Annotated in this window: 60 protein-coding genes, 1 other RNA gene and 1 pseudogene (1 of these 62 running past the window's edge); 18 read left to right on the top strand and 44 right to left on the bottom strand. The window is 47.0% G+C overall.

Features of this window, described 5'->3' with window-relative positions; translation table 11 throughout:
* Both WG8_RS09080 and WG8_RS09075 read right to left on the bottom strand, forming a co-directional pair.
* A protein-coding gene (locus WG8_RS09080) for a GTP pyrophosphokinase (RefSeq protein ID WP_007429839.1) crosses the window boundary here: on the bottom strand, positions 1 to 771 show its 5' portion. Its footprint begins 42 nt before the window's first position; 771 of the gene's 813 nt are visible here — the first part of the coding sequence; it begins with the start codon at positions 769 to 771; the stop codon falls past the left edge of the window.
* 35 nt (positions 772 to 806) lie between these two features.
* Positions 807 to 1,901, bottom strand: a complete 1,095-nt coding sequence (locus WG8_RS09075; protein WP_043890940.1) for a quinone-dependent dihydroorotate dehydrogenase — start codon at positions 1,899 to 1,901, stop codon at positions 807 to 809.
* Positions 1,902 to 2,120: 219 nt separating this feature from the next.
* Between WG8_RS09075 and WG8_RS27370 the strand changes: the two genes are divergently transcribed.
* Positions 2,121 to 2,267: a hypothetical protein gene (locus WG8_RS27370; protein WP_007429837.1), complete on the top strand. Its 147-nt coding sequence runs from the start codon at positions 2,121 to 2,123 to the stop codon at positions 2,265 to 2,267.
* Between the two features lie 28 nt (positions 2,268 to 2,295).
* Here the strand turns inward: WG8_RS27370 and WG8_RS09070 are convergent.
* The 3 genes and pseudogenes from WG8_RS09070 to WG8_RS09060 form a co-directional block, all read right to left on the bottom strand.
* Positions 2,296 to 3,726, bottom strand: a pseudogene (locus WG8_RS09070) (L,D-transpeptidase).
* A gap of 159 nt (positions 3,727 to 3,885) precedes the next feature.
* A complete protein-coding gene (locus WG8_RS09065) occupies positions 3,886 to 4,128 on the bottom strand; it encodes a ferredoxin (RefSeq protein WP_007429833.1) in 243 nt (80 codons plus the stop codon).
* A gap of 162 nt (positions 4,129 to 4,290) precedes the next feature.
* Positions 4,291 to 5,571, bottom strand: coding sequence for a DNA polymerase IV (locus WG8_RS09060; protein WP_007429832.1), 1,281 nt, complete (start codon positions 5,569 to 5,571; stop codon positions 4,291 to 4,293).
* Positions 5,572 to 5,870: 299 nt separating this feature from the next.
* On the opposite strand from WG8_RS09060, the gene cimA reads away from it, so the two are divergent.
* Positions 5,871 to 7,487 carry a citramalate synthase gene (gene cimA, locus WG8_RS09055; RefSeq protein WP_007429831.1) on the top strand — a complete coding sequence of 539 codons (1,617 nt, stop codon included), beginning with the start codon at positions 5,871 to 5,873 and terminating at the stop codon, positions 7,485 to 7,487.
* A 44-nt stretch (positions 7,488 to 7,531) separates the two neighbouring features.
* Here cimA and WG8_RS09050 read toward each other — a convergent pair whose 3' ends face one another.
* From WG8_RS09050 to WG8_RS09035, 4 genes are all read right to left on the bottom strand, one after another.
* Positions 7,532 to 8,131: a TlpA family protein disulfide reductase gene (locus WG8_RS09050; RefSeq protein ID WP_232289073.1), complete on the bottom strand. Its 600-nt coding sequence runs from the start codon at positions 8,129 to 8,131 to the stop codon at positions 7,532 to 7,534.
* Positions 8,132 to 8,306: 175 nt separating this feature from the next.
* On the bottom strand, positions 8,307 to 9,044 hold the full coding sequence (locus WG8_RS09045; protein ID WP_007429829.1) for an exonuclease domain-containing protein: 738 nt from the start codon (positions 9,042 to 9,044) through the stop codon (positions 8,307 to 8,309).
* On the bottom strand, positions 9,041 to 10,123 hold the full coding sequence (locus tag WG8_RS09040) for a DUF294 nucleotidyltransferase-like domain-containing protein (protein ID WP_007429828.1): 1,083 nt from the start codon (positions 10,121 to 10,123) through the stop codon (positions 9,041 to 9,043). The genes WG8_RS09045 and WG8_RS09040 overlap by 4 nt, the downstream gene beginning before the upstream one ends.
* A gap of 47 nt (positions 10,124 to 10,170) precedes the next feature.
* Entirely contained in the window at positions 10,171 to 11,574 is a 1,404-nt protein-coding gene (locus WG8_RS09035; protein ID WP_007429827.1) for an ammonium transporter, read from the bottom strand.
* Positions 11,575 to 11,868: 294 nt separating this feature from the next.
* Here WG8_RS09035 and WG8_RS09030 point away from each other — a divergent pair, with 294 nt between their 5' ends.
* Both WG8_RS09030 and WG8_RS09025 read left to right on the top strand, forming a co-directional pair.
* A complete protein-coding gene (locus WG8_RS09030; protein WP_007429826.1) occupies positions 11,869 to 12,300 on the top strand; it encodes a MerR family transcriptional regulator in 432 nt (143 codons plus the stop codon).
* Between the two features lie 43 nt (positions 12,301 to 12,343).
* Positions 12,344 to 13,015, top strand: coding sequence for a zinc metallopeptidase (locus WG8_RS09025; RefSeq protein ID WP_007429825.1), 672 nt, complete (start codon positions 12,344 to 12,346; stop codon positions 13,013 to 13,015).
* A gap of 96 nt (positions 13,016 to 13,111) precedes the next feature.
* On the opposite strand, the gene WG8_RS09020 is transcribed toward WG8_RS09025, so the two are convergent.
* The gene (locus tag WG8_RS09020) at positions 13,112 to 14,041 is read right to left on the bottom strand and encodes a LysR family transcriptional regulator (RefSeq protein WP_007429824.1); all 930 of its coding nucleotides are present in this window, start codon (positions 14,039 to 14,041) and stop codon (positions 13,112 to 13,114) included.
* A 97-nt stretch (positions 14,042 to 14,138) separates the two neighbouring features.
* On the bottom strand, positions 14,139 to 14,762 hold the full coding sequence (locus WG8_RS09015; protein ID WP_007429823.1) for a rhomboid family intramembrane serine protease: 624 nt from the start codon (positions 14,760 to 14,762) through the stop codon (positions 14,139 to 14,141).
* A gap of 119 nt (positions 14,763 to 14,881) precedes the next feature.
* On the opposite strand from WG8_RS09015, the gene tpx reads away from it, so the two are divergent.
* Entirely contained in the window at positions 14,882 to 15,400 is a 519-nt protein-coding gene (gene tpx / locus WG8_RS09010) for a thiol peroxidase (protein ID WP_007429822.1), read from the top strand.
* A 90-nt stretch (positions 15,401 to 15,490) separates the two neighbouring features.
* Here the strand turns inward: tpx and WG8_RS09005 are convergent, their stop codons facing one another.
* From WG8_RS09005 to WG8_RS08995, 4 genes are all read right to left on the bottom strand, one after another.
* Positions 15,491 to 15,883 (bottom strand): DUF1499 domain-containing protein, encoded by a 393-nt coding sequence (locus tag WG8_RS09005; RefSeq protein WP_043890939.1) that lies wholly within the window; start codon positions 15,881 to 15,883, stop codon positions 15,491 to 15,493.
* Positions 15,884 to 16,099: 216 nt separating this feature from the next.
* Positions 16,100 to 16,294, bottom strand: a non-coding RNA gene (gene ssrS / locus WG8_RS26380) — 6S RNA.
* A 52-nt stretch (positions 16,295 to 16,346) separates the two neighbouring features.
* Positions 16,347 to 17,114: a YesL family protein gene (locus WG8_RS09000; protein WP_007429820.1), complete on the bottom strand. Its 768-nt coding sequence runs from the start codon at positions 17,112 to 17,114 to the stop codon at positions 16,347 to 16,349.
* 234 nt (positions 17,115 to 17,348) lie between these two features.
* A complete protein-coding gene (locus tag WG8_RS08995) occupies positions 17,349 to 18,929 on the bottom strand; it encodes a DEAD/DEAH box helicase (RefSeq protein ID WP_007429819.1) in 1,581 nt (526 codons plus the stop codon).
* Between the two features lie 325 nt (positions 18,930 to 19,254).
* On the opposite strand from WG8_RS08995, the gene WG8_RS08990 reads away from it, so the two are divergent.
* The 4 genes from WG8_RS08990 to WG8_RS08975 all read left to right on the top strand — a co-directional run bounded on the left by WG8_RS08990 (position 19,255) and on the right by WG8_RS08975 (position 23,245).
* Positions 19,255 to 20,076, top strand: coding sequence for a YitT family protein (locus tag WG8_RS08990; protein WP_043890891.1), 822 nt, complete (start codon positions 19,255 to 19,257; stop codon positions 20,074 to 20,076).
* A 172-nt stretch (positions 20,077 to 20,248) separates the two neighbouring features.
* On the top strand, positions 20,249 to 20,437 hold the full coding sequence (locus WG8_RS08985; protein WP_007429817.1) for a hypothetical protein: 189 nt from the start codon (positions 20,249 to 20,251) through the stop codon (positions 20,435 to 20,437).
* 220 nt (positions 20,438 to 20,657) lie between these two features.
* Entirely contained in the window at positions 20,658 to 21,836 is a 1,179-nt protein-coding gene (locus WG8_RS08980; RefSeq protein ID WP_007429816.1) for a putative glycoside hydrolase, read from the top strand.
* Positions 21,837 to 21,874: 38 nt separating this feature from the next.
* On the top strand, positions 21,875 to 23,245 hold the full coding sequence (locus WG8_RS08975; protein WP_007429815.1) for an MATE family efflux transporter: 1,371 nt from the start codon (positions 21,875 to 21,877) through the stop codon (positions 23,243 to 23,245).
* Here the strand turns inward: WG8_RS08975 and WG8_RS08970 are convergent.
* The 5 genes from WG8_RS08970 to WG8_RS08950 all read right to left on the bottom strand — a co-directional run bounded on the left by WG8_RS08970 (position 23,242) and on the right by WG8_RS08950 (position 27,675).
* Complete coding sequence (locus tag WG8_RS08970) at positions 23,242 to 23,451, bottom strand: DUF3906 family protein (protein ID WP_007429814.1); 210 nt, start codon at positions 23,449 to 23,451, stop codon at positions 23,242 to 23,244. The genes WG8_RS08975 and WG8_RS08970 overlap by 4 nt on opposite strands.
* A gap of 146 nt (positions 23,452 to 23,597) precedes the next feature.
* The gene (gene pfkA, locus WG8_RS08965) at positions 23,598 to 24,569 is read right to left on the bottom strand and encodes a 6-phosphofructokinase (protein ID WP_007429813.1); all 972 of its coding nucleotides are present in this window, start codon (positions 24,567 to 24,569) and stop codon (positions 23,598 to 23,600) included.
* Positions 24,570 to 24,592: 23 nt separating this feature from the next.
* A complete protein-coding gene (locus WG8_RS08960) occupies positions 24,593 to 25,672 on the bottom strand; it encodes a tetraprenyl-beta-curcumene synthase family protein (RefSeq protein ID WP_007429812.1) in 1,080 nt (359 codons plus the stop codon).
* A 215-nt stretch (positions 25,673 to 25,887) separates the two neighbouring features.
* On the bottom strand, positions 25,888 to 27,303 hold the full coding sequence (locus tag WG8_RS08955; protein WP_007429811.1) for an MATE family efflux transporter: 1,416 nt from the start codon (positions 27,301 to 27,303) through the stop codon (positions 25,888 to 25,890).
* A gap of 174 nt (positions 27,304 to 27,477) precedes the next feature.
* On the bottom strand, positions 27,478 to 27,675 hold the full coding sequence (locus WG8_RS08950; RefSeq protein ID WP_007429810.1) for a cold shock domain-containing protein: 198 nt from the start codon (positions 27,673 to 27,675) through the stop codon (positions 27,478 to 27,480).
* 171 nt (positions 27,676 to 27,846) lie between these two features.
* Between WG8_RS08950 and WG8_RS08945 the strand changes: the two genes are divergently transcribed.
* From WG8_RS08945 to WG8_RS08925, 5 genes are all read left to right on the top strand, one after another.
* Positions 27,847 to 28,080 (top strand): hypothetical protein, encoded by a 234-nt coding sequence (locus tag WG8_RS08945; RefSeq protein ID WP_029390276.1) that lies wholly within the window; start codon positions 27,847 to 27,849, stop codon positions 28,078 to 28,080.
* Positions 28,081 to 28,087: 7 nt separating this feature from the next.
* Positions 28,088 to 28,276, top strand: a complete 189-nt coding sequence (locus WG8_RS28210) for a hypothetical protein (protein ID WP_007429808.1) — start codon at positions 28,088 to 28,090, stop codon at positions 28,274 to 28,276.
* Positions 28,277 to 28,473: 197 nt separating this feature from the next.
* On the top strand, positions 28,474 to 30,270 hold the full coding sequence (gene pepF / locus WG8_RS08935; protein WP_043890890.1) for an oligoendopeptidase F: 1,797 nt from the start codon (positions 28,474 to 28,476) through the stop codon (positions 30,268 to 30,270).
* A 114-nt stretch (positions 30,271 to 30,384) separates the two neighbouring features.
* Positions 30,385 to 30,762 carry a LapA family protein gene (locus WG8_RS08930; protein ID WP_043890938.1) on the top strand — a complete coding sequence of 126 codons (378 nt, stop codon included), beginning with the start codon at positions 30,385 to 30,387 and terminating at the stop codon, positions 30,760 to 30,762.
* A 13-nt stretch (positions 30,763 to 30,775) separates the two neighbouring features.
* On the top strand, positions 30,776 to 31,813 hold the full coding sequence (locus tag WG8_RS08925) for a M42 family metallopeptidase (RefSeq protein WP_007429805.1): 1,038 nt from the start codon (positions 30,776 to 30,778) through the stop codon (positions 31,811 to 31,813).
* 152 nt (positions 31,814 to 31,965) lie between these two features.
* Here WG8_RS08925 and WG8_RS08920 read toward each other — a convergent pair whose 3' ends face one another.
* The 8 genes from WG8_RS08920 to hemE form a co-directional block, all read right to left on the bottom strand.
* Complete coding sequence (locus tag WG8_RS08920; RefSeq protein WP_007429804.1) at positions 31,966 to 33,915, bottom strand: ABC-F family ATP-binding cassette domain-containing protein; 1,950 nt, start codon at positions 33,913 to 33,915, stop codon at positions 31,966 to 31,968.
* Between the two features lie 136 nt (positions 33,916 to 34,051).
* A complete protein-coding gene (locus tag WG8_RS08915; protein ID WP_007429803.1) occupies positions 34,052 to 34,852 on the bottom strand; it encodes a DUF92 domain-containing protein in 801 nt (266 codons plus the stop codon).
* A 132-nt stretch (positions 34,853 to 34,984) separates the two neighbouring features.
* Entirely contained in the window at positions 34,985 to 35,608 is a 624-nt protein-coding gene (locus WG8_RS08910; RefSeq protein WP_007429802.1) for a fumarylacetoacetate hydrolase family protein, read from the bottom strand.
* Between the two features lie 38 nt (positions 35,609 to 35,646).
* Positions 35,647 to 36,417, bottom strand: a complete 771-nt coding sequence (locus WG8_RS08905; protein WP_007429801.1) for a glycerophosphodiester phosphodiesterase — start codon at positions 36,415 to 36,417, stop codon at positions 35,647 to 35,649.
* A 33-nt stretch (positions 36,418 to 36,450) separates the two neighbouring features.
* Positions 36,451 to 37,830 carry a CapA family protein gene (locus WG8_RS08900; protein WP_007429800.1) on the bottom strand — a complete coding sequence of 460 codons (1,380 nt, stop codon included), beginning with the start codon at positions 37,828 to 37,830 and terminating at the stop codon, positions 36,451 to 36,453.
* Positions 37,831 to 37,966: 136 nt separating this feature from the next.
* Positions 37,967 to 39,412: a protoporphyrinogen oxidase gene (gene hemY, locus WG8_RS08895; RefSeq protein WP_007429799.1), complete on the bottom strand. Its 1,446-nt coding sequence runs from the start codon at positions 39,410 to 39,412 to the stop codon at positions 37,967 to 37,969.
* 7 nt (positions 39,413 to 39,419) lie between these two features.
* Entirely contained in the window at positions 39,420 to 40,361 is a 942-nt protein-coding gene (gene hemH / locus WG8_RS08890) for a ferrochelatase (protein WP_007429798.1), read from the bottom strand.
* Between the two features lie 29 nt (positions 40,362 to 40,390).
* Positions 40,391 to 41,437, bottom strand: coding sequence for a uroporphyrinogen decarboxylase (gene hemE / locus WG8_RS08885; RefSeq protein WP_007429797.1), 1,047 nt, complete (start codon positions 41,435 to 41,437; stop codon positions 40,391 to 40,393).
* Positions 41,438 to 41,670: 233 nt separating this feature from the next.
* Here hemE and WG8_RS08880 point away from each other — a divergent pair, with 233 nt between their 5' ends.
* Positions 41,671 to 42,891, top strand: a complete 1,221-nt coding sequence (locus tag WG8_RS08880; RefSeq protein WP_007429796.1) for an MFS transporter — start codon at positions 41,671 to 41,673, stop codon at positions 42,889 to 42,891.
* A 113-nt stretch (positions 42,892 to 43,004) separates the two neighbouring features.
* Here the strand turns inward: WG8_RS08880 and WG8_RS08875 are convergent, their stop codons facing one another.
* Positions 43,005 to 43,649, bottom strand: coding sequence for an O-methyltransferase (locus WG8_RS08875; RefSeq protein WP_007429795.1), 645 nt, complete (start codon positions 43,647 to 43,649; stop codon positions 43,005 to 43,007).
* 171 nt (positions 43,650 to 43,820) lie between these two features.
* On the opposite strand from WG8_RS08875, the gene WG8_RS08870 reads away from it, so the two are divergent.
* A complete protein-coding gene (locus WG8_RS08870; RefSeq protein ID WP_007429794.1) occupies positions 43,821 to 44,975 on the top strand; it encodes a THUMP domain-containing class I SAM-dependent RNA methyltransferase in 1,155 nt (384 codons plus the stop codon).
* A 242-nt stretch (positions 44,976 to 45,217) separates the two neighbouring features.
* Entirely contained in the window at positions 45,218 to 47,200 is a 1,983-nt protein-coding gene (locus WG8_RS08865) for an LTA synthase family protein (protein ID WP_083837558.1), read from the top strand.
* A 102-nt stretch (positions 47,201 to 47,302) separates the two neighbouring features.
* Here WG8_RS08865 and WG8_RS08860 read toward each other — a convergent pair whose 3' ends face one another.
* The 14 genes from WG8_RS08860 to WG8_RS29505 all read right to left on the bottom strand — a co-directional run bounded on the left by WG8_RS08860 (position 47,303) and on the right by WG8_RS29505 (position 55,984).
* Positions 47,303 to 47,572, bottom strand: coding sequence for a hypothetical protein (locus WG8_RS08860; RefSeq protein ID WP_007429792.1), 270 nt, complete (start codon positions 47,570 to 47,572; stop codon positions 47,303 to 47,305).
* Positions 47,573 to 47,668: 96 nt separating this feature from the next.
* Positions 47,669 to 47,890, bottom strand: coding sequence for a DUF1450 domain-containing protein (locus WG8_RS08855; protein WP_007429791.1), 222 nt, complete (start codon positions 47,888 to 47,890; stop codon positions 47,669 to 47,671).
* 23 nt (positions 47,891 to 47,913) lie between these two features.
* The gene (locus WG8_RS08850; RefSeq protein ID WP_007429790.1) at positions 47,914 to 48,216 is read right to left on the bottom strand and encodes a hypothetical protein; all 303 of its coding nucleotides are present in this window, start codon (positions 48,214 to 48,216) and stop codon (positions 47,914 to 47,916) included.
* A gap of 151 nt (positions 48,217 to 48,367) precedes the next feature.
* Positions 48,368 to 48,634, bottom strand: a complete 267-nt coding sequence (locus WG8_RS08845; protein ID WP_007429789.1) for a hypothetical protein — start codon at positions 48,632 to 48,634, stop codon at positions 48,368 to 48,370.
* Positions 48,635 to 48,724: 90 nt separating this feature from the next.
* Positions 48,725 to 48,928 carry a hypothetical protein gene (locus tag WG8_RS08840; protein WP_052310856.1) on the bottom strand — a complete coding sequence of 68 codons (204 nt, stop codon included), beginning with the start codon at positions 48,926 to 48,928 and terminating at the stop codon, positions 48,725 to 48,727.
* Positions 48,929 to 49,077: 149 nt separating this feature from the next.
* Positions 49,078 to 50,334 carry a M14 family metallopeptidase gene (locus tag WG8_RS08835; RefSeq protein WP_007429788.1) on the bottom strand — a complete coding sequence of 419 codons (1,257 nt, stop codon included), beginning with the start codon at positions 50,332 to 50,334 and terminating at the stop codon, positions 49,078 to 49,080.
* A gap of 119 nt (positions 50,335 to 50,453) precedes the next feature.
* Positions 50,454 to 51,263 (bottom strand): glutamate racemase, encoded by an 810-nt coding sequence (gene racE / locus WG8_RS08830; protein ID WP_043890936.1) that lies wholly within the window; start codon positions 51,261 to 51,263, stop codon positions 50,454 to 50,456.
* A gap of 209 nt (positions 51,264 to 51,472) precedes the next feature.
* A complete protein-coding gene (locus WG8_RS08825; protein WP_007429786.1) occupies positions 51,473 to 51,799 on the bottom strand; it encodes a YtxH domain-containing protein in 327 nt (108 codons plus the stop codon).
* Between the two features lie 97 nt (positions 51,800 to 51,896).
* On the bottom strand, positions 51,897 to 52,544 hold the full coding sequence (locus tag WG8_RS08820) for a helix-turn-helix transcriptional regulator (RefSeq protein ID WP_007429785.1): 648 nt from the start codon (positions 52,542 to 52,544) through the stop codon (positions 51,897 to 51,899).
* Between the two features lie 8 nt (positions 52,545 to 52,552).
* A complete protein-coding gene (locus WG8_RS08815) occupies positions 52,553 to 52,993 on the bottom strand; it encodes a DUF86 domain-containing protein (protein ID WP_007429784.1) in 441 nt (146 codons plus the stop codon).
* Positions 52,994 to 53,017: 24 nt separating this feature from the next.
* On the bottom strand, positions 53,018 to 53,305 hold the full coding sequence (locus tag WG8_RS08810; RefSeq protein WP_007429783.1) for a Dabb family protein: 288 nt from the start codon (positions 53,303 to 53,305) through the stop codon (positions 53,018 to 53,020).
* Between the two features lie 81 nt (positions 53,306 to 53,386).
* On the bottom strand, positions 53,387 to 53,824 hold the full coding sequence (locus WG8_RS08805) for a phage holin family protein (protein WP_007429782.1): 438 nt from the start codon (positions 53,822 to 53,824) through the stop codon (positions 53,387 to 53,389).
* 182 nt (positions 53,825 to 54,006) lie between these two features.
* Positions 54,007 to 55,125: a polysaccharide deacetylase gene (locus WG8_RS08800; RefSeq protein ID WP_007429781.1), complete on the bottom strand. Its 1,119-nt coding sequence runs from the start codon at positions 55,123 to 55,125 to the stop codon at positions 54,007 to 54,009.
* 574 nt (positions 55,126 to 55,699) lie between these two features.
* Entirely contained in the window at positions 55,700 to 55,984 is a 285-nt protein-coding gene (locus WG8_RS29505) for a polymorphic toxin-type HINT domain-containing protein (protein ID WP_442950074.1), read from the bottom strand.
* A 367-nt stretch (positions 55,985 to 56,351) separates the two neighbouring features.
* Here WG8_RS29505 and WG8_RS08795 point away from each other — a divergent pair, with 367 nt between their 5' ends.
* The gene (locus WG8_RS08795) at positions 56,352 to 56,936 is read left to right on the top strand and encodes a helix-turn-helix domain-containing protein (protein ID WP_007429779.1); all 585 of its coding nucleotides are present in this window, start codon (positions 56,352 to 56,354) and stop codon (positions 56,934 to 56,936) included.
* A 226-nt stretch (positions 56,937 to 57,162) separates the two neighbouring features.
* Here WG8_RS08795 and WG8_RS28205 read toward each other — a convergent pair.
* Positions 57,163 to 57,671, bottom strand: a 509-nt coding sequence (locus tag WG8_RS28205; protein ID WP_007429778.1) for an FGGY-family carbohydrate kinase, incomplete at its 5' end; no start/stop codon positions are given.

The raw sequence follows: 57,671 nt of genomic DNA, 5'->3' as shown, positions 1-57,671 counted from the left end.
CATCTGCTTGACTTCATCGTGAAGCTGCTTGATTCCTTCCATATCGTGTTGCTCCCACAGCTCATTAAACCTGCGCTGTGCATCAATCGTTTCGCTAATCTTATGGTAAAAATACAAGCGATGCATACCTGTCAGCACTTTGGAAACGATATTTGCTTCATCCTCAAATTTTTTCTGTGCTTCTAATATTTCAAGGCGAATGGAAGACATCTCATTATCCAATACAAAGGCTGCTTCAGCGGCCTTTTTCAACCGTGCCCGCATTTCATCCGGCAAGCTTTCACGATACTTATAGCTGAGTGAGTGCTCGATGGTGGCCCAGAAATTCATAGCCAATGTACGGATCTGAATTTCCGCCAGCACAATTTTCAATCCCAGCGCCGTTTGCACCGGATATTCCACAATCATATGAAAGCTGCGATAGCCACTATCTTTATAGTTGGTGATATAGTCCTTTTCATATAGAACAGTCAAATCCTTGCGCCCTCGAATGTACTCGGCTACCCGCCGAATATCCTCAACGAATTGACACATAATACGGATGCCCGCAATATCCTCGATTCCCGTCTCCAGCTGATCAGGAGAAACCTGCAATCTTTTCGCTTTATCGAGGATGCTTGATATTTTTTTAACCCGTCCGGTTACGAATTCGATAGGAGCGTATTCCTCGCGCTTCTTCAGCTCCGCACGCATTGTTTTGAACTTGACCTTAAGCTCCTCCACCGCCTGATCGTATGGCAGCAAAAATGTTCCCCAGTCTCTTCCGTCCATCCCCGTACCTCCTGTCTCTTCCGACACCACATTTTTTATCTGTGATCTGCACCAACAGCCTCGGTTATGCGTCTAAAGCCGTCCTTTCGAAGCAGTTCACGCAGACCGGCGTGTAAAGCCCGGTTGACTTCCGGTCCCTCGTAGATCAATGCTGTATAAATTTCAATCAGGCTCGCGCCTGCTTTAATTTTGTCATAGGCATCACGGCTGGTGAAAATACCGCCCGATCCGATAATAGGCAGCTTCCCCTCCGTCTGGCGGTATACCCGCCCGATAACCTCTGTAGAACGGTCACGCAGCGGCTTGCCGCTCAGTCCTCCCGTTTCGCTCGCATTTCGGTGTGTCAGACCAGCCCTGGATATTGTTGTATTGGTCGCAATAATACCGTCCACTCCACTGGCAGCAATCGCATCCGTCATATATTCCAGTTCCTCATCTGATACGTCTGGCGCTATTTTAACCAGCACAGACTTGGTTTCGCCATACTTGGCCGCCTGCACGCCCATCTCTGCCCGAACCGCTTCCAGCAATGATTTCAGTTCACTGCCATGCTGGAGCTTACGCAAATCCGGTGTATTCGGGGAGCTAATATTCACTACAAAGAAGGCCGCATACGGATATAGCGCGGATATACACTTTTCATAATCCTTATGCGCATCCTCATTGGGCGTGGTTTTGTTTTTGCCAATATTAACAGCGACCGGAACGGGCCGATGTTTGAGTGCAGCCAATCGTTCGGCCATACTCTCCGCTCCCAGATTGTTAAAGCCCATCCGATTGACCAATGCCTCATCGGGAGGCAACCGGAACAAACGGGGCCGATCATTTCCGGGCTGTCCGACAGGTGTCACCGTACCTACTTCCATAAATCCAAACCCAATCGAGGAAAAGCCGGCAACCGCTTCCGCATTTTTATCCAATCCCGCAGCCAGTCCAATCGGGTTGGGAAAATGAAGGCCGAACAGATCAACGGCAAGGTCCTCCGTTTCCTTGACTCCGTACATGCCTCGCAGCGTTGCTGCTCCGCCGGGAAGCGCCCCCGCGTACTTTAAGCCACCAATGACTACATGATGGGCCGTTTCCGGACTCATTTTGAAAAAAACAGGTTTTGCAATCCTTCGATACAACACGTTATCATCCACTCCGTTCTATGCCCTTGCACATTCCTAAAAAAACATCTTTACAAAATAGTTTAGCTTTTTCCATACCAAAAAGAAAGTAATTTGCGAGGTATGGCAGCAGAACCATTCAGTTGTCATAGAGATGTCATTGAAAATGTATAATCAAACCATTTACAATGGACATAGTAAGACAGGGTTTTAGCCCGTCAGAAAAGAGGGATTGCTGATATGAAGACCAAGCGCAAGCCGCCCAGTCTGCAAAAGAAAAAGGACGAGGTGAACAAGAAGGCGATTGTATGGACCGCCGTCAGCTTTGTTCTCCTCATCGTTGTGATCGTCCTGGTCATTGTTTTAGCACAAGCGGGAACCCGTTAAACAACAAGTAGCTCTTGCATCGAAAAGGTTAATTCAGCCAGTGGTAGGTTTTGCGGGGATTCGTCTGATCGTGCTTCGACTCGCTCGTAAATCGGGAATCAGGCACAAGCACTTGATCAGGCAATCCCCCAGTACCAATGACTACCTCCGTACCTGAAGGCACAAGAGCAAACAATTCCTCCACATCCCTCTTGCCCATGCGGACGCAGCCCAACGACTCATTTTTCCCGATGCTGTCTGGCTCGTTGGTGCCATGGATGGCATAATTCGTTGCAGACAGCTGCATTCCACGGCTACCGAACTCACCATTGGATTTACCGTTTGGATTCACTACTTTATCGGTAATTACAAATTTCCCTTCCGGCGTTTTTTCTCCACCCAATCCCACTGAATAATTCCGGAACAAATTTCCCTTCCGGCGTTTTTTCTCCACCCAATCCCACTGAATAATTCCGGATGAGCACATTGCCACTCAACAGTCCGAGCCTGTGCCTGGATTTGTCTACCACAATTCGCAGCGGCTGCCCCAGAAAAGGCCGTCCATGCAGCGACGATGCCAGTAAAGGACTGCTTTCAGCCGACGAGCCAGCCTGTTGATAAAAGCCTTCTTCATCTCCTCTGTCGTACCGTACATCATGTTATCAGGAAAATTTCGGGTCAGCTCATCAAGGCTCCGGGGAAGACGTTGATGCTGCGAACGAAAAGCACGCATGGAGCTATTCAGCACAGCCAGTTCCTCCTGGCCAGCAGCCCATTCCAGACCTGCTTTGCGAAGATTCTCCCTGTCCGACGGCTTGCAAGCACACGCAGCAGCGTCATAAGACTGAACAGCTAATCCACCATTCCCTCTGTTTTGCACACTGAGTAATGGCTGCATTCCATCTCTCCAAAGTAACCATGAGCCGCTTTGCTCCATGCCCAGCACGGTGGTTTTGGAGGGCAGGCGATCCGTCTTTGTCAGCATATCAGCAAGCGCCGTTTCAGCTCCGCTCCCTTTTCGACCTTGAGCCGTAAACACGCCACCAGCATTAGTCCCACCGAGCTGAGCTGTCTCCTTTGGATCAACATCCGGTATTTCTGCAGCTTTCACGTTATCGACTGCTGTGCGCTCGGTTCCGGGTGACACGGATGCGTTCTCATTTGAATGCTTCGGCGCATTGGCTGAGGGCACCCATATGAGCAAGAGTACCATGAGGGCAGTTAGCAGATGGCGTGCTCGGGCTGTTCGTCGCTCCTTCTCCTTGGACATCTGAACCAGTTTATCCTGATATTCCATCCATACGTCTGCCGGAATCTGTTTATGCTCGAAGGCTTCAAACACTTCCCCCGCGCGATTGAAGCAATAATTTGCTTTGCCCTCCTGACCGCTGCTCTCATACTCCTTACCGAGTAAATACCAGGCCATTTTATTATCAGGATGCTTTTTTACATACGATTTAAGATGAGGCGAATGGTCCATCGGATCCTCCTGATCGTGTAATCTTGCATACTTCCTATTATGTATATCGGTCGAAGTGGGCCAGATGGACAGCATAAAAAAAACAGCATCGACAGCATACCTTCACCGTTATACGGCGAAGGAAGCTGTCGATGCTGTGTCCATCCAAGAAGCCTACACTTAACCTTCTTTGTTGAACGGCTCGTCCGCAACTTTGATAGAATCTGTAGGGCAACCATCACAAGCATCCTGCATATCATCATACAGGTCTTCTGAGATCGCCTTGATGCCTTGGTTTGCATCTCCCTCAAAGATGACTTCAGCCAAACCTTCATCATCATAATCATAAATGTCTGGTGCTGTAGCGCCACAAGCTCCACAAGCAATGCATGTATCTTTTTCTACCCAAGTGTATTTAGCCATAACTATTCTCTTCCTCCTATACAATCAAACAAACCAGCTTTTGCATTCTATTCACATATTAATACAAACGAAAAATTATTACAAATTATTTTCATTTATCCTTGATGTAAAAAACACTTATAGTATAACCTTCTGCTGTTCTGCATAAATTCACCAAAAAATTCACTCAGGGGACGGAAGATTGTCTTTTTGCAGTGAAGTTCCACGCAGTTTGGAATTGCGAAGAAGCACTGAAGGATCATCTCCCAGCATCCCGGCAGTCAAAATTGCATTTTCACCAAATTTGTCGCGCAGCGCATCCATCGTCTTCAATAGACTTTCTTTCTTCGGCTGATCTTGGTATTCGAAAAGATCCAGCTGAACGGCCGCTTCCTCCTTCGGAATGAGCTGCTGCAGCGTAATTCCCAGCAAACGCACATGCTTGTCCTCTCCCCAATGACGACGATACAGCGCACAAGCTTCCTTATATATGTCTTCAGCACTTTCCGTAGGAGTACTTCTAATCTGAGAACGCGTAAAAGTTTTCATATCTGGCGTCCGAATCGTCAGCTGAATACCTCCTGCCAGCATACCGTGTCGTCGAAGCCTCCGGGCTACCTGGTCGCTAATGTTAAGAAGTACCCGCTGAGCCTCTTCCAGCTTCACCACATCCATAGGCAAAGTAGTCGTATGACCGATGGACTTGTTAGGTTCCCGTTCCGTGCTGACTGGAGAATGATTAATCCCGTTAGCCGCCAATTTGAGCCACGATCCTGTCACGCCAAATGCACCAATTAACATTTGTTCATCCGCCTTGGCCAGTTGCCCGATCGTGCGAATGTTCATTTGCAGGAGTTTGTCTGCCGTTTTGCGACCCACACCAAACAATTGACTGCAAGGTAGCTTCCACAAAATGCCGGGCACATCACGCAGACGCAAAACCGATATTCCACGCGGCTTTTTTAAATCAGAGGCCATTTTCGCTAACAGCTTGTTGGGCGCCACTCCGATTGAGCAGGGCAAGCCAAGCTCATCATTGACTCTGCGCTGGATTTCCTCTGCAATTTCCAGAGGTGTTCCAAACTGCCTGGAACCTGTAATGTCCAGATAACATTCATCAATCGAAGTGGCCTCCAGCATAGGCGTATACGAATAAGCAATGCTCATAAACGCTTTGGAATAACGACGGTACAAGTGAAAATCAGGCTGTATTACGATGAGCTGTGGACAAATCCGGCGCGCCTGCTGAACAACCATCCCTGTTGAAATACCCAAGCGTCGGGCTTCGTAGGAACAGGTTACAATTACACCTCTGCGCAGCTCACTACTGCCAGCTACGGCGGTAGGCAACCCCTTATATTTCTCCGGTTCCTCCGCTGCATGAACGGAACAATAAAATGCATTCATATCCACATGCAAAATAACTCGCCCATCGACCGGATAATAAGCACTGACATCTTTCACGCTCAACCCTTCTTTTACCTGTAAATTCACCCGTTCTTACGGGAATATGTCTCTTGGTTTAAATTTAGATCCGGATTCTCCTTCTATTTTACATGAGATTTTACATGAGAATAAAGACTTTCCGGCCATAAAATGATAATTATATATTACATTTGCAGTCATTAGTTGATATAATCGAGTATCATACGAACAAGGCAGGCTGACGCTTTCCTGTTTTTAAGCGTTAAACAACTAAACAAATCGGCTTAAAAAGCAAAGTTTCATTAAAATCTGAGCAATCCGCAAAGGAGGAGTCCCTCATGTCCACCGCTATTTCTATCTTTGATACAACGCTGCGAGACGGTACTCAAGGAGAAGGAATTAGCTTGTCTGCTGACGACAAATTGAAAATCGCCAAAAAACTTGATGATCTCGGTGTTCATTATATTGAAGGCGGGATTCCCGGGAGCAACAGCAAGGATATCGAATTTTTCAAACGGGTTCAAGAGCTGGGACTTCAGGCCAAAATTGTCGCCTTCGGCAGCACGCGCCGCAAGAATAGCATCGCAGCACAGGATGTCAATCTGCAGCGGATTCTGGAATCCGGCGCCCAGGCTGCTACGCTGGTAGGTAAATCATGGGACTTCCATGTAGACACCGCTTTGCAGACGACATTGGAGGAAAATTTGTCCATGATTTATGATTCCATTGCCTTTTTAAAGCAAGGAGGCATGGAGGTTATTTTTGATGCCGAGCATTTTTTTGACGGCTATAAAAACAACCCGGAATACGCACTCGCCGTTTTGAAAAAAGCAGAAGAAGCAGGCGCGGACTGGCTCGTGATGTGCGATACAAACGGTGGCACCATGCCGCATGAAGTACAGGAAATTGTCACTACGTTGCATAGTCAATTGACAAGATCTCAATTGGGTATTCATACACACAATGACTGTGAATTGGCAGTAGCCAACACGCTTAGCGCAGTTCAGGCAGGCGCAAGACAGGTTCAAGGCACTCTTAACGGATATGGCGAGAGATGTGGTAATGCCAACCTATGCTCCGTTATTCCAAATTTGCAACTCAAGCTCGGCTACGATTGTCTGGGTGATGACAAGCTGAAGCAGCTCTACAATACAGCCCGCTTTGTAAGCGAGGTGGCCAACGTCAATATGCCTGTGAACCAGCCTTATGTCGGCAATGCAGCCTTTGCCCATAAGGGCGGCATCCATGTGTCAGCTATTTTGCGCGATTCGCGAACTTACGAGCACATCGTTCCTGAGCTGGTGGGCAACAAACAGCGGGTACTGGTCTCCGAATTGGCTGGACAAAGCAATGTTGTGTCCAAGGCGCAGGAGCTAGGCATCACCCTTGATCCGTCCAGTGATGAAGCGCGTGGCGTCATTAGCCGCATCAAGGAGCTGGAGCATCAGGGCTACCAGTTTGAAGGGGCCGATGCTTCACTGGAATTGCTCATTCGGGAAGCAGGCGGTCAAGTGAAGGAAATGTTTTCGTTCGAGTCCTTCAAGGTGCTGGTAGAAAAAACAGCAGGCAGACCGGTCGTATCCGAGGCGTTCTTGAAGCTAAATGTCGCAGGGACGAGTGTTTATACCGCTGCTGAAGGAAATGGTCCTGTCAATGCACTCGATAATGCACTTCGCAAGGCCCTTTCCCAATATTTCCCTGCCTTGCGGGACATGCATCTGGCTGATTACAAGGTGCGTGTGCTCGACGAAAAAGATGCCACCACCGCCAAAGTACGAGTACTCATAGAATCCAAAAATTACGAAGACGTCTGGAGTAACGTAGGTGTATCCGAAAATGTAATTGAAGCCAGTTGGGAAGCTCTCCTGGACAGCTTCCGTTATGCGTTGCTGGAAGCACCGATTCCCAAAAACGAGCAGGCAGACCTTACTCACCAGGGATTAATTAACCACTAATCCTAATCAGACGAAGGAATGCTTCTAAAAGGTGTCTTTAGGACCTATCGGGACCTCAAAGACACCTTCTTTTTTTGAAGCATCTGTATTTTACGATCCAATTCCTGCTCACTCAGCATGCCGATGATAATTTCGTGCACCTGTCCATGATGATCAACCAATACATGAGTCGGAAACGCTGCTCCCCCAAACCGTTCAAATAATGCCCCTTGCTCATCAAGCAAAATCGGAAATTGCAGGCCCAAAGCGCGGGAAAATTTCTGCACATCCTCCAGTCGATCATAGCGAGTTACATTGATCCCATATACATCTACATCTTGTTTGTACTTGCGATACAACTCATTTAGCATAGGCGCTTCCACACGGCACGGATCACACCATGAAGCCCAAAAGCTAATAACCAGCGGTTTGTTGCGTGTAGCCCCCACATCGTAGGAGTTACCGTTTAAACCCTTTAAAATCATAGTTGGAAGCCGTTGACCAGGTTTTAGCTTTTTGATTTCCCCATCCTTATATCCCTCCTGGGAAAGTACATTTTTAATGGGCAGACTTGTTGCATAAGCCACGTTTGCAATAACTCCCCATGCAGTCGCTCCCACAACCAGCATAGCTATCCCTAATCTCATACAATCAAGCCTTTTCACAATCCAATCACCTGACTTTCATTAAACTTACCTTGAACTTCTCCATAGGATACCCAGTCTGCTCCCAACTCTAACCTTCCCCATCTGCATATGTGCACAAAAAAAACAGCAAACCCACGAACAGTCGCGGACTTGCTGTTTTTGTGCAACCTGAGCGCTAGCGACGTACACGAGATCAGGCATGACTTAAATGTGCATAAACATCTGCCAAGTTAGTCACATTACGCTCTAGCATTTCCTGTACATACGCCACCCACAGCTTAGCTGTCATTTTTGCATCCTCTAACGCATGATGCCGCCCCTCAATCGGAATGCTTTGATAGGTCAGCAATTCATCCAGGCTATACGTTTGGTGCTGTTGCGGCTCAAGCCACTTGGCAAGCATCATCGTATCGAGAACTCGGTGAGTCAGCTGAACTTTAGATGTTTTCCATAAAGCAGCATTCAAAAAAGCCTTGTCATGAGCGCTGGCATGCGCTACAAGTACACGCCCACCTACAAAGGACATAAAATCATGCAGCCCATTCATAAGCGGTGGAGCCTCATCCGTCATTTCCCGGGTAATCCCGGTTAGCTCGGTAATATGCTCAGGAATCACTGTACGTGGATTGACAAGCGTATAAAACTGCTCTTTTTCCATAATTGTATCCCCGACAACCCGAATCGCTCCAAACGATAAAATCTCATCACCATGCTGCGCAGAAAATCCCGTCGTCTCCAGATCAAAAACAACCGTCTCCAAACGCTCCAGCGGGGTCCGCAAAACTTCAGAGCGCCGCTGCTCCCGGGTTAAGGAGCGAATAAACGCCATCTGCTGAGCCGTAGGAGCCCCCATTACTGAAGCGATGGCAGACGGTACTCCTCCTCTACGGAGAGCGCTCCAAAAGCCGCCTCCCTGCGCTGGTTCCTTCATGGCCTTCTCCCTTCCATAAATCGCAACTGTCTTTGCAGCGCACGATGGAGCCGTCGCACCGTCGAAAGAGCCTCACGCAGCTCGTGCCAGCCCTTGCCTTGCTTCAGCGGCTTGACGGCCAGGTAGCCGTTGCTGATCAGCAATCCATCCTTTTCCTGCACCGGAGTTGCCGTTCGAAGCTGAAGTGCAATCCGAAAGGCCCGCTCACAAGCGTCCAGCAAAGGCAGCGGTGCGGCCTCCAATTGCGCCAGGCGTCTCAGTCTTTTCAGCGTAGAGGTTTCCTCTACTCCGTGCTGCAACGCCAGAAAGCGTACTGCATTTACCAGTGGAATATACAGCCCGTATTTCACATCAAAATCGCCCGCGTGCTCCCCAAAGCGTTCGGTGACGATCTGACCCAAAATATTAAGTGTCGCTTTATGCCTGACCGTGTTCCTGAGTACCGCTATAGGCAAATCGGGATGTTTTCGGAACAGCCCATAAAAGCTACGTTTCCATTCGCATGACAACTGTTCATCTCCAGCGATATGCCTCATATCAGACGAGATGATCAGATAACGGATCGGCTCCCAGGCAAAATCATCCGACCATTTCGTTAGCTGCTCCTGCCATTCAGACAATGTACGACGCCACAACGGCTCCGAACACATCACTTTCCCCTCACATTTGGGGTAGCCCAAATTCTCCAGAATCGCGGATACTCTGCGACCCAATTCGCTAAAATACAATTCTTTGTCCGCGGATACCATATCACTGATAATCATACCGTTATCCTGGTCACTCCATAGCGTCGATTCCGAGCGCCCCATGCTTCCGAAGGCTATAAATGCGTAAGGGACGGGAGGGGGGCCGAAGCCATCCTCAACCATCCCTTTTTCGCACACTTGTACAGCTCTGGCCGCGATACGGTCATGCATTTCATTCGCCGTTTGTAACCAGTCTGATAACGGAGCGGAGGCTTGGGAAGCCAGCAGCCATTTTTGAGAATCGACCCTGGCCTGCCTCAGCGATTCAGGCGTGTCTGCTTGGTCAATCGCTTCGGCGGAACTCACCCAAGGGGCCATATTTTGCAGTTCCATACTACCATCTCCTCCGCTCTCCATACTGGCTCTTTATATTCTACAACTTAGTTTACAATACCAGAACGCTTTTCAGCCTCTGCAACCAACTTCATTTGTTCTGGATAGCCGTACGTACCGTGTTCACTGATATCCAGCCCCATGGTTTCTTCCTCTTCTGTAACGCGAATGCCCATCATTGCTTTCATTGCACCCAGAATAATGAAGGAAATGACGAACACAAAGGCAAAGGTACCAACCAGTCCAAGCAGCTGTACTCCTAATTGTGTAAATCCGCCGCCATAAAACAGCCCCGCTTGACCTACACCTGTTACTTTTACAAGCTCAGGAGTAGCGAACAATCCTGTCGATACCGCACCCCACATCCCTGCAATACCATGCACAGAAAAAGCATACACCGGATCATCTACTCTTGCACGCTCAAACCATTGTGCTGTGAAGAAGGTGACAATCCCTGCTACGGCACCGATGACCAGAGCTGCCCAAGGAGCTACAAAAGCACAAGAACCGGTAATGGCAACCAACGCCGCCAGTACACCATTCAGCATCGAAGGAATATCTGCTTTTCCGTATACCATCCAGGATACGAGCAAAGCAAAAACCCCGCCTGCCGCAGCTGCAATATTGGTAGTCAACGCCACATATCCGAAAAATCCGTCATTCATAGCCGATACTGCACTACCCGGGTTAAATCCAAACCAGCCAAACCAAAGAATAATAACGCCCAGAATCGAATACACCTGATTGTGGCCAGGAATAATGTTCGGCTTGCCATCCTTATTAAATTTGCCCAGACGCGGTTTGAGTAGCAGCGTAGCGACAAGTGCCGCCGTAGCGCCCGTCAGATGAACTACTGTCGAACCGGCATAATCCTGCATACCCAGTTTACCAAGCCAGCCACCGCCCCATACCCAGTGAGCTACAACCGGATAAATCACGATGGAGAACAAAATACCGAAAATAATGTATACACTTAATTTTGCACGCTCTGCCATTCCTCCACATGCGATGGAAAGAGAAACCGCAGCAAAAGCGAAATGGAATAAAAACATAATGGTGATTGGAACATCCAGAGCGGAGAGAGAATCAAATGATGCTGCAGCATCAATACCACTCATAAAGAAACCCGTCAATCCCATAAATCCGTTGCCGCCATCGTTGCCAAAGCCGAGTCCAAATCCAAGTGCCCAGAAGGACAAGGCCGCAACTCCCGTAGTAAGAATCGTTTTACCAGCGACATGCCCCGCATTCTTCATTCGTGTAGAACCAGCCTCCAGCAACGCAAATCCCGCTTGCATGAAGAACACGAGTATAAATGCCAAGAAGGTAAATGCCGTATTTAAGCCTGCTTGAAGCTGCACATTTGTCGGACCGTCAGCAGCGAATGCACCTACCGGAAAAGCCAGTACCGTCACCATGGCCAATAATGCAACTAACCACTTTTTTCTCATGAAGCCCACTCCCTTGAATGTTATGTTTCTTTACATTTCGTGAAATTCTTATTGTCATTATAAGCAGAACACATGAAAGTTGACAAGATTTTTTTTACCATGTTAAAAAAACAAGCAATAGAACTTCTCATGTCACATTTACTAACTATAAAAGTAGCTTGTTTCAGTCCTGAAAAAGTATAACGTTTGACTGTATGGTTGAGAATCATGTAAAATATTCTTATTAAGCACTTGATTTGCAGATCGAAATTTTGAAGGTTGAATGAAGAGCGTGAGGTGAGGATAGATGGGGATATGAAGCTGTATCGAATTGGTGAACTAGCCAAGGCGGCTGGTGTCAGCGAACGAACCATTGATTATTACACAAAGCTCGGTTTGATCACACCTGAAGAACGATCATTGAAAAATTATCGGCTTTATAATGATGAAACCTTAAAAAGGCTTGAACGTATTAACCAAATGAAACAAGAGAAGTATAGCCTCGAGGAAATCAAACAGACGCTTATTAAATGGAGCTCGGTTGCAGGGGAAGATCACGTCACAGACAAGCTGACGAGTCTGGAGATGCACATGCAGCGTCTGGAGCGTGAAGTCAATGAGCTACAGCCTCTTCTGGGGCAGCTCAAGCCCGTTCAAGCTCGCAAGTTACTTACGGGTCTACTCCCGCAAAGCGCTGCTTGTATCGAAGCTCTGAAGTATTTGCTGGAGCATAGCTCTTTGATGTAGGTTCCCGGGCTGTATGATGAAACAATAATGGAGGGATTGCTTTATGATGGGTATGTATATATTGATTATTCTTGCGTTCGGATTATCCTTATGGGCGCAATTTCGTGTGAAAGGTACTTTTAACAAGTGGTCTGACGTCCCCAACGAAAATGGGCTGACAGGTTATGATGCCGCCCGGCACATGCTGGATCGTAATGGTTTGCATGATATTCCGATTGAACCGGTACCGGGTGCGTTATCTGACCACTATGACCCGATACATCGAGTGGTACGCCTGTCCGAGCCAGTATATTATGAAAAATCCATTTCCGCGGTTGCTGTGGCTTGTCACGAGGTCGGTCATGCGATTCAGCATAAAGAGCATTATCCGATGCTGACACTGCGTCACCGTATCTTTCCGATCGTCAACTTTGCATCCGGTATTGCACCGTTTCTGCTGATTGCCGGTTTCTTGTTCAGCTTTACGAACCTGATCGGTCTGGGTATTATCTTTTTCTCGGCTACGGTTGCTTTTCAATTAATTACATTGCCGGTCGAATTTAACGCTTCCAACCGCGCACGTGAAATTATGGTTTCTGAAGGCTTTATCCGTAGTGATGAAGAACGAGGTATCGCTAAAGTATTGAATGCAGCTGCATTAACCTATGTGGCCGCCGCTCTCGTTTCCTTGCTGGAACTGATCCGCTTGATTGGTATTTTTAACAGTCGCGACTAATCGCTTGTATTGCAAAAAAGGTTGTTCCTCCGCCATGTGATGGTAGAGGAACAACCTTTTTTTCTATCTATGCTAATACTCTGCACTCACTTGCGTTCAATCTGCTTTAGCACTCCCATTCGGAGCAACTGCACTGCCTTGAAGACCAAAGTAGTCCAACAAAAAAGTGCGAAACGATTTGGCAACGAGCGGAAGCTTGTCATCCCTGCGGTGAATCAAGCCAATCGTTCGCGTCACCTCTGGATCAACAATCGACACTCTTGCTGGCTGAAGTGGATTGGTCTGAAATAATGCCATTTCAGGCAAAAGACTGACCCCCATACCGGCTGCAACTAATCCGCGAATTGTATCCGTCTCCTCACCTTCAAAAGCGATATCCGGCGTAAAACCAGCCTCCAGACAAGCCTGCCATACAATCGGACGCAGTGAATATCCATCTCTGAACAGGATAAACTTCTCACCTTTAAGCTGACTTAGCGTGATATGTTTGGCTGTAGCCAAAGGATGATTAGGCGGCAGGACTGCAAACAACTCCTCAGTCAGTACCACGTCCCCCTCAACATGATCATGCCGATCCGGAAATGGAGATACAAAAGCCAAATCCACCTCACCTGCGGACACATCACGGATCAAACTCGGATACATCCCCTGTTTAAATCTGAATTTAACATTGGGATACCGCTTACGGAACTCAGCCACCACCGTAGGAATAAGATGAATCCCCAAACTGTGTGGAAAACCGATGCGGATTTCGCCCCTTTCAGGGTCCAAAAACTCATGTACCTCCAAAACAGCCCGTTCCAAGTCCTTTATAATCGTTTCAACCCGTTTGCAAAATAGCTGTCCCACCGGCGTAAGCTGCAAGTTGCGGCCTTTTTGCATAAAAAGGTTAACCCCCAACTCCTCTTCAAGCTGATGAATTTGCCGACTAACCGCAGATTGCGCCACATGTAGCTCCTCGGCTGCCTGAGTGACATGTTCTTTTTGCGCTACTTTCATGAAGTATTGCAACTGTCGTAATTCCACTCCGATATTCGCTCCAATCTGTTTTTCAACATCCGAAGGAAGATGTTATCGAACATCATCCTCATTATTCCCCTGCCTACTTACGATAAAGCTGTCTTTAGTGACGTTTACGTTGACCAGTTAATCTAACCATCAATCCATATAGGAAAAACCCACTGAGCAAGCCGCCAAAATGAGCGGTCCAGTTAATGTTCGCCACAGCGAAAGAAAACAGGATACCAAATCCGAGCAGCGTGTACAGTGTTTTGCGTGAAGCATCATCCATAAATGAGCGTTGAAACAGGGCAACGTACAGAAATGCACCATAGATGCCATATATCGCTCCTGAGGCTCCTACAGAGACAGTCGTTTCCGCTACCATGTTGTAATGCGCGATGGACATCACATTCCCTACAATACCTGTGACCAAATACAGCAAAACATAGCGCAAGGAGCCCAGCAAGCGCTCCAGCGGTGGAGCAAAAACAAGGATCGCGAAGGAATTAAACAAAAGATGATCGAACCCTGCATGTAAAAATATAGCTGACACATAGCGCCATAGCTGATCAGTGAAAGGTGCCTCATTAATCAGGGCGCCATACCGAATCAGTGTTAAACTATTCTGCGATCCCCCCTGTACGGTAAGCACAATAAACATCACAATATTGATGAGCAAAATCAGACAGGTCACCGGGTAAAAACGCAAATAACTTTTCCAGTTCTCATAACGTAAAAAAATCAAGGCAATCCTTCCTTCACGGGGTGTCTCCACCTTATTCAAATTGGACAATGTCTTTTATAAAAGATTATAATAGATTTCGGCAACGATAACCAATCTAAAAACCAAGGAGGCTATTACATATGGCACAAGAACGTACAGGAGCTGCTACTTTTAAAGGCAATCCATTGACTCTCTTAGGTCCTGAATTGAAAATTGGAGATCAGGCACCTGATTTCAAATTGCAGAAAAACCTGCTGGAAGCAGCTACGCTTCAAGACTTTGCAGGAAAAGTCAAACTGATCAGTGTAGTTCCTTCTTTGGATACAGGCGTGTGTGACGCACAGACTCGACGTTTTAACCAAGAAGCCGATTCCCTTGGAGATCAAGTCGTAGTATTGACTGTCAGCGTGGACCTTCCGTTTGCACAAGCTCGTTGGTGCGGAGCTGCGGGCATTGACCGCGTTTTGACATTGTCCGACTACAAGGATCATTCCTTCGGTGAAGCTTATGGCGTGTTCATCAAGGAATTCCATTTGGATCATCGGGCTATTTTTGTTATTGACCAAAATGACAAAATCGCTTATGTGGAATACTTGAGCGAAATGTCCGAGCACCCTGACTATGATCAAGCGATTGCAGCGGTGAAAAAACTCGTCTAAATCACGAAAGAATATTAAAAAAGCGAGTGAAGGGTTGCCTTCCTCGCTTTTTTTGACATGGGTCTGTCTCACCACTGCTCACACGTACAATTACTGCACGACCTTATAAGCGGACAGCTTCTTGTCAATCATCGTGAACAGCTGCAAAATGATACGATAATTCGCACCTAAGTCCCCCAGCGATCCGCGTGACGCGGAATAAATATCCACCGCACTCCGAACTGGCGAAACAGATAATATAGAAACAGTAATATCGACAGTTCTGCCGAACGCCGTTCGCTTCTCCAACGTAATCTCACCTACGGATGCTACCTCATGGAGTACCTTATAGCCAGGAATCTTTTTTAAGATCGATGTCACTTCTTCCCAAGCCTTGTCTCTCGATAAGTTATAATAGCGTGTCTTCATTTGGGGGTCCTTGACCCGGTCGCTTGTACTTTCTTGGCTGCGCACAATCCCTACCAGAGTCCTCTTCAACGACAAGACATTTCCTCCTTCACGATAATCGTTGCCATCATGCGGCACACCGAACCTCTTTTGCTGCAAGCGCTTTATAAAATACGATAAACAACCAAAAGTGAGCCCGATCATACCTGTGGCATGCGACCTTAGTGCCTCATGTCTTAGTTTAACATTGTTGCATACAAAAAACACCCTGTTTCTGCATAAAGCAGTACCAGAGTGTGTTCATTACGTTGCGGAATACCCGCTGATGCCGTTCGACCATAGCGTCTTCTGAACCTGCTTTAGCAGGTGGGTGATCGCAGAACAAACTTTTGAAGTCCCCTTGTCAGGAATTGACAGGGCTTTTCAGCTATTCATCCGTATTGATCTCCCTAGACATTGTCATTGGTTCAAAACAACAAATGACCGTAACGCGCATCGCAGGATGTGACCTTATTATAGCGCTTCTAACTCAGAAAGTAAATGCTAGGAGAAATCTGTTTTATTTTTGGAGGTTATCACTTTTCTTGTCCTCAACGCTTTCTTGCTCCTCATCCTTCTGCTTCATCTTTTCCATCTGATCCTGCATTTTGAGAAATGTTCCGTAAAAATTAAAGAAAGCAAACCAGGCAACAACACTGCCGATAAAGAATAAGAAGAGCACGGGATATTTGACCCCGATAAATATAACAACAGCGCTGCCGAGCATAGTGGAAAATACACGAAATGGTCGAATCAGCGTCAGTAAAACCGCATTTTTCATAATTTGTCCGATAGACATATGGTAATGAGCTACCATCGAAAAGAAGTTAAACATAGACACGAGCAGAATAATGATAAGAATAAGCATGATAACGCCTACGATTTGCAGGTTGCTGAGTTGTGTCATATAAACGGTATAATCCACATACATGATAACAAACAGCAACGTGTAAAAGATGCCCCCGATCAGGCTCTGCTTATAGTTTTCCTTGTAGCCTTTAAAGAAAGTACGAAACACACCGGTATCTGTGTCACCCATCACCCATTTGCGAACAACGGTAAACATAGCCGATGTGGCCGGGAATAAGGTAAGCGGTGCCAAAATAGCCATTGCCCAGTTCATTTGTAAAGATTCATTAGCCAAATTCTGATTCATGACAAGTAGTTTGAGTATGAGGCAGAACATAAAAGGCGACGAACATAACACCCATAATAAATTGGTAGCTGCCAGTCGGGTAATCCATTCCGTCAAGCGGTAAATACCACCCATAGCTCCTTTAAACTCCAATGCTAGTCTCTCCCTCCGTGAGCCTTGACAGTCCAAGACTCATGTTGCTATGCCTGTAAATTCCGGCTGTTGACTATATCATAACGTATTTCATCCCTAATGCGCCAGTGAATTCAACAGGTAGTTCGTCACAGCAGGTCCCTTTGCCAAGCAGGGGGTTATTGAGCATCTCTGCCACTAAAACAAAAAAAAGCCGAAGCTGGTATTCACTTCGGCTTTTCAATATATTAATGCTTATTCGGAAGAGGAATCTTCACGTCTTGCAGGACGACGAGTTTCTCCATTGCTGCTCGTGCGTGGTTTGCGATCTCCACTGTAGCGGCTTCCGGAATCACGGTTGTAGCCACCGCCTTCTTTGCCACGGTTGTAACCGCCATATCCACCTTTACCGCCACTACCGCCAGAACGGTTGGAATTATAGCCTCCATTGCTGCGACCGCTATAGTTGGACGGCTTGCGACCACCAGAACGAATGTCCGGTTTACGACGTTTTGCACGGATTGGATCTTCAGGAGTCAGCTCAATTGATGCTTCTCTCTTCTCACCAGTCATCAGCTTCAGAGCTGCGGAAAGAAGTTGTACAGAATCATATTGCTCCAGCATTTGAATCGCCAAACCTTTGTACTCGTTCAACTCACCTTTTTCTACAGCTTCCAAAAGGCGTTCTGCGATGATGCGTTGTTTGCCTTCCAGAGCCTCGGCCAGTGTTGGAAGCGGCTTGCGAGGAATACGGTGACGAGTTACACGTTCGATGAAATGTAAATGATCAATTTCACGAGGCGTTACGAAAGACCATGCTTCCCCTTCTTTACCTGCACGGCCAGTACGGCCAATACGGTGAACATAGCTTTCCGGATCTTGTGGAAGGTCAAAGTTCACAACGTGAGTTACGCCGGAAACGTCCAAACCACGAGCAGCCACGTCAGTCGCCACGAGCACGTCAATGCTTCCATCGCGGAATTTGCGCATAACAGCATCGCGCTGGTTTTGAGATAAGTCACCATGCAAACCATCTGCAGAATATCCACGTTTTTGCAGAGCTTCAGCCAGCTCGTCTACCCGACGCTTGGTACGACCGAATACGATGGCGAGTTCTGGGGATTCCATATCGATCAGACGGCTCAATGCTTCGAATTTTTGCCGTTCAGGAACTTCAATATAGGCCTGTTCAATCAGTGGAGCGCTAACTTGTTTAGGAATAACTGAAACATGCTCAGGATCTTTGAGGAATTGCTCAGCCAGTCTTTTAATATTAGGAGGCATTGTAGCCGAGAAGAGCATCGTTTGGCGCTCGTCCGGAACTTGCTTCAAAATGGATTGGATATCTTCCATGAAGCCCATATCCAACATTTCATCCGCTTCATCCAAAACAACCGTGTTTACGTCTTCCAGCTTGATGGTTTTGCGGTTAATATGATCGAGCAGGCGTCCTGGTGTACCAATAATAATTTGAGGTTTCTTTTTCAAAGCGCGAATCTGGCGCACGATATCTTGGCCGCCATAGATTGGCAACGTGCGGAGACCTTTAAAGCGGGACAGTTTTTCAATTTCTTCAGCTACCTGAATCGCAAGCTCGCGTGTTGGAGCCATAATCAGGGCTCTGATTTTTTCGTCGTTTCTGGCAATTTTGCTGATCAGTGGAATACCAAAGGCTGCGGTTTTACCAGTACCTGTTTGGGCTTGGCCAATCATGTCTTTGCCTTGCAGTGCAATCGGAATGGATTTGGCCTGAATTGGTGTAGCTTCTTCAAAACCCAGCTCCGTAATCGCCTGAATTACTTTAGGTTCAAGATCAAATTCTGCAAATGTCGTCAAATTTATTCATACTCCTTCATAATGGTGGATGTGGTGGACAATCCACAATGTTGTCTGTATTCTTAAGTAGCGATATTATTGTATAAGTTTTCCCCAATACAGTAACAGTTTATTTTGGCTTAAAACTGCAACTTTCTGTAATGACTCAGGGAACCCTATCCGATACATCTTAAACGAATTTACCCTTTTTAAAACAGTTTAAATTTTAAGTGTTTCTCTGGACATAGGTCCCTACTCAAGAATATCCACATCGCATTATAGCACAGAACAATTCATGAATACCAGCAAGTTGCTTCCCGCATAATTTAAATGAGGTGAAAAAAAGTTGTTAAAAATAGTGTTAAACTGCTTCACAGTCATTCTTGGAGCCGCTGCCATAGCATGCGGTTTTAATCTGTTTCTCGTGCCCCATCACCTGCTGAGCGGGGGAGTAGCCGGGCTTTCCATGTTAATCGGCTATTTCACAAAATTCAATATCAGCACCATGTATTTTGTCATCAATATCCCGATGCTTATTGCAGGCTGGTTTATTTTGGGCAAGCGATTTATTAGCCTGAGCATCTTATCCGTTGTTGTTACAACGTGGATTTTGGCCTGGGTTCCGGTACAATCTGTCGTATCGGATACACTGCTGGCCTCCGTCTTTGGCGGGGTACTGATCGGCGTTGGAGCAGGGGTTTCCTTCAGGGTGGGAGGGTCTACTGGCGGTTTTGACATTATCGGCTCCATTGTTACCCGTTATCGTGACTTCCCCGTAGGAACTGTACTTGTCGGTTTGAATGGGCTGATCATTCTCGCGGCAGGATTTTTGAACGGAGATTGGAATATTGCGCTGGCATCAATGCTGTCCATTTTCGTGACAGGGAAAGTCCTGGATCAAATTTATGTAAGCCATACGAAAATCACCGTCTACATCATTACAGGACACACCGAAAAACTGTTGAGCCGGATGTTGACCACGCCACGCGGTGTCAGCAAAATCAAAATTGAAGGTGCATTCTCACATACGGAAAAGGATATGCTAATGACTGTTACAACACGCTATGAGCTGGTCGAATTAAAGCGTATCATTAAGGAAGTGGACCCGTCTGCTTTCGTTAATATTGTGGAAACCGTTGGAGTCATGGGATTCTTCCGCCGAAGATAAGCATGTACCTGAGTGTCAAAATTCAGTTCTTGTGGTACACTATACGTGCGCTGTTCCCATCATATTTAAAAGACCGCTTTACCTGCTATTTCACAGGCACTTTGCTTTTCCGATTCGTAATGAATGATTCTTTTGGAATGATTCCGAACAGGAAAGGGTGATTATTGTGGAAATGGAAACGGTAAAACTGTCCGACATCGTCTTAAGATGGTATCCTGAAATGCTCCCTTCTCTCAAAAAGAATGAGCTGAACTCGATGATTGTCCTTCGGGACGGGATGTCCATTCTCAAGCCAACGGATGCGCTAGAAATTATTCAGTACAGTATTTGTGAGCACCAGAACGATAATTATCTTCAATAAATCGCTTCACTCAGTGCCGCTTCTTCCGGTTGTGCCTACAGCCGCGAAGAAGCGGCATTATTTATGCAATGATGTGGATTCATCGATCGATCGTTGGGTTAATCATGTAAGACTGTGCCTGATGGCTTTCACCAGTTTTGGTTACAAAGATGTTGTTTTTTGGATACCTGAATTTACGTATAATCAGGTAAGCAACAGACATAAGGGAGAGAACTGGGGAATGAATATGATTTGGGCAATGATGTTAATCGCCTTGGGGATGAGTGGAAATGGAGAACAGACAGCCAATATACCAAGTTTAAAAGATACGGTAGCAACAACGCTCGGCAGCGCCATGATTCAGGCCCAGCACAGTAGCATGAAGGTAGATGCATCCAATCCTCCGGTCAAATTAGACCCGCAGCCGACCACGCCAGCTATCAAAGGCATTTATGTAACGGCTTATAGCGCAGGCGGGTCGCGCATGAATCAGCTGCTGGATTTGATCGATAAAACAGAGCTCAATGCTATGGTCATTGACATTAAAGATGATGCAGGCTACATAACTTATCCAACGACCAGCCCCGAACTGCTGAAATTGGGCAAGCCCCAAAAATTTATTCGCGATATTTCCGGTTTGATGGACCGTTTGAAAAAGCATAAGGTTTATCCAATCGCCCGGATCGTCGTATTTAAAGATACCGTGCTGGCTAACAAAAATCCCGAAATGTCGTTCCGCAATCCTGACGGGTCGGTCTGGAAAAACGGCAAGGGAGACGGGTTCGTCAATCCTTATAACAAAGAGGTATGGGATTATAATATCGCCATTGCCAAGGAAGCAGCCCAGCTCGGTTTTAAGGAGATTCAGTTTGACTATGTACGTTTTCCCGAAGGCTTTGAGAAAAGAGCAGATAAGCTAAAATATACCAAGTCGGAGCAATCACGCTCGAATGCTGTAGCCGAGTTCGTACAATATGCTCGCAAACAGCTTGCTCCCATAGGTGTGCGGGTGTCTGTAGATATTTTCGGATATGCCGCTTCTGTTCCTGCTGCCGAGGGAATCGGACAGGATTTTACTAAAATCTCTGAGAACGTGGACGTCATTTCGCCAATGGTCTATCCAAGTCATTACACAACAGGCTGGTTTGGTGTACAAGACCCTGATAAAAATCCTTATCAGACGATAAAAGGCTCCATGGTCGATACACATAAAAAGCTGGATCCAACAGGCAAGCTGAAGCCGATTATTCGTCCGTGGATTCAGGATTTTACCGCCAGCTGGTTAGGCAGTGGCCATTATGCCAGGTATGGGAAAATCCAGGTCGAGGATCAAATTCGAGCGCTCAAGGATATGAAGGTGGATGAATATTTGCTTTGGAATGCAACAAACCGCTATACGAGCGGAGTAACGTACAAGTAACGTCATAGTAACAATTATTTAGTAAATGAGGAAATAAAATGCAATCAACAATTACAATGAGTCAGAAATGGAAACAGCTACTTTACATTTTGCTACCCATCCTGATTACCCAACTCGCATTATCCGCGATGACTTTTTTTGATACCAATATGTCCGGGCACTTTTCTCCTGCCGACCTGGCTGGTGTAGCTATCGGAGTAAGTCTTTGGATTCCCGTACAAACAGGCCTCAATGGCATACTGATGGCGATCACGCCGATTGTGTCCCAACTGGTCGGGGCACAGCGCAAAGATAAAGTTTCCTACTATGTCATTCAAGCGCTTTGGCTCTCTCTTGCCTTGTCCATGATCGTTCTGATTGCAGGCATTTTTCTCGTTAATCCTATTTTGAACGGCATGAAATTGGAACCAAGGGTTCATAACGTTGCACTTTACTATCTTTGTGCGATGGCATTTGGGGTTATTCCATTATTCGCCTACACTGTGCTCCGAAGCTTTATGGATGCCTTGGGACAAACACGATTTACAATGGCAATCACGCTGATGTCACTCCCCATCAATATTCTGTTAAACTATTTGCTTATTTACGGAAACTGGGGTTTTCCACGTCTGGGTGGTGTGGGATCTGGGGTTGCAACCGCCACCACCTATTGGATCATTATGCTGGTCGCTGGCATTACTGCGCATCGAGGCAAGAATTTTGCCGAATATCGAATTTTCCGCAAAATATACGGAATTGCTGCCAGCGCCTGGAAAGAGCTTATTCATATTGGAGTACCGATTGGATTTGCGATATTTTTTGAAACTGCCATTTTCTCTGCCGTTACTCTCTTGATGAGCAATTATAATACATCCACCATCGCGGCTCATCAGGCCGCCATGAACTTTGCAAGCACGCTGTATATGCTTCCACTTAGCATTTGTATGGCACTTACGATTCTGGTTGGTTATGAAACAGGGGCTAATCGTCCACGGGATGCTAGAACCTATAGTATACTGGGCATCAGCACCGCAGTGGTTCTGTCACTGATTACAGCTATTGTGCTGCTCATCTGGGGTGAACAGGTGGCCAGGCTGTATTCCACCGATCCGCAAGTTATTCAGTTGACTCAGCATTTTCTAATCTATGCGATTTTCTTTCAAATCTCAGATGCGATCGCTACACCTACTCAAGGAGCACTACGCGGGTATAAAGATGTCAATGCGGCCTTTCTGCTCACATTCCTGTCCTATTGGGTCATTGGGCTTCCCGTGGGGTATATGCTCGCACGTTGGACATCCTGGGGTCCCTATGGCTACTGGATCGGTTTGATTACAGGTTTGGCAGTAGGCGCTGTATTGCTGCTCTGGCGTCTGATGCTGGTACAACGTCGTTTTACCGCAAAAAAACAACACGCAGAGGCTGTCTAGCCTTTGCGTGTCTCGATAACATATGCTGTGCCTGGAGTTATTCTTTTCTTCTCCACAATAGCCACCTCATTCAGCTTGGGGGGATACAGAAAGTGTCTCTCCACATGCTGATCAATCTCCTTAAATGCCTGTTCTTCATTTTCAGCCGCGAGAATGACTGTCAAAGCACCTTCTGAGCTATCCACTTCGATTTTGAACAAATACATGCGTTACAGCCTCCTCACAGGTTTCAAAGTTCAGGATTTTGCAAAATCCTCAGTTAAAAAAATAGCGGATGACTCACTCGGGTCATCCGCATGATTTTACGTTTCTTCAGAGATTAGTACCGATCTGCTATAAGTAAAGGCTCCTATTATTGGGACAAACGCAATGCCAGCTCGTAGAGTTCCATATTGAATTCTTTTTTCGTGCTTACTACCTTGCCAATATCTGTAGCTACCAGTTTACCATCAATCATTCCGCAAGCCTTGTCAGATACGCCTTCGATCAATTGGCGAACAGCAAAGTCACCCAAACGGCTGGCCAGATTACGGTCAAACGCAGTTGGCGTGCCCCCACGCTGGATATGCCCAAGCACCGTAACACGCGGCTCATACGCCGGACAGTTTTCCTGAATTACTTTTGCTACATCTTCGCCTTTGCCTACACCCTCAGCAACGATAACAATACTGTGGCGTTTGCCATGCTTGAAGTTTTGTGTCATCCGATCAGCTACTTCTTGCAGGTTAAACTCTACCTCAGGCACCAAAATAGTTTCCGCGCCGGAAGCCAGCCCTGCATGCAAAGCAATATCTCCGCAATGACGTCCCATAACTTCCACAATGGAAGAACGTTCGTGGGATGACATCGTATCACGCAGCTTATTGATCGCGTCCACTACGATACTAACCGCCGTATCAAAACCAATGGTGTAGTCCGTAAAGGAAATGTCGTTGTCAATCGTACCCGGAAGACACATGGTTTTAATTCCTTGCTTGGTCAGTTTATTAGCCCCTTGGTAGGAACCATCGCCACCGATCACGACTACGCCATCAATTCCACGGTCACGCAAAATTTGCGCGCCTTTCTTTTGTCCTTCCTCAGTCGTAAACTCAAGGCAGCGGGCAGATTGGAGTACCGTACCCCCACGTTGGATAATATCTCCGACGCTTCTCAGATCCATCGGGAAAATATCATCGTTCAAAAGGCCTTGGTAGCCGCGTTGAATCCCGAACACTTCCAGTCCAAAATACAAACCGCTGCGCACAACGGCGCGAACTGCTGCGTTCATCCCTTGTGAATCTCCACCACTTGTTAATACTGCAATTTTCTTAACTGCTGTCATGATTTATGACCTCCTCAAAATAATCATATAAGCCTTCTTATCCATCGACTGTTCAATAAGAAAAACAAACGCATGAGCGGACTGTTTTTCATCAAACGTCTCGAAACAGCGCGCACATCCTGCTGCTCGCTAACTTTGGGGTCGGATAAATATAAAGCCAGCAATCCCTCGATAATCATCCGGTGAAAGGAGCTGGCAGGGACATCTGCAATATCAGCCCGCGCCCGATTCACAACGTAGGCGATCCGGTCCAGCATCATGTCGGTATCTTTATAATAGTTGCAAAAGTTCAGATCTCCGCCCTTCCGGTCTTCGTCTTGATCGATTAGATAATCCAGCAAAATATGAAGACTGCACACATGTGGAAAATACGATGCATGTATTGAGGCAGCCCCCGCATCTGTGAGATGCCGATCGCTGGCAGCAAGAAACAGCATAAAGACCCCCAGGGTTGAGCCCGTAGCCGCGGCAAACTCGTTCCAGCGCAACTCCGGTGTACGATCCTTATGTAACGACCACCAGTCCAAAAGCGCTTGTTCCCGCAGCTCGGGTTTAATATGCTTGTATACTTGCAAATCCGTGTATAATCCCGCTAAATCCTGAACGTAAGGCATTGCCGCCTCATAGCCCGGAAGCCTGCTTACACAAGACTGACAGGTTGTCACCAGCCCGGTCAAATAACCGTCATCCTCCTGCTCCCGACGCAATTCATAATAGTTCACTGGCTTAGCCGCCGGATTAACCGCATCCAGCATAGACTGATGCAGCAGCCTGAAATCATCCGGGTCCATAGACGTACTGCGATCACACAAGTTGTCCAGGTAATCGCTAATGGTCTGGTACGCCACAATCAGCGGAATTAGCGTCTGCCGCGCAGACATATTGGCTGCGGCATAAACCGCGCCACCTATGCAGTGAAACGTCTTTTCCGCTATACTCGCAAGTGCCTGACCTCTCAACTCGGGATCCGGGATCTGCTCCGCCTTGCTCTTCCAGTTGCCCAATTCTTGTTTTGTTTCAGGGAGAATATGCTTGTACATTCGGCTCATTAGACCTATGGGGCCTCTCGGTACTTGATAACGTCCTTGCTCAACATAACTCAAATGACGGTGCCTCCACATTGTTGTCTACGTAATTATACCTATCCAAACCATATTCATTATAATATGATCGTCCTTTTAGCACAAATGAACAACCTCACTTTTTTCTTTATTATCCGAGGATTTTGCAAAATCATGATCCAAGAAAAATGGGCTATTTTCACAAAAAGAGGCACACCTGTAATATTTAATAGTCATGAATAGCACAAACGTCCTACTTATCCCTCATCCTTTGCTGGCTTCATACCTTGTGAGACCTCTACCATGCTCGCTTGCTTCCACTTCCCGGAAGCATAATAGAACACGACGGCCACCGCAGAGATAACAAAACCAACAGGAAAGCTCCACCATACAGCATCTAAACCATACTCATCGACAAACGCATAGGCCAAAGGTATACGGATGCCCCATAATGAAATAATGGTAATTAAAAGCGGTATCATTACGGAGCCCGTAGATCGAACAACGCCTGTAATGACATTGGTGATGCCAAATATAACAAAGGACCACAAGGTAATCAGATTAATCCGCATCCCCAATTCCAATGCACCACCTGTAGAAGGAAGGAACATTAGCAGGGCCTGACGGTTAAACACGTAAATGAGTACCACAGCTCCGCCAGTCAACACAAAATTGTACACAATCCCAATCCAGGTTGTCCTGCGCACTCGATCCCAACGTCCGGCTCCGATATTTTGGGCAGCAAAGGAAGACACTGCTGCACCTAGCGCCATTGCGGGCATCTGCACATAGCTGGACAAATTATTCGCTGCCGTATATGCCGCAGCTGCCACAGTCCCGTAGCCGTTAATCAAATTCATTAACGCAATTGCGCTGGTGGAGACAGCAATCATTTGCAGACCCATCGGCACTCCCTTACGGATCAGGGTCCAAATAATCTTCCAGTCGAATCTCAGCAAGTGAAGCTCTGAAGAGGTAATACGCAAAAAATATTTTACACGATAAAGATAAATGAGAATCAGCACAAAACTGATCCCTTGAGCGATCAGGGTAGCCACTGCGGAACCTCCTATGCCCATTGCGGGTATCGGCCCCCATCCGAATATGAACAGCGGGTTAAGCAGTACATCCAGCACGACGGAGACGAGCAGAAAATAAAACGGTGTTTTGGAATCCCCTGCCCCTCTCATGACGGTCATAATGTAGTTATAGCCGTACAAAAAGGGCATGCCCGCGAAAATAATACGCGTATACGTGATTGCCATGTCCACCGATTCGGCAGGTGTATTAAGCACATGGAGAATCCACGGAACACCCAAAAAACCGATAATGCCTATAGCCAAAGCAAGCACTAGAAAAAAAACGGCGCTTGTGCCTACGACACGCTTGGTTTCAGCAATGTCTCCTGCACCGATATGTTGTCCGATCAATATGGTAGCGGCCATCGTGACGCCAAAGATCGAACTGATCAGAAAAAACATAATAATATTTCCGTTGGAAGCGGCAGTCAATGCGGCCTCGCCGAGAAACTTCCCTACCCAGATCGAATTGATGGTTCCATTCAAGGATTGCAGAATGTTTCCGAACAGCATCGGCAAAGAGAACATAAACAGCGTTTTGGCAATGGGACCTTCAATTAAGGAAGGCTGGGGACTAGCCTCTGCTGTGCTCATTTTATCAACTCCTTCAATTAAAATGATTTCCAACTCAGCCTCTTCATATCATAAACGTTTTTACGCAAAAAAGCGCAGTTCCTTAAATTTAAGGAACTGCGCTTTCAATTCATTGTTTAACCGTAATATATAAGACATCCGTAGAACGGAACAATTCTTACAATTCAGTTACACTTACAGTTTGATAACGTTAGCTGCTTGTGGTCCACGGTTACCTTCAGTAATTTCGAATTCAACCGCTTGACCTTCTTCCAAAGTTTTGAAGCCGTCGCCTTGGATTGCGGAGAAGTGTACGAATACGTCCTCGCCACCATCCACTTGGATGAAGCCATAACCTTTTTCTGCGTTAAACCATTTAACTGTACCTTTCAAGTGAACAACCTCCTAAAAATACCGCCATCTATGGCGAATATCCATATTATACTTCATGCTTTTTCACAATGCAATTGATGTTTTTGATGAATTTTCAAGCTGGAATGATTTGCTTTTGCGGCGGAAACTGCGGTATCATGAACCAAAACATCTATTAACGGAGACATGCATATGATGAAAAAACACGAAATATACAAAAAAGACAAGTGGAACATGATGACAGTCGAAGTGCAGGGCCGTTACATCGTTCTAAGGGAAATATCCGATGATTGGGGCGAGGAAGCCCACACTTTTTTGAGCCGTCCGGCGCTGATGCAGTGGGCTCAAAATCGGTTTCCCAAGCAGTCCTTTCAAGATAACGAGGAAGAGTGGCAGCGGATCATGGACGCTTTCAAACAGGTATAGCTGACTCATGGTATCCAACAGCTATCTCATCTTCATTATTTTGGCCTTCACGCTGGGCGGAGTGCTGATTATGAAACGTGATACGATACCGGCTCCTCTCAAAAAGTGGATGGCCCTCACTGCCGTGATCATGGTTTGCCTTGCCTTTTATCTTATTGTATACAGCTTATTAAATATAGGTTCCAACCCACAGTAAGGAAAATTATACTTTCGGAGGCAAGAGGTCATACTATGGCTACAAGCCATGGTATAAGGAGGATATGCCGTTATATGCATCCTGTAAAACCTCTTGCCCTGCTGCTTGCGGTAAGCGTGGCGGTTTCTTCGTTTTGGCATCCGTCCCTTGCCGCCGCAGCCCTACCCCACATTATGTTCGATCAGAGGAGGCTCCCCATGAGTAAAATTGTAAAACGCGCCGATGCGCCGGTGGAAAATACATGGAAACTGGAAGACCTGTTTCCTGACCGCAAAGCATGGGACCAAGAATACGAAGAAGTCAAACAATTAGCCAAAAAGGCTGCACAATTCCAAGGCAAGCTGAATTCAGCCGAAGCGATTGGCAACTGCTTTAAACTGGAAGATGAACTGTCGCTCAAAACCGAGCGGGTCTATGTGTACGCCCATCTGCATCATGATGAGGATACGGCTGAACCTACATATCAAGGGCTTTCCCAAAAAGCCAAAAAATTAGGCGTTGAGGTTAGTGAGTCGCTTTCTTTCGTGACACCGGAAATTTTGGCCCTGCCGGATCAACAGCTTGATGCCTTCATTGAAGATCCGAAGCTGACGGATTACAAATTTACCCTTCAAGAAATGAAGCGGGAAAAGGCGCATGTTTTGGGCAAAGCAGAAGAAGCGCTGCTTGCTCAGGTTGGCAATCTGGCTCAGGCTCCGCAAACGATTTTCGGTATGCTGAACAACGCCGATTTAAAATTCCCTAAAATTAAGGATGAAAACGGCAAAGAGGTTGAGCTGACCCATGGCAGCTATATTCAATTTCTCGAAAGTCCGCATCGTGAAGTACGTGAGCGTGCTTTTAAAGCAGTCTATGACACGTATGCCAAAAATAAAAATACGATTGCTTCCACACTGAATGCCAATGTGAATAAAAATATTTTTTATTCTCGTGTTCGCAAATATCCTTCCGTATTGGAAATGTCACTATACGGTGACAATATTCCGAAGGAAGTGTATACGAATCTCATTGATACCATTCATGAAAGTCTGCCTCTGCTCCATCGTTATATCAAGCTGCGTAAAAAGCTGTTAGGTGTGGATGAGCTTCATATGTATGATTTGTTCGCTCCGCTTGTGGACGAATACAAAATGGACATTACGTATGAAGACGCCAAAAAGCAAACGTTGGAAGGTCTTAAGCCACTCGGTAAGGATTATCTGGCCTCATTGCAAAAAGGCTATGATGAGCGCTGGATTGACGTATACGAAAATGAAAATAAACGTACAGGCGCTTACAGCTGGGGAGCTTATGGCACCCATCCTTATGTACTCCTAAATCATAAGGATAACCTGAACAGCATGTTTACACTTGCTCATGAAATGGGGCACGCGTTGCACTCCTATTATTCAGACAACGCGTTGAAGTACAGGGATGCACAGTACACCATTTTCCTGGCTGAAGTAGCTTCCACGACCAATGAAGCGTTGCTGATGGACTACCTGCTGAACAAATCTACCGATCCAAAAGAGAAAATGTATCTCCTTACCTACTATGCGGACCAATTCCGTACAACGGTATTCCGTCAAACGATGTTTGCGGAATTCGAGAAGATCGTACATGAACGCGCAGAACAGGGAGAATCCCTTACGCCGCAGCTTTTGTCGGAAATTTACTATGATCTGAATGTGAAATATCACGGCCCAGGCATGAAGGTAGACAAAGACATTGAAATGGAATGGGCGCGTATCCCCCATTTTTATAACAGTTTTTATGTCTACAAATATGCTACCGGCTTCTCGGCAGCAACCAGCTTCTCGAAACAAATTCTCGAAGAAGGCCAGCCGGCCGTTGACCGTTACTTAGGCTTCTTGAAGAGCGGCGGCAGCGATTATTCTATCAATATTTTGAAGAATGCTGGTGTCGATATGTCCTCACCGCAGCCAATTCGCGAGGCGATGAGCGTATTCGAGGAAGTCATTACGGAAATGGAAAAGCTGACAGAAGGCAAATAGAACCGTGTACGCATACAATCCAGCATTGAAACGATGCACGGATAAATCCCTTGTCCATGGCGGGCAAGGGATTTTATAATGTACCGTAAGAATGGAACGGGAGGAGGTGGCAATTTGAAAACACAATGGTCTTTAATCGCTGCTCTTGTTATCGCTTTGTTAACGGCTGTATTTGCTGTCATTAATGTGAACTCGGTTCAAGTGAACCTTCTGTTTAGTGTAGTGAATATCCCCTTGATCCTACTTATTCTTGGCTGCACTCTTTTAGGTGGACTTATCGTCGGTTCATTCGGTATCTTCCGCCAATACAAGCTTCAGAGAGAACTTAAACGTCTGACTGTTCAGCTTCATACACTGCAAGAAGAGCATAACTCCGCGATGGAAGCATATGCGCATACGACCTATGACACACCTGATTCATCCAGCACATTGTCTATATCCGACAGAGTTACAGAGCAACCGTCCTCTAACCCTGATCGGTTGTCCAAATGAGGAGGAGCACCAAATGACGATTCAATTGAATGAAAATTACATGATGAGCTTTCTACAACAGCTGCTGAACACACCCAGCCCCAGCGGGTATACTCATCATGTAATGGAACTGATCCGCAAGGAAGCCGAAAGCCTCGGGGTTCCGATCGAATGGAACGCCAAGGGAGGCGCCATCTTAACCTTGGAAGGTCAGGAAACAGGCCATACGCTGGCGCTGAGCGCGCATGTGGATACATTGGGCGCGATGGTGCGCTCGATTACCAATCAAGGCGCCTTGCGTCTGACATCCGTCGGCGGCTTTATGATGAATAGCATTGAGAACGAATACTGTCTTATTCATACCAGAAGCGGACAAACGTATACAGGCACCATTCTGTCCACTCATCCATCCGTGCATGTCTATGACGATGCACGAAGTTTTGAGCGCAAAGAAAGTCATATGGAGATACGGATTGACGAACGGGTCGAATCAAAGGAAGACGTGCTACAGCTAGGCATTGCGGTGGGCGATTTTATTTCGTTTGATGCCCGTCCGGTTGTAACACCAAGCGGCTTCATCAAATCACGGCATCTGGATGATAAAGCCAGTGTGGCTGCGCTATTTGGTTTACTGCAATCCGCCGTACACGAAGGCTGGAAGCCTCGGCATACTATTAAATTGCTCATTTCCAACTATGAGGAAGTAGGACACGGAGCGGCATACATACCCGAAGGAATCACTGAGATGATAGCTGTCGATATGGGCTGTATAGGTGAAGATCTGAACTGCAAGGAAACGGATGTTTCGATCTGTGCCAAGGATTCCTCCGGGCCCTATGATTATCATATGACAACTCGTCTGATTGAGCTGGCCAAAGAGCTTCGTATTCCGTATGCAGTTGATATTTATCCGCACTACGGCTCGGACGCCTCGGCTGCGCTGAAAGCAGGCAACAATATCCGGGCCGCACTGATCGGCCCCGGTGTACACGCCTCCCACGCGATGGAGCGTACGCATAAGCAGGCTGTGTTGAACACTGCCCGTCTGCTTGCGGCTTATGTGACGGTTTAATCTGGATGATGACAGCCGCCCTGTTACATCAGGCAATAGACCAGTAATTAAAAAAAGCAAGTCTTCCGGTTTTACGGAGACTTGCTTTTTTAGTCTGAGCAACGAGAAAAAAATCGCTCCTGCACCATGTTGGTTACGTGCTATATGAATGCTTATGACTTGCTTTGTTCAATTTGCTCGGCAAGCTCGTTCAGGTAGGTCCACCGCTCCATTTGATACTCCAGATGCTCTTCAGCCTTTGCTTGCTCAGCCATAAGCTCCTGTAGCCGGGCAGAATCACTGAAAGCCTCCTCCATTTGTCGCTGGATGTCGGCTAACTTCTCTTCGGCTTGTTCAATCAGGTCGTCAATTTGCTCATATTCCCGCTGTTCCTTAAAGGTGAATTTAAGCTTGGTTTTGCTTGTCTCCTTGACCGAATTCGAAGCACCTGCTGACTTTGACGCAGAAGACCGGGCCGCAGAAGCTGTACCCGGCGAGACAGGCGTAGCCGCAGATGATTGAGCATTTTTGCTCATCCATTCTGCATACTCGCTGTAGTCGCCCACATGCACTCGTACCTGTCCTTCGCCTTCAAATGCCAGTATTTTATCCACCGTCCGGTCTAGGAAGTAGCGATCATGAGAAACGATGAAAACCACGCCCGGAAATTCATCCAGATAGTCTTCCAGTACAGAAAGGGTCTGAATATCCAGATCATTTGTAGGCTCATCCAGTAGCAGCACATTGGGGGCGGACATCAGGACACGCAGCAGGTACAAGCGCCGTTTCTCCCCCCCGGACAGTCGCGAAATTACCGTCCATTGCGCGTTGGGCGCAAACAGGAAACGCTCCAGCATTTGCGCAGCTGTAATCGTTGATCCGTCTGCTGTACGAATCACTTCAGCCTCTTCCTTGATGTACTCAATGACACGCAGTGATTCGTTCATTTCCTGATGTTCCTGAGTAAAATAGCCAAGTTTCACGGTCGGTCCCAGCACAACACTGCCGGAATCCGGTTCCACACGCTGGGCAATCATTTGCAGCAGGGTAGATTTCCCACTGCCATTGGGACCCAGGATACCGACACGATCCCCTGGAACCGCGATATAGCTCAAATCGTGTATCAGCTTGCGGGAATCTACCGATTTGGACAGATGCTCCAGCTCCAATATCTTTTTACCGAGACGCGTAGAGGCTACAGACATTTCTACAGACCCTGAACGAGCTTCCGGCTGCTGATCCCTGAGCTGCTCATAGCGCTCAATACGCGCTTTCTGCTTGGTCGAACGAGCCTTTGCTCCCCGCCGAATCCAGGCCAGCTCATTACGCAGCAGGTTTTTCCTTTTCTGTTCCGAAGACGCCTCCCGCTCCTCTCGTTCTGCTTTCAGCTCCAGAAAACGGGTGTAATTGGCCTCATAGCGGAAAAGCCGTCCATGATCCAGCTCCAGCATGACATTCGCAACTCGATCCAGAAAATAACGATCATGCGTGATCATTAATAGCGCACCGCGTCTTTTTTGTAAATATTGCTCCAGCCACTCCACGGACTCATTATCAATATGGTTGGTAGGCTCGTCCAGAATGAGCAGCTCGCAGGGTTGGATCAAAGCCGCCGCTAAAGCTACCCGCTTGCGCTGACCGCCGGAAAGAACGCCCATACGCGCCTCAAACTGGGTAATTCCCAGCCGGGTAAGTATATTTTTGGCCTCGCTCTCCAACTGCCATGCCTGAAACGTATCCATTTGCTGGCTTGCCCGCAACAGACGGCTTTGAAGCTCCTCACTGCCCGGATTCAGTTCCAGCAGCTCCATGGTTTCCGTGTATTCACGCACGGCTTTCATTTCTGGCTGGTTGCCGTGAAAAATATGCTGGAGTACCTTCATCTCAGGATCAAACTCCGGGTTTTGCGCCAAATACTGAATACGTACATCATTGTTCACTGCAATATTGCCATCATCTGGCGGCTCCAGCCCGGAAATCACTCGTAAAAACGTCGATTTACCGGTACCGTTCACACCGACAACTCCTATTTTGTCACGTTCATCCATACCAAAGGAAGCATCCTGAAACAACACTTTTTCACCATAGCTTTTCATTATATGTTCAACGGTCATAATATTCATACGGATTCCCTACTCTTCCCCAGTTTTGTACTGCATCCTGTTTATTTTAACACAGACATAGCTAATGATTAAAAAAAACCGTTACCTGAGCAATGTCAGTACGGTTTTTAGCTACGAGATGCCAGGATTATTCAGATTAAAAGAAAATACCTACAAGAGCAACCAGTCCTCCGAAAATAGAACTAATGCTATTCACGCGATCATTACTCATCCAATGCCAGCCACGCATATATACTGTTGCTTGTCCACAATGCGAGTCTACTTCTACTTCCCGTCCACAAACCGTGCAGGAACGCATCCTCTGCACCGTAGCACCAAGATAGGAATCAGCAAAGGCTCCCGCACTGCCGGATATGCCTCCAATCAATGCCCACAGCCATATCGGCAAGATCGGCGTTCCTATGGCATATTCAAAGGCCCATGCACCTATTCCGATCAGTACGCCCCCAGCCAGGGCCGCAGTCGTTCCCATTGCAGATACGCCTCCCGAGGTTCCGGGTGCCAGCACCTTTCCGTTAAGCACCGAACGTGGCGGCTTACGGCTCAGACTGCCGAATTCCGTTGCCCATGTATCGGATGTGACTGTAGCCATGACACCAACAAATGCCAGCTGCCAGGCCATGTGGGGCCATATGGTATACCCCAGACATAGCAGCATACCTAATCCCCCATTAGCCCATACCTGGCCTGCATCCCGATTGCCGGTTTTGGCATACGATTTTTCAAGCTCAGCCTTGCGCTCCTTTTTGAACCTTGACAGGAGAGTTGATGTTATGAAAAACAGGAGCAATGTACCGAACCAGAACAGATTGCCTGCCCCATAATACACGGTTCCCATCAATACAGCTGCGACAAAGCCGGATAGCGTTAAGGATTTTTTATAAAAAGCAGCCCCCGCCACCACAGCAGCGCAAAGCAAGCCGATGATCCAATCCATGAAATCCCCCCGCTTGTGAATGGAATCTTTCTATTCGACCTTTACTATCCGACCAATAGACCCAACCACTAATCGAATCACCAAGAAAATCCCTACTTTACTCATCTTCATTGATATTGTTTCACGGACTATTTAGGCGATGGTGCAGCTTCCCTGACGATCACTTCCCCAGAAAAGCTCGAAGTGATCCCCGCTTGTGATTGGACCAACGCCGTCCGGAGTGCCTGTAAAAATGATATCACCCTCACCCAGCCCATAATGAGTCGCTATGTATTCAACGATGTTTTCGATGGAAAAAATCATATCCTTGATATGCCCGCGTTGTACTTCCTGTCCATTTTTGAGCAAGCTAAAATCCTGCTGCCCCAGTACGTCCAGGTTCTCCAAGGGCAGGAAAGGCGTCACAGGAGCAGCCGACTTAAAGCCCTTGGCAGCCGTCCATGGATGACCTTTTTTCTTAAGAGCACTTTGTACATCACGCAGCGTAAAATCAATGCCGAATGCAAAAGCGCTCAGACACGTATCTGCGGACATCCCCGGCTCGTAATTACGCCCGACAGCCACAACCAGCTCAGCCTCAAAATGAATATCACCTTTCCCCTGAGGAAGCTCCAGCGTGGCACCATCCAGCGGCACAACCGCATGGGAAGGCTTTAAAAAAATCATCGGTTCTGTAGGAACATCATTCCCCAATTCCTCTGCATGCAGCTTATAATTGCGTCCGACACAGTAAACATTACGAATTTCCGTGTTCATTACAACCGCCATCCTTCCCACATATGTAGTACATTGATTTAACGAATAAGATTACGTATATAATGCCACAAGCGGTGCTTGGAATGCAAAAAAACCTGCTCCCAGCGGTCCGGCCAGTTGGTACAAATCATCAATTCAGGATGTAGTGCGGATAATCTCCGCATGATACGGCGATCATCCACCGTCCACGCCATAACCGTAATACCACGTCCTATCAGGTTCTTCAATAAACTACGATCCAGACGCGGATAGCCCATGGATAAAAAAGAGCATTGCAGCTTTTCCAGTTGCTTCGCCAAATCGTCCGGACGCGCGTCGATAATAAGTCCGGTACGGATCGCAGGTGCCAGCTCTTTGGTGTGGCGTAAAGCAGCACGCTCAAAGGAGGTCAATACCACCTCACCCTCCATGTCTCTCATTATAATTTCACGGAGTACGGCTTTCTCCAGACCTGGATACATATCGCCCGCTGTTTTAAGCTCAATATTGAGTGATACCCGGCCGCGGCACAGATCCAACACCTGTGCGAGAGAAGGGATTTTTTCTCCATAATATTTCGCATTTTTCCAGCTACCTGCATCTAGTTGTTGCAGCTCTTTCCAATCTGAATCCTTTACCCGTCCCGTCCCATTCGTCGTTCGCTCCAGCGTAAAATCATGGATGACCACCGGAACACCGTCCTTCGACAGTTGTACATCCAGCTCAATCCAGTGTACAAACGGCTGCTCCAGCGCAAGTCTAAAGGCCGCCATCGTGTTCTCGGGAGCAATGCCTGAAAAACCACGGTGAGCCACACACAAATGCTTCATCCCAATCATGACCTCCATCCACAAAGGAGTTCTTCATCTTACTGTACCATCCGCACCTATCGTGACATTTCCCGGCGATAGTGCTGCTACTCTCTGCAAAATTTTGCTGGCCTCCGCATCCTGCAGCGGGATCGGTTGACCGAGCTCGGCCCGGTAAGGAGTCAGCTTCATGTCGCAAGCCCCGCTACGGGTACAGGTTGCCTGAAATATCGCTGTGTCCCAAGTGGCTGGCACCGTTGATTTGGAAAAAATAAAATTGCCTGTGCTGTATGCGATCCATTTGCCTTTATATTGCTCCAGCCCTTGAAGCACATGCGGGTGACCGCCGATGACAATATCGGCCCCGGCATCAATAAAGGCGTGCGACAACTCGATTTGATGTGGCTCCAGAGTAGTGGCGCGCTCCTTCCCCCAATGGGCAATGACAATCACCAGATCTGCCTGCCTTCGTGCCTCGCGGATGGCCTTCACGATCGCAGTCGAATCATATGCTCCGGCAACACCAGGCTGTTTGACACCTGCATTCCAATTGGCATCAGGCATGACACGTGTAGCTCCTAACAACGCAATTTTAATGCCTTTGCGGTCAAAATAGTGCGGCGCGTACGCTTCTTTGGCATTACGTCCGGCTCCAACATGCGCTATACCCTTTTCATCCAAATATTTTAGTGTATCCAGTAACCCGCCTGTACCCTGATCCAAAATATGATTATTGGCCAAATTTACAGCATCTATCCCCGCCGCTGCTAATGCAGTTAACGCCTTGGGAGAAGATTTGTACACGTACGTTTTATTTAACGCACCAACACCACCGGTTGTCACCGGCGTTTCCAGATTGGCAATCGTCAGATCATCTTTGCGAAACAAGTTTCCAAGATATTGATATGGGAAATCAAATCCGTTTTTCTCCAACCTCTGCTCAACCTTACCGGAAAACTGCACATCCCCTACAAAGTGAAGCGTGACTGTGGATGAAGCCTTCCCGTCATTCTCCTGAGGTGAACCCGAGTCTGAAGTGTTGCCTACGGGGGCTTGCGTATCAGACGGTGCTACGGAACGATTGCCCGTATCTACAGCAGCATCAGCAGCTTGCTTCGTTCCATCGTCAGCAGCTTGCTCATCTACATTGGAGCCATCGTTCAGTTGTTTACTGGACAAGGCTGTAACATTTTTACTCACCGGAATAGAAGACCGTTCTTCCCCGGAAGATTCCGGTTGAACGTTTTGCTGTGATTGCGAAGGCTCCGCGTTGTCCGCAAGTGTACTGCTGCCGCGTTCAAATATGTAATAATAACCGAAAAGACCTATGATCATAAGCAGCAGGACAAGATTCGTCATAATCCAAGCCTTGCCTATTTTGATTTTTCTCGCTTTCTTCCTACCTTCATTTCGCTTTGTTCTGGGAGGGTGCATTCTTCACTCCTTCTATGCCATAGCATATACATGAATTCCTTTTATTCGGTGAATTTTTCACCTTCTCCATTATATATCAAATTTCAATATAAATAGAACCCCTCGCCTGGAACACGAAGGGCTCATCAACGAACATTTACACCTGTAACTTAACCGCTTCCTGCTGTGCTGCTTGGACGGCATTAGCGGCCCACTCCTTGGCCTGACGGATGCAATCCGGCAAGCCAATCGCATCATAGCCAGCGCCCAAAACATACACTCCCGGCATGGCAGTTCGCAGTTCTTCCCGCAGATCGGCTATAGCTTGCGGATGCCCAACTGGATATTGCGGCATGGAATTGCGAAGACGCGTGATTTCCGTAAACAGTGGAGTCGCTGTAACTCCCATCATTTCTTTTAAATCCTGCCGTACCAGCGCAATCAAATCATCATCCGGCAGGTCTACGGTTTCTTCCGCCCCTGCTCGCCCAACATAGCAGCGCAGCAGCACCTTATCATCCGGGCTAGTATGCAGCCACTTCGCAGACGTCCACGTACAAGCCGTCACACTGCGTCCCTCTTTGCGAGGAACGAGAAAACCGGAACCGTCAAAGACGTTCTCAATATCTTTTTTATCGAAGGCCATGACCACGTTTGCCACGGATACGTAATTTACGGCCTCCAGTGCAGCCACATTCACATGCTCTCGCAAGAGTGGTGCAGCGACAAAGTTTGGAGTCGTTACAAAAATATCGTCCGCCTCCAGCGTCTCTCCATTGTCCAGTAAAACGCGATAAGCGCTATCTTCACTTTCTGTTGTCTTTGTGAATTCGGTAACAGCAATTCCCGTGCGTAAATCGCAGTCATGCAAATCATTCAGCAACGCATGGACCAAACTTTGCAGGCCCTGACGAAAGGTCAAAAAGACGCTTTTTTTCGTGCCTGTATGCGTCTCGGCTGGTTTTCTCCCAGTCATCATCCCGTGAATGAGGCTTCCGTATTGCTGTTCAACCTCAGCAAATTGCGGGAAGGTCGCTTGCAAACTTAGCGTCTTCATGTTGGCGGCGTAGATACCGGCCAGCAGCGGCTCGGTCACATTCTCCAGCACTTCCTTGCCCAGTCGACGTTCAATAAAATCACCTAACGACTCGTCACCTTGTTCGCGACGGGGAGGAATAACAAAATCCATCATAGCCCGTAATTTCCCACCCAAAGAGATCAATCCGCTGCGCAGAAATGGTTGCAGCTCTGTTGGAATGCCCAATACCAGACCGGGAGGCATCGGATGAAGCTTTCCTTCATGCAAAATGTATGTCTTTTTGGCGTCGGGGTTCGTGCTTACCAGCTCATGATCCAACTCCAGCTCTTTCGCCAGGTCTACCATGGCCGTTTTACGGGCCAGAAAGGAATCCGGTCCCTTTTCAATCACAAACCCGTCTTTATGCAGTGTTTCAATTTTGCCGCCCAGCACAGGAGCTTTCTCCACCAGTGTAATTCGTGGTGTATAGTCAGCTTCCCTGTACATTTTCCGTGTGTAAAAAGCTGCGCTAAGTCCGGTCAAGCCGCCGCCTACAATCACAATCTTGCGTAATTTTTGCTCCATTATGTCCTCATCCCTTTTTCCATTGGTCTATGATGACATCACTAAGCGTCTCCATATACAGCGGATCACTGTTGAGTGAATCTATGCGCTGAAAACGCATATCCAGCTCCTTCGCCAAAGCCTGCGCTTCAATATCCAGATCGTATAGCACTTCCAAGTGATCGGATACGAAGCCAACTGGCGCAGCGAGCACATACTCTACCTGCTCTTCCTTGAGACTGTGCATGGTATCCAAAATGTCCGGCCCCAGCCAAGGCTCTGCTGTACGACCAGCGCTTTGCCACGTAAACTGCCAATTGGCAATCCCAGCCTTGTCAGCAACAGCCTGCGATGTAGCCATTAATTGCTCCACATAGGGATCACCCATAGCCAAAATCCGCTCAGGCAAGCTGTGTGCACTGAACAGAACACGAACCTCGTCCCTATTGGCCCCAACTTCTTCAAAAAGCGCCAGCTTGGCATTCACACGCTCGGTGAGCGTCTTAATCAGCTTTGGATGAAGATGATAGCTCTCCACAAAAGAGATGGCCAGATCAAGCTCCTGTGCCTTGGCCTGCGCACGCTTAATGTAAGTACCAACACTCATAACAGAATAATGGGGAGCCAGAACAACACCCACCGCTTTACGGATGCCATCCTGCACCATCGCTTCCACACCATCCTCAATAAACGGCTTGGCATGTTTGAGTCCCTGATAACAGATAAATTCAATGTCCGGGTTGCGATTCTCCCGATTTAAGGTTTCCTGCAGGTTTTGAACCTGACGATCCGTATTCTGACGCAGCGGAAAAACACCGCCCACAATAGCTTCATAGCGGTCTTTCAATTCTTTTAATTGCTCCGGCGAGGGGGCATTGCCGCGACGAATATGTGTATAATAGGCTTCCACCTGATCCAGACTCTCCGGCGTCCCGTAGGACATAACCAGTACACCCACTTTGGTTTTCATTAGCAGTCACCTCTTGAATAGTTCTAATGTCAATTCTTTGGCAAAACGGTGCGGGAATACTCGTGTACATATTCGGTGAGCTCTCTTAATTTATCTAGCGAGGCTTCAGGAAATAATCCGTGTCCCAGATTAAAAATATATCCTGGCTCCAGTATTCCTTCATCTACGATTTTTTTTGCATACTGCTTGATAACATCCATTGGGGCAGTGAGCACATAAGGGTCCAGGTTTCCCTGCACACCAAAACCGTTCCCCAGACGGCGACGTCCTTCAGGTATACTTACCCGCCAGTCCAGTCCAATCACATCGGCTTTTACCCCATTTAAATGGGGGAGCAACTCACCGGAGCTTACACCTGGAAAATAAATTTTAGGTACATTCAGATCGGACAATTCATGAAAAATACGTGTAATGGTGGGCAGTACAAAAGTCTGGAAATCATAAGGCGTAAGCGCGCCTACCCAGCTGTCAAACAATTGAAATGCCTTACCGCCGTTAGCGATATGAGCACGCACGTATGTAATAACCATATCCCCCAGCTTATCCATCAGACGATACCACAGCTCAGGCTCCCCATACATCATCGCTTTGGTGCGAATATATCCTTTGGATGGTCTTCCTTCTATTAAATAGCTTGCAATTGTAAAAGGTGCTCCAGCGAACGTAATTAATGGCACTTTCAGTTCACGGTCCAAAATACGAATCGTTTCCAAAATATGACCCAGATCGCGTTCCACATCAATCGGGCGCAGATTGTCTACATCCGCAGCTGACCGGATCGGATTATCGATAACCGGACCAATATTTTTGACAATATCAAAATCAACCCCAAGCGAGGCCACCGGATTCATAATATCAGAATATAAAATAGCAGCGTCTACCCCAAGCTTGCGCACGGGCATTAAAGTCACTTCTGCGGCCAGCTCGGGCTGACGGCAAATTTCTAGCAACGTGTATTTTTCTTTAATTTTGCGATACTCAGGGTCATACCTTCCGGCCTGCCGCATGTACCATACGGGAATATGATCCACAGCCTGCTTGCGGCAAGCGCGAATAAAGGTATCATTGTAGGTCATGACTTCAGCCTCCAGTTCGAATCATAAATACTATATTTTAATTATGCCCTTTTTCAAGAGTCGTAACAACCGCCGCTCTCGAACAAACCATGACAAACCCATGACATTTGGATAAAGTTTCAATGAAGTGTGTTATACTAGAGGAATGGCTTTTTTAAAGCTCCGGGGAAATTATATATAGATAAGCATTTATTACAACAGGATAAGAATGGCAGAAAGGAAGTGAGCGCACATTGAAATCGTGGGAGACATGGAAAATCAACCTTATAGTGCTTTGGTTCGGTCAATTTCTGGTCAACGCGGGTATTACAATGGTAACTCCGTTCCTCGCCCTGTATCTGGCTCATGATCTCCATGTAAAGGGAGAGCACGATATCGGTCTATGGGCCGGAGTTATTTTTGCCGCAAACTTTATGACCTCATTTATATTCCAGCCTTTATGGGGCAAGCTGGCTGATCGATATGGGCGCAAAGTCATGCTGCTTCGCTCAGGCTTCGGTATGGCTCTCGTGATCGGATGCATGGGCTTGGTCACCCATCCTTGGCAGCTGTTGGCACTTCGTCTGCTGAACGGTACGATTTCGGGCTTCAACCCGGCCTCCATTTCCCTGGTTTCGGGTACCACGCCTAAAGAGCGAACCGGATTCGCTATGGGTATTATGCAATCTGGCCAGATGGCCGGCACGATTCTTGGCCCTCTGCTAGGTGGCTTTTTGGCTGACTTGGTCGGGTTCAGACCGATCTTTTACATTACTGGAGCTCTTGTTTTCCTCGCCTCTTTAATTGCAATGTTCCTGGTTAAAGAAAACTTCAGCAAAGCGGAAGCCGCACGCACTCCGCAAATTTCGGTGCTTGCCGGACTAAAGGAGCTAAGCCATACGCCTCAGCTCCCAGCTTTGTTCACCGTAACATTCCTGCTCCAGTTTGCCATGATCAGCACAGTGTCACTGCTGCCATTGTATGTGCAGAAGTTATATGGCTCCGCAGAAGGAATCGCACTGATTGCCGGCTTTGTAACGGCTATTACCGGCGTATCCAATATGGTAGCTGCACCGCTGCTTGGAAGATTGAGTGATCAAGTAGGAGCCCACAAAATTTTGACCATCTCACTACTCGGAACGGCAGTCATGCTCATTCCGCAGGCTTTTGTCAATGAAGTTTGGCAACTTGTCATTATCCGCTTTTTTATGGGTGTGTTTATGGGAGGCTTGCTGCCAAGTGTAAATGCACTGATTCGGCTGTATACGCCAGAAGGTATGGAAAGCCGCTCTTTCGGCTTCAATACCAGCTCGCTGGCGCTAGGGAATATGCTGGGTGCTGCTATTGGTGGGGTACTGTCCGGGTTTATCGGCATCGAAGGACTGTTCATCATGTCAGGTGTTCTGCTGATCCTCAACATATTCTGGGTACGTATGAAGCTTTTTAGTCATAAGACCACGCATGATTTCAGGTAAGACAACCCTCTGATGAAATATAGCCCTCCAGAACAGATAAGAACCTCCACTCCACATTACTGTGGACAAGGAGGTTCTTTTGGGTGCAGCTATAGAAGATGGGAGGCTACGAGCTATTTTACTCTTGCTAGTGCTAAACCATCATAGGCCGGCAAAAGCGTACTGACCAGACGCGGGTCTGTAGCGATCATTTCATTAAAGCGTCTCACGGCCTGTACGGCAGGTCCATTTTTATCTGTATTCAGCGTACGTCCACGAAGGAAGCAGTTATCCCCGGCAATAATGGCACCCGGCTTCGCCAGAGCAATCGCATATTCCAAATATACCGGGTAATTTTCCTTATCCGCATCAATGAAAAAAAAGTCGAAGGTTCGTCCTTCTTCCTGAAGCGCCTTCAAACTGTCCACTGCAGGCCCAATACGATATTCGACACGGTCACCATAACCGTTGTCCTCCATATGCTTATGCGCAAGTAGCGCATAAGCTTTTTTCAGCTCCAGTGATACAATTCGTCCCTTTTCCCCCAGCCCACGGGCCAGACATAATCCGCTGTATCCGCCCAGTGCGCCAATTTCCAGCACCTCCCCGGCACCGGACACCTCAATTAAAAAAGTCAGCAGCTTGCCGTAGGGATGAGCAACCGATACCTCAGGCATCCCCTCTCCAATGATCGCCTCCCTGATGCTGCGCAGCGCTTCATCCTCCTGTACCAGTTGGTCTACATATTGTTCAGGCGTCATATTTGGTGTAATTTCCATGTATCATCTCTCCTTCTTGCTTTTATCATAACGCAGGTTGGTCACGGTGTCCTTCGCAAATGATTTGTCTGAATGATTTGCCTGATTGATTTGTCTCTTTGTGTACAATGACCTATACTATAGGGATTGAACCAAGCTTACATGATTATGGGGACGGAGTGAATACGTTTAATGACTCAACTGCAACTAATTGCAACTGCGCCGATGGGACTTGAAGCCGTCGTGGCCCGGGAGCTCAGAGAACTCGGGTATGAGAATCTGAGCGTCGAGAATGGCCGCGTCGTGTTTTCCGGGGATTACATAGATATATGCCGATGTAATCTGTGGCTTCGCACATCAGACCGCGTTCTTATTAAAATGGGTGAATTCGCTGCAACTACCTTCGACGAGCTGTTCGAGGGCACCAAAGCATTGCCATGGCAGGATTGGATTCCTGTGGATGGTGAGTTTCCCGTAGAGGGACGTTCGCACAAATCACAGCTTAGTAGCGTACCAGCCTGTCAGGGAATCGTCAAGAAGGCCATTGTAGAAAAGCTCAAGGAAACCTACCACACAGATTGGTTTGCCGAGGACGGCCCTCGTTACGTCATTGAGGTCATTCTATTGAATGACCGGGCATTGCTGACGCTTGATACGACCGGGCCAGGGCTGCACAAACGCGGCTACCGCAAGCTTGTTACCGAGGCCCCTCTCAAAGAGACGATGGCTTCTGCTCTTATTCAGCTTAGCCGCTGGAGCCCGGATCGCCCCTTCTACGATCCGTGCTGCGGTTCCGGTACTTTATTGGTCGAAGCCGCCATGCAAGCCTGGAATATTGCGCCAGGCCTGAGACGCACCTTTAATTCTGAAAACTGGCCTGTCCTCGGGAAAGAGTTATGGAATCAAGCTCGCGACGAGGCGATGGATTTGACCCGAGATGATATTCCTTTTGAGATTGCAGGCAGCGATATTGACCCAAGTGCCATCGAAGTAGCGGAGGCGGCTGTGAAGGCGGCAGGCTTCGCTAAAGACATCTCACTGAAGGTGATGCCTGCAAGCAAGGTTAGACTCGAGGGCCAATATGGTGTAATGATTACAAATCCACCTTATGGCGAAAGACTGAGCGAGCAAGCCGAGGTGGAAAAGCTGATCCGTACACTCGCACGCACGGCCGCCGAAATGAAGACCTGGTCCTTCTTTGCGATCAGTTCCACCAAGCAATTTGAGCATTATTGGGGCCGCAAGGCAGACAAGCGCCGCAAGCTGTTTAACGGCCGCATTGAATGTCAATACTATCAGTATCTAGGTCCTCTACCTCCGCGTCGCAAAGATATTTCGCCGTCGTAGTCCTAAATAGATGTAGCTCAGGCCAGGAAACGAACCCACGTTCGACTCCTGGCCTGGTTTGTGCTGCACAGCCTGATAAACGGTATCGCTGCATCTATTACTGAAAGGAAAATGCTGTATTTTTATTACTTAATCATTGAAATGCGCCAGATGAGCGCTATAATGATTAAAGGCATTTCGGTTTTAACATGATGTTAATCTATAGTTTATACTAGCCGAACATTTCTGCCGAAGGGGGTAAAGTGTTGGTTATTCGCACGGCCAGTGCAAGTCGCACTGGAAACATGTTCAGCAGATTACTGCTGTCCCGATATTTCGGGTTGGGTCTGTTTCTTGTATTTATGATTGGCAAGCTCGTACTGATTCATTATAGCCTGCATGCCCAAAATATTGACATGACTACACTGGATTATGTCATCGCGCTTGGTTCACTCTTGCTTGTGAGCTTCTGGACCTTGTGGCTGCCACGTCGCGGACGTCTGGTTGCGCTGGTGGTGCTCGATATTCTGCTCACCGCGCTCATTTATTCCGATATGGTCTATTATCGGTATTTTCAGGATTTCATTACGATTCCTGTCCTGCTTCAAGCCGGACAAGTTGATTCCCTGGGGGGAAGCATCCTATCCCTTATGTACTGGTGGGATATTCTCTTTTTTGCAGACTGGATTCTGTTCATTCCCTATGCGATATTCGTCGCTTCCTTAAGGCGCCGGTACACCACAAATGATACTTATGTGGAAACATCCCGAAGCTCGCTGACCAAAAGATTTCTGCTTGGCTTCTCCAAAGGCGCTTTGGCCTTCCTGATTGGCTATATTTTCACCTTTGGACCGATCAAATATTATACCTCCACGTGGGCAACCGGCATATTTGTCGGTAATTGGTGGTCGATGGCCTTATACAACGTAACCGGATTGATCGGATTCCACGGATATGATATCTACCGCTATGGTCAGGATCATTTTGGATCTCAGCCTACATTGGCTCAAGCAGAATCCAACAAGGACAAGGAATGGTTTAATCAGCATCAGAAGCTGCTTCAAGTGAAAAATGACCTGTCCGGCAAATATAAAGGCAAAAATGTGATGGTCATTCAAGCTGAAGCGTTCATGAACTTTTTTATCGGCAAACAGATCAACGGTCAAGCAATTACGCCTAACTTTGACAAGCTGATGCAGGAAAGTATGTATTTCAACAATTATTTTCACCAAACTGCACAGGGTCGCACTTCGGACGCGGACTTTTCTACACATGCTTCATTGCATCCGCTACCTACGGGTTCGGTATTTATCCGTTATGCAGATCATAAGTTTGATACATTGCCTTCTATTTTAAAAGATACTGGCTATAGTCCAAATGCGTTTCACGTATACGACAGCAGCTTCTGGAACCGCTACACAATGTACAAGGCGATGAATTATGACAAGTTTTACAGTAAAAAAGATTTTGAAATAGATGAGCCACTGGGCTGGTCATTGGGAGACAAATCTTTCTTCCGTCAAACGCTCAATGATCTCACTACCGAAGTCAAACAACCGTTCTATGCCTATATGGTCGGCATTTCCAGCCATCATCCGTACAACCTTTCCCCTGACGCAGTAGATCTGGACGTCGGCGAGTTTGAAGGCACAATGTTCGGAGACTATCTGAAATCCGTCCATTATGTGGATGAAGCCTTGGGCGAACTGGTAGAGCAGATGAAGAAAGACGGTTTGTGGGACAATACGATCCTGATGTTCTACGGGGATCATGACAACTCTATTAAAGATAAAGCACTATATGAAAAGTTTCTGGGCAAGCCACTCACAGACTTGGACATGCAGAAGATCATGAACCAGGTGCCGCTGCTTGTGCATCTTCCTGACGGAAGTCATGCTGGGACCTATACGGAACCGGCTGGACAGCTGGATTTGACGCCTTCCGTCATGCATCTGCTCGGGATCTCTACTAAACCTTATCATTTTATGGGGAATGATCTGTTTAGCGGGAAACCACGTATGGTCGTGCTGCGCAGTGGTGCTTTCACGGATGGTCAAGTGTACTATATTCCATCTGAGGATGGTACATTCTCCAAAGGGACCTGTTACAACCTGTCTACAGGCCAGCCTACGGATGTGAACGCCTGCGGACCGGGGTATACCGAGGCTCTCAATCGGTTGAACATTTCCGATCAGGTCATCACGTACGACCTCATTCGCCAGTGGGAATCACGGACGAATAAGTGACGAGGGAAACAAAAAATCCCGATCAATCAGCCTATACGTGCTGTTGATCGGGATTTTTGTATTCACAGTCGCTAGACTGCGCTCATGTGCAATGACGAATGTCTAGGGACGCAACGTTTTTTTTGCCTGCTCAAGCCGTCCTACCTCTTCATCCAGCATTTCCTCGGCAACTTCTACTGCATCGTCACCAAGACTATCCTTCGCCTGCTGTATGGCATGCTCTGCATGAGTGCGAGACTGCTCCGCCTGCTCAATTAATTGCTCAGCCGGATGTGACAACGCCTGAGACACGGCATTGTGGAGCTTGTCCACCGAGTTTTGCGTCTGGGCCTCGACACTGTGATCGTCGAGATTGGAATCATACTGGGCCATGAGTCACTCCTCCTTCTGGGCAGTGGTCTACACCCATTAGCATGGATCAGAAGAAGGGGAACTATGCAGAAAGTTGTGAATCCTGTGCAACGGGAGCTATTTTATAAAACGCGCAGCCTTTTCCAAGACCTCATCCTCTGTGGCCGCACTCACATAACGTCCGTTCACATACACAAACGCCCGCTTTCCACAAGGACCACAATACGATTTGCAGCCGATTTTGATCTCGGCATCCGGTGCCATCTTTTGCAATTTGGGCAAGATCGTTTTCAAGCGAATATGATTACATTCATCACATACGCGAATATCATTGGCCATCTTTCATCCCTCCGTGCTCCGGCTTAGTGGTCGCCGTGATTGCCTTGGGAAGGGTTAGTAATGACAAATCCTTCTTGGGGGAAGTACAAGTAATCAATTTTCACACCATCCAGCAGTGGCTGACCTGTTTCCAAAATAACATCAATATCTTTATCTGTAGATACTACAGTATCTGTTTCTTTAGGCGTGTCCAAATCAAGCCCGTAATGAGCATGATCTCCGTGAGCATGAGTAATGACAACGCGCAAGCTCTTTCCTTGGTTTTCTGCCTTATCCAGTTCAAGCTTCAATACTTTAGCTGCGTTACGAGTAATTTTGCAGTTCATGTAACTCCATCTCCTTCATATTCTTTAAATGAAATGTGGTCTTTGGGATACCTATCACACCACATAATTTTTCTCAGTATAACAAAAGGCAATATTCCTATTGTAAAGAAAATCGCGAAAAATCGCAATCACAAAATTCATAAGTTTACGTCTACCGAACACGTATATGCTGCTTTTCAAGCACATCGGGATACTTTCGTTCGGCGCGGGTTACAAACCAATTCATGAGCAGCAGCGTCACCCCAATGTCATCAATGGGCATAAAGGGCATAGCATCAGGCAGTACCCAATAAAGCAACACAGGAACAGCAAAAAGTAATTTTTCACTCCAGGGAATCCTCGAAGAGGTAATCAATCGGGGCATACGCCGAAATACATGTGACCATTGACGGAGAGACAGTAATCTTTTCCACTTCATAGGATGTTCACTCCATTTCCATGCTCCTAAGTAGTATATATACCCGTATAAATAACAAAAAACTACCGATGGATAGTGTGTTTTTTGCTGCTATATCGAACTGTTTTTTAAGTATTCGGCTAATTGATCGAACGTCCCGGTAAATCCGTTTTGAACCATCTCTTGTGAAGAAAAGTAGGTTTTGAACTCTTCCTCAGTCGGGGATAAAGGAGCCATAATTATTGTAAGGGTTGTTTTTCCTTCGTCCTCGATGAACGTCATGTTATTCAGGGTTTCCAGATGTAGATCCTCCACATCCCGTTCCGCCATTCCCTAAAGGAAAATGAGAGAGCTGCTAACGTAGAATACGTCAAAGCCCTCACATATTATAGGCTTGATAAGTAAAAAACGTGTTCCTCTACATACGTACGAATGAATCATTGCGTTTCAGACGGCTTTGTCTTTCACCATGATAGCACCGCTGCCATTAACATCCCCACTTCTGCTGCAATGTCGTCGTAATCACGCATGGGCAGCGGGTTTACGCCCAGACCAACCTCAACCGTAAATCCCGGTTTACCAAACCGCTGTATAAACCAATCCTTGTAGCCTGCATCGCTCCCCCTGAGCTTTACCGCCCGATATCCTGTCGCGGCAGCTAGTCGCAAGGCCAAATCTCTGCTCTCCTTGGGCTCCAGATCCCGATAATTCCAATAGATTTCCTGTCCCTGACTGTGGATGGATAACACCACATCAAACTGTTCGCACTCCGTCAGATCGACAAGCGCCCTGGATTCCGGCTCAGACAAAGGGGCAGGCCCTGCATAGTCTCTTCGAGACGGCCCTGCTTTACCGCGTCTGCGCACCTCCTCTTCCCAATACGCCGGAAATTGATCGTTGAGGTCGACACCACGAATATTCGCCTTCCACCCCCGATAATCAGTACGGCCTTCATTCCATTTTCTGAGGTTTTGATACATCGGATGAGTCGGAAGCACACCCTGCTGCACCAATTCTACCCCATCCGGGTTGACCATCGGTACCACCCATAACGAAGCGTGTTCCAGCCAATCCTGCGGGGAACCACCATACACCCATGGTGAAGTCCCCGCTTGCTTCGCTCCCTCACCCCGGAACTCTCTTTCTTCCTGTTCCCCAGCAGCACTAATTCCTTGCGCATATTGCTCTATAAAACGCAGCAAACAAGGCGTCGTCAGCCATTCATTCGCATGTACAGAGGCGTTGGCGTGAATTTTTCGCGGTCCCCTCCCGATGCGTACATAGGGGATATCCTTCCCCATGACACTCGTGCCGATGCTGCCAACTTCAATAAACGGATACCTGCGGGCCAAGGCCGCAAGGTCTTCCATCAAATCCTCATACCCATACTCTCCACGCAAACGTACAATCTGATCCTGATGACCATCAGGAATAACAATTGTTTGCCCTTCCACAAACTCATGCTTCGCAAGTTCGGGATTCGCCAGCAGCAGTTCATCAAGTTCCACACCAAACTGCTTGGCAATTTGCCCTGCGTACTCACCGGGCTGAATGACGTATTGACGATCCGCTGACGGACGAATATATAGCACTTGACCACAAATCAGATAGGGTTGAGTGGTGGCCCACGGATTATCTGCAATCAAAGTATCCGCCGTTAATTTAAAAGCCGAGGCGACCCGGTGTAATGTATCTCCTTTTTGAACGATGTATTCCCTCATCTTCTACGCCCCTTCCATCTGCCTTAATGCATGTTATGCACATGCTGCGTGTCTTGATGTAGCGAAAAGCAAAACAACCGTCTTCTTTTGTCCAATGACAAAAAAAGACGGTTGTCTCGTCAATCCAGATTGGTCACTTGCCAGACGACAGGGGTTTGCCGAATTTGCTCCCCGAGCCACTTGGCGGCAATGCGCTGAAACAGCTCCGGATCGCCGGAGCAAAAAAGCTGATGCACCGGCGTTTCATCCCCGGCCTCCAGCCTGCCCTTGTTATACAAAATGGTACTCGTCTCACGAGCCGTTTCGTCTGCCGAGCTAATCAGTTTCACCGCAGGTCCCATCACTTCCTGAATCGTTTCCTTTAAAAAAGGATAATGTGTACAACCCAGAATCAGGCAATCAATCGGATACGCTTGAATGGGCTTCAGCGACGCCTCCACAACCTGCGATGTCGTCTTTGAACGGAACTGTCCTTGTTCCACCAAAGGAACAAGCGCAGGACAAGCGTGGCTCACCACGTCTACATAGGGGGACAACTGCTTAAGCGCAGCTGTATATGCCCCGCTTCGGATGGTGCCGACAGTCCCAATCACCCCGACATGTCCGGTGGCAGTTGCGCTCATCGCAGCACGAGCCCCGGGATGAATGACTCCGATCACCGGAATGGACACCTTTTGGCTTATATAGTCCAATGCCGCGGCTGTTGCCGTGTTGCAAGCAATAATAATGACTTTCGGATCAAACTGAATCAGAAAATCAACCATCTGCTCCGTAAATTTCTTAACCTCTTCCGATGGTCGGGGGCCATACGGGGTGCGCGCAGTATCTCCAAAATAAATGATTTTTTCCCGCGGAAGCTGACGCATGACTTCTTTGACAACCGTCAAACCTCCTACACCGGAATCCAATATTGCAATCGCTTGCTGCACGTACACACCGCTTCCTTTTTTGTTCAAATATAAGTTGTTCCCTCTCGGGAAGCTATCCGTTGCTACATACCTTATGTCGCAATCATATAAAAGGTACCCCAAAAGATTACCCTAAAACAATGAAGTGAGCAACAAAAAGGCTTCACCCGGATGGGAGAAGCCACGAATCCAAACGATACTCAGTTATCTCACCTATCGCTTACAGACCATTACAGAGCATCTTCTTCTGTATCCTCTTGAACAGGAGTAGACGAAACGCTTGCCTCATGAATAATTTCGCCATCTTTTTTACGCCATTGCCCAATTTCATGAATGACGGCTGAGGCCGCTTCCTTAATCTTGTCCGTATACTCGATTGAGGTATCTGAAATTTTCCCCGCAAGTTCTTGTCCCTTGTTGCTTACGTGACGCGCCTGATCTGTAATATCCTGACGCAACTCGCGACCTGATTTGGGGGCAAATAACAACGCAGCCAGTGAACCGGCAAGACTACCTGCCAACGCGCCACGGATAAAGCTTTTGTAGTTCTCCTTCATCATCATCTCTCCCTTGTGCCCGGGCGAATGCCCATCTGTTAGTGCATTATAAGCACGGAAAGCTTGTCATGATACAGGGAACAAGCCAGAAAAGCTTTTACTTTTTTCGGGAGCGGATACGGTACAGGCAGCAACGGCCTCCATCTGCCAAACAATCCTCACGAACCACCTCGGCATCAAGCAACTCCTCGAACATTTGCTGCTCACATTCACAAGCCTTACGGTAGCGGCCTGCAATTTGAGAGATAGGGCAATTGTACTCCACAAGAGAGTAACTGCCATCCTCTTCTTCGCGCCACTCTGCCATATAGCCAGAAGCGTTCTGAATACTTGAAAGCTTTTCCACACGTGAAGCCAGTGTAGTCTCACTTACTATGTGTGGGGCGTACCGCTTCATCATTTTTCGTTTTCTACCATCAAACAGAGAGTGAACGGCTTCCATTCCCTGCTCTTCATCCAGCTCCTCTAACAGTTCCAGCAGCAGATGATCATAATTGCGGGGAAACTGCTCACTGCCCTGCTCGCTCAAACTGTACAAAAACGTCGGACGTCCCATCGCCTGTCTCACAATCGTAGCTACGATCAGCCCATCCTGCTCCATCAATTTGAGATGCCTGCGCACCCCCATTTCGGTAATGCCCAATTGAGCTGCCAAGCTTCCGACGCCCACAGGTCCCTGGGTTTTCAATAGTGTCATAATCATGCGCCTGGTGGGCATTTCGGGTACGATATACTTATCCGTCACTTTTGCCTTTACACTCCCTCGGGCTGCGGACCCAATTCCTTATTTAAATAATCATGCACGCTGAAAACAAAATGCTCCAGCAACTCAGGCAGCTTAGGTGTGAGCGGGTGAAGGCTTGTCCGGTCCCAATGAAAATACTCCTGTACTAGAGGTTTACGCAAAGATACCAACTCTAACAGCGAACGAAATACGGTATCATCCAATACGCCTTCCTCATGAATGATACCGATAATATCTTCATAGCTACTGGCGTCGCGCATAATAAATCCGTCAATGATATAGCTTCCTACGTCCGTTACCGTCTCAATCGCCAGATGAAGACAGCGCTCCTGCACCAGCCCCTGCAACAAATCCCCGTTCCAGGTGCCAGATATATGGCGGAGCCCTGCGGCAATGTCGGGAACGGCTTCTAGGCGAAGCTCAATTTGTTCCCGGTTGACATAATACAAGTTACTGCACCTCCAGTCATCGCTTTAGATTTCATAGTCAACTGCGATAGATACATCCTTCGCTTCATTCATGTGTACAATGATTTCCTGATGCACAGGGTGTACCTGATACGTTTGCAGGTCCTCCAGTGTTTCGACAACAGCTGTAAGGGAAATATCGTAAGATCGTTCTGAACGAATTACATCCGTACCTACTTCGAGCGACAGCAATTCCTTGATCTTGCCATTCATACTACGCAAAATGGATGCCGTATGCTCAATGCTTTCAGGGGAGCGGTCTTTCAACTTGAACAAAACAATATGTTTAATCATGCGTATAGGCTCCTTATCTAAAAAATGTTCTCTTGAAAATTTTATCATAACGCCCCACATACGGAAAGAAGCATTGTAATTCTAGCGATCTTTTCCACTATCTTTTCCTCCATCTTTCCCGTCAGACTCCTTGTCCTTCAGCAGAGCAAAAAAATTCTTGAGCTTCGGTGGGAGCGGCAGACCCATTCGTGAACAGTTTTCCGTAATAGAGATCAGTTCGTTGGATAAATAAAAATACGTCGCTGCTCCTTTCATAATTTCCGTCCCCATCAGGAGATCCACGTGATGTGCCAAAGAAATCACCATTAGCATAAAAGCCTTTCTCATCAACCCCCAAAAACCGGCCTTGCTGCTCAGACCTTGTCCAGTCTTAATCGCTGCGGCAACTCCTGTCACATAATCAACAGCCATAGCAACTGTGAATAGCACCATCAGCTGATTCCAGCCGCCAAAAGCAAACGTAATAATGGCTCCTGTGGTAGCGCAAAACACACTAAACATGCTTGGATTAATATTCATACCTGCTCCTCCTCTCGGGGCGGTTACTGTAATATATGCAGCGACGCAGCAACCCGTAAAGCCGTATGACCTGATATGGATGCCAATTCATAGATTCATATAAACAAACGCCAAGCGTAGTCTGTAGGCACAACAAAAAACCGTGGAATTTATCCACGGTTCTCCCCATTCATTCTATTCAATTAACGATGATCATTCCAAAAATTAAGCGGAGTCAGGTTGTTGTTCAATGGCTTGAACGAATATCCTTCTTTTTGCAAAGCAGCCATGATTTGCGGAAGCACCTTGATCGTAGATGGCTTATCATGCATCAGGACGACTGGTGTTCTGCCCTGCTTTTTCAATCTTCGAATGTCACTTAGAACAGTCTTTACAAAATGCTCGGGATTTTTGGTATAACGCCAATCATTAGAATCTATATTCCAATCCCAAATATGATAGCCTGCACCCGTCAGTTGGTCGCGGTAAGCTTTCTTCAAATACGGTTTGCTGCCATAAGGCGTACGAATTAAAGAAGTGCGTTTCCCGGTTGCCTGGAATAAAATCTCATTATCCTGATTCATTTCTGCAAGTGCTGCTGCAGGAGATGCATAGATTTTCTTCACCTGATGGCTCATTCCATGTAAGCCCAGACCATGCCCCTCTTCTACCATTCTCTTCATCACTGCACTATGTTGGCGAATTTCCGGTCCCAGCATAAAGAAAGTAGCCTTGGCATTATATTTGTCCAGAATATCCAGCAGCTGCGAAGTGTGCGCTGTAGGACCATCATCGAAGCTTAAATAAATCGTGCGGCTGGAAGGCTTGGAATTTCCCGTATTGCCTGGCTTGACAGTTGCGTGCTGCTTAATTTCCGCTGCAAATGTATTCACAAATTGTGCATCAGACAAGCTTGCATTTGCGTTCTGAATTCGATACAGATTACTTGATGGAAGCGTAATGGTGAATCCGAATGCATCTGCCAAAGTGCGAATTGGCACCATCGTGTGTCCTCCACGTTCGAAAACATCACCTTTGGTCAAGCTCAGCGTAAAGCTGCGGTTATGTCCAGTCAGTATCAGTGTGTTTCCGCTAGCCGAAGCAGAAATGCCCATCTTTTGCCCTAATATAACGATAGGTACATATAACTTGTCATTTTTCATCACTGGCTGAACCGTATTCGAATCTAGTAATACGTCATTGACCCCCAGCAAAGGAGCCTTTGCTTGCGCACTCGCCGTATTCGTATGTATGCCCAGCAGACCCAAACAACAGATTGCCATCAAGCACACTGCCATCCATTTTACTTTTAAAAGCTTCATCCATTACACCATCCTGTGCTGTATTTTATTATCTGCGGGAGCTATCTCTAGCTTGTCTATGAAGTTATACAGACATGACGATATAGACATGGCAATATAGACATTCACTCAACATTTAGAACATAAACGCATCTCAACCGATTGAATCCAAACGTCTTTTCGTCCCCCATATATATTAATAGATTACCAGACTGTAGTAAGTAAACATAGGAAAACAATTTGACAACAATCTCGCAACCCCCATAACCGAGAGGTTACAAAGTTGTGAATAAATCCGTTCGTACTGTAAATATTTTTTTGAGGTTATAACAGGGGGCGGAGGTTTAACTAAACGGGTATATTTTTCAACACTTCTACGTGCGTACATTCATTTTAAAGGAATCTCATACAGGGATGATGAGGGTTAAGTACTTTCAGGACATGCTACCCAATTCATTCGGCACTGGGTGTACCTTTAAAGTTTTAAATGAAAACAAAAAGAAACCCACTAATATTCTTAGTGGGCGCATAACAACAATAAATCATTTAACTGCTGTAAGGATAATAAGACGATAAATCTTCGAATAAACACTTATTATATACATTCTCTATAACTCTTATTATATCCGCCAAAATAGTCAATCGTTAAGGTATTTCCGCTACTCTGTTGTAGCCTATCCCCCACCTGCAAGTCTGCCGCTAGCAACCATCCTTTACCTTCAACCCAAAACGGATGATTGTCCGTTGTCTCAATGACTTGGTTACCTACTGTAAGTTCATAGATGATTTCCTTTTCATTTCGATACAGATGCGTGACTTCCTTGTAAGCCTGCTCACCAGTCTCTTCATTCTTGGAAAGAACCTTATTACCTACCTCAATCAGGCATGTACAGCAAAGCGTTAAATGCCAAAATGGCTGTAAGAAACCATACCATTACCTTTTTATAATGCATCTAGCTGTATAATCCTCCTTTTTCTCTTTGAAAAAATCACATACCGAGCTGCAAAAACCACTTTTCTCTCTGTACATCCTCACATTCATAAGGGAAGAACATATTACCTCAATTTCCAAAATAATGTCAAAATTTGATATGTCGACACCTTAAACTTCCAATTTTATAGGCCTAATGGACCTTATTTTCCATAAACCGGTTAAGCCCATGGGATTAAAAGAAAATCGGGAGAAGAGTCACTTGCAAAGCCCCCTTCGGATATAGTAGTATGTGGTTAAAAAAATCGGAGGGTATATGCCTAAACAACAAGACAAACATTCCATTCAGGCGTGGTCTCTGATCAATCGCAAATATTTGGGAAAAGGTGTGCGTGTCAAACGTTTTCGCAAGCCAACACGCTGTCAAGTACGCAATCGCGTTCTGCTTGCCGTTCTGATGGCAAATGACATTAAACTGTCCCAACTTGCCGAGGAGCTTTCCATCTCCTCACGCAGCGTTAGCGCGTGGGTATATGAGGGCCGTATTCCTGGCAACACCAATCTGGAAAAGACGTGTAATACACTTGGTTATCCGCACCATATTCTGTTTAATGAAGAAGTTGTTCGGCGTTCACCGCTCATCTGTCAACCTGCACCGTCTCGTTTTATGAAACGGACTGTAACTCGTTCTCCGGTCAAAAATCGGATCTTGGCGGGTCTATGCATGGTTCATGATATTTCGGTGACCGATGTCAGTCATTGGATTGGCGTTCATCCCGGCACATTCCGAAAATGGTTGCACCAGGGTACCGTTCCTTCGCAAACCTTCCAGGATCAGGCGGAACAGTTTTTCCGTATTCCAAAATCCATTTTGTTTGCTGATGCCATGCTGAAAAAGTAAAAATGTCCCTTGAAACGAAACGGATGTATTTTTTATGATGTACTTTTCATGAAAGTCTTTGAAAGGAATGCATTACCATCTTTCATTTGATGAGACTTTCACATCATGTAATTCACACAATATAACAAGCAAAAAAAAGCACAGTTTGCCGATTTCTCGGTGTACTGTGCTTTTTTAGATACCATAGAGCCTCACGAGGCTTCTGGTTAATTTGTTCTTTAGCTTCTTAAGATTGAGTGCTTGTCACTTCTGATGAACGTCCAGCTTCTTCCTTGATGACCTTCAGCTTTTTCATGACCGGGTTGCCTCCACGTCCAAAGTAGTCGTGAAGACGGCTGTATTCCTCGTACAGCTTATCGTATACGGCAGCGTTCTCAGGGATCGGCTTGAAGCTCTCGTCCCGTACACGCGCCATATGGCGCGCTGCTTCGACGATATCGTCGTATCCCCCGGCTTCAGCTCCCGCAGCCACGGCCGCGAACATAGCCGCGCCCAGCGCAGGAGTTTGGGTAGAAGCAGCCACCTTAATCTCACGTCCGGTTACATCGGCATAAATTTGCATCAGCAGACGGTTTTTCTGCGGCAATCCACCACACGCATACAATACATCTACCGGTACGCCATTATGATGGAACGCATCGACAATTTTACGTGTGCCGAATGCTGTTGCTTCCAGCAATGTACGATACACTTCCTCTGGTTTCGTCAGCAGCGTATACCCGACAATCAGACCTG

It is taken from the genome of Paenibacillus sp. Aloe-11, from assembly GCF_000245715.1.
GTDB lineage: Bacteria > Bacillota > Bacilli > Paenibacillales > Paenibacillaceae > Paenibacillus > Paenibacillus kribbensis.
The sequence above is the reverse complement of the archived record's forward strand: the minus strand, read 5'-3'. Positions and strand labels throughout refer to the sequence as shown.

What these genes read in the sequence shown, in the direction of transcription:
- cimA (WP_007429831.1), top strand. Translation starts at nt 5,871, where the DNA reads ATGTCCACCGCTATTTCTATCTTTGATACAACGCTGCGAGACGGTACT.
- WG8_RS09045 (WP_007429829.1), bottom strand. Translation starts at nt 9,044, where the DNA reads ATGAAGGAACCAGCGCAGGGAGGCGGCTTTTGGAGCGCTCTCCGTAGA.
- WG8_RS08800 (WP_007429781.1), bottom strand. Translation starts at nt 55,125, where the DNA reads ATGAAGCTTTTAAAAGTAAAATGGATGGCAGTGTGCTTGATGGCAATC.
- WG8_RS08875 (WP_007429795.1), bottom strand. Translation starts at nt 43,649, where the DNA reads ATGGAAATTACACCAAATATGACGCCTGAACAATATGTAGACCAACTG.
- WG8_RS08910 (WP_007429802.1), bottom strand. Translation starts at nt 35,608, where the DNA reads ATGAACACGGAAATTCGTAATGTTTACTGTGTCGGACGCAATTATAAG.
- WG8_RS09035 (WP_007429827.1), bottom strand. Translation starts at nt 11,574, where the DNA reads ATGAGAAAAAAGTGGTTAGTTGCATTATTGGCCATGGTGACGGTACTG.
- WG8_RS08975 (WP_007429815.1), top strand. Translation starts at nt 21,875, where the DNA reads ATGCAATCAACAATTACAATGAGTCAGAAATGGAAACAGCTACTTTAC.
- WG8_RS08870 (WP_007429794.1), top strand. Translation starts at nt 43,821, where the DNA reads ATGACTCAACTGCAACTAATTGCAACTGCGCCGATGGGACTTGAAGCC.
- WG8_RS27370 (WP_007429837.1), top strand. Translation starts at nt 2,121, where the DNA reads ATGAAGACCAAGCGCAAGCCGCCCAGTCTGCAAAAGAAAAAGGACGAG.
- hemY (WP_007429799.1), bottom strand. Translation starts at nt 39,412, where the DNA reads ATGGAGCAAAAATTACGCAAGATTGTGATTGTAGGCGGCGGCTTGACC.
- hemH (WP_007429798.1), bottom strand. Translation starts at nt 40,361, where the DNA reads ATGAAAACCAAAGTGGGTGTACTGGTTATGTCCTACGGGACGCCGGAG.
- WG8_RS08945 (WP_029390276.1), top strand. Translation starts at nt 27,847, where the DNA reads ATGATGAAAAAACACGAAATATACAAAAAAGACAAGTGGAACATGATG.
- pepF (WP_043890890.1), top strand. Translation starts at nt 28,474, where the DNA reads ATGAGTAAAATTGTAAAACGCGCCGATGCGCCGGTGGAAAATACATGG.
- WG8_RS08985 (WP_007429817.1), top strand. Translation starts at nt 20,249, where the DNA reads ATGGAAACGGTAAAACTGTCCGACATCGTCTTAAGATGGTATCCTGAA.
- WG8_RS08900 (WP_007429800.1), bottom strand. Translation starts at nt 37,830, where the DNA reads ATGCACCCTCCCAGAACAAAGCGAAATGAAGGTAGGAAGAAAGCGAGA.
- WG8_RS08805 (WP_007429782.1), bottom strand. Translation starts at nt 53,824, where the DNA reads ATGAATATTAATCCAAGCATGTTTAGTGTGTTTTGCGCTACCACAGGA.
- WG8_RS09040 (WP_007429828.1), bottom strand. Translation starts at nt 10,123, where the DNA reads ATGGAACTGCAAAATATGGCCCCTTGGGTGAGTTCCGCCGAAGCGATT.
- WG8_RS08850 (WP_007429790.1), bottom strand. Translation starts at nt 48,216, where the DNA reads ATGAACTGCAAAATTACTCGTAACGCAGCTAAAGTATTGAAGCTTGAA.
- tpx (WP_007429822.1), top strand. Translation starts at nt 14,882, where the DNA reads ATGGCACAAGAACGTACAGGAGCTGCTACTTTTAAAGGCAATCCATTG.
- WG8_RS28210 (WP_007429808.1), top strand. Translation starts at nt 28,088, where the DNA reads ATGGTATCCAACAGCTATCTCATCTTCATTATTTTGGCCTTCACGCTG.
- WG8_RS08855 (WP_007429791.1), bottom strand. Translation starts at nt 47,890, where the DNA reads ATGGCCAATGATATTCGCGTATGTGATGAATGTAATCATATTCGCTTG.
- WG8_RS08925 (WP_007429805.1), top strand. Translation starts at nt 30,776, where the DNA reads ATGACGATTCAATTGAATGAAAATTACATGATGAGCTTTCTACAACAG.
- WG8_RS08810 (WP_007429783.1), bottom strand. Translation starts at nt 53,305, where the DNA reads ATGATTAAACATATTGTTTTGTTCAAGTTGAAAGACCGCTCCCCTGAA.
- WG8_RS08835 (WP_007429788.1), bottom strand. Translation starts at nt 50,334, where the DNA reads ATGAGGGAATACATCGTTCAAAAAGGAGATACATTACACCGGGTCGCC.
- WG8_RS09025 (WP_007429825.1), top strand. Translation starts at nt 12,344, where the DNA reads ATGATGGGTATGTATATATTGATTATTCTTGCGTTCGGATTATCCTTA.
- WG8_RS08920 (WP_007429804.1), bottom strand. Translation starts at nt 33,915, where the DNA reads ATGAATATTATGACCGTTGAACATATAATGAAAAGCTATGGTGAAAAA.
- WG8_RS08860 (WP_007429792.1), bottom strand. Translation starts at nt 47,572, where the DNA reads ATGGCCCAGTATGATTCCAATCTCGACGATCACAGTGTCGAGGCCCAG.
- WG8_RS08955 (WP_007429811.1), bottom strand. Translation starts at nt 27,303, where the DNA reads ATGAGCACAGCAGAGGCTAGTCCCCAGCCTTCCTTAATTGAAGGTCCC.
- hemE (WP_007429797.1), bottom strand. Translation starts at nt 41,437, where the DNA reads ATGACCTACAATGATACCTTTATTCGCGCTTGCCGCAAGCAGGCTGTG.
- WG8_RS08915 (WP_007429803.1), bottom strand. Translation starts at nt 34,852, where the DNA reads ATGGATTGGATCATCGGCTTGCTTTGCGCTGCTGTGGTGGCGGGGGCT.
- WG8_RS08980 (WP_007429816.1), top strand. Translation starts at nt 20,658, where the DNA reads ATGAATATGATTTGGGCAATGATGTTAATCGCCTTGGGGATGAGTGGA.
- WG8_RS08845 (WP_007429789.1), bottom strand. Translation starts at nt 48,634, where the DNA reads ATGAAGTGGAAAAGATTACTGTCTCTCCGTCAATGGTCACATGTATTT.
- WG8_RS08905 (WP_007429801.1), bottom strand. Translation starts at nt 36,417, where the DNA reads ATGAAGCATTTGTGTGTGGCTCACCGTGGTTTTTCAGGCATTGCTCCC.
- WG8_RS09065 (WP_007429833.1), bottom strand. Translation starts at nt 4,128, where the DNA reads ATGGCTAAATACACTTGGGTAGAAAAAGATACATGCATTGCTTGTGGA.
- WG8_RS08825 (WP_007429786.1), bottom strand. Translation starts at nt 51,799, where the DNA reads ATGAAGGAGAACTACAAAAGCTTTATCCGTGGCGCGTTGGCAGGTAGT.
- pfkA (WP_007429813.1), bottom strand. Translation starts at nt 24,569, where the DNA reads ATGACAGCAGTTAAGAAAATTGCAGTATTAACAAGTGGTGGAGATTCA.
- WG8_RS08970 (WP_007429814.1), bottom strand. Translation starts at nt 23,451, where the DNA reads ATGTATTTGTTCAAAATCGAAGTGGATAGCTCAGAAGGTGCTTTGACA.
- WG8_RS09030 (WP_007429826.1), top strand. Translation starts at nt 11,869, where the DNA reads ATGAAGCTGTATCGAATTGGTGAACTAGCCAAGGCGGCTGGTGTCAGC.
- WG8_RS08795 (WP_007429779.1), top strand. Translation starts at nt 56,352, where the DNA reads ATGCCTAAACAACAAGACAAACATTCCATTCAGGCGTGGTCTCTGATC.